This window comes from Arenimonas sp., from assembly GCF_022842045.1.
In the GTDB taxonomy this organism is placed as follows: Bacteria; Pseudomonadota; Gammaproteobacteria; order Xanthomonadales; family Xanthomonadaceae; genus Arenimonas.
The window spans coordinates 1-54,630 of sequence record NZ_JALHQI010000013.1 but is presented as its reverse complement, the minus strand read 5'-3'; the positions used below and the strand labels follow the sequence as shown (position 1 = coordinate 54,630).

Sequence of the window (54,630 nt, the reverse complement as noted above, 5' to 3'; positions counted from 1 at the left end):
AGCTCGGCGCGGGCGGCACGGATCGCGGGTTCGGCGCGGCGCCGGTTGCCCAGTGGCACCGACAGCCCGCCCATCAGGGCCCAGTCCTCGCTGCCCTGCAGGCGGCGCAGGCCCACTTCCCACTCGATATCGGGCCGTGCCTGGGTCTGGGCCAGCTGAAGGCGGGCTTCGCGCAGGCGGGCTTCGCCGGCGAACCGCTGCAGCTCGGGCGTGCGCTCGAGCAGCGTGACAAGCTGGTAGAAGTCGGGCGTGTCGGGCAGGGCCAGCAGGTCGCCCGCCACGGTCCCGACCGGCTCGCCGCCCCACATCAGGGCCAGTCGGCGGCGGGCGGCGTCGGCAGCCGCGTTCGACCGGGCAAGCTCCAGTTCGGCGCGGGCCACTGCGGCTTCCGCGCCCAACTGCACCGAGGCCGGTGAAGCGCCAGCCCCCACGCGACGACGGGCGGCCGCGGCCGCGGCGCGCCGCTGTGCGAGCGTCGTTTTCAACGCCGCGGCCTCTTCCTGCAGGGCAAGCACGTCCAGGTAGCGGCGGGCAACCTCGGCGAGGAGATCCAGGCGACGGCCTTCGGCGGCGACGTCCAGGCCGGCCAGGCGGGACTGCGCCAGACCCACGCGGGCGTCGCGACGCGTCTGGGGCTCCAACACGGACCCCAGGCTCAGGGTCAGCTCGGCGGCATCGGCGCCGCGGTAGGCGCCGGTGCCCAGGACGTTCTCGACGCTGGCGCCTACCGTCCAGGCGGGCTTCTGCGCGGCCTGGTCGGCGTCGGCGATGAGCGCGGCCTGCTGGAGCGGCAGCCGTCGCAGGTCGGGATGGCGCTCAAGCGTGAGGGCGAAGGCCTGGCGCAGGTGCATGGTCGGCGCGGGCGGTGTGGCCTGGGCCGGAACGGCCAGCAAGGCGCAGCACCATAGGGCGGCCAGGGCCGCCTTGGTTCTCAACATGGGAATTCTCCGGAAACGGGCAGACGGGGCTTGGCCCCGAGGACGTGTGGACGTCAGGCCGCGATCGGAGGCCGCAGGAACCGGGACAGGGGCGAGGGGGCGTGAAGGGGCAGGCTCAGCCGGGGCGGAGCGGCCCCGAGGCGTTGCGCGGTCCAGTCCAGGACCGGCGTAGGCAGGCCGGTAGCATGCAGGCAGCAATCAAAGGCATGCAGCAGGCCATCAAGGGAGCCCGGCTCCGGCGAATTCGCTTCCACGGCCAGTGCCTGGGCGCCGCCGGTGACATCGGCAAGCGCGTGCTCGGCTTCATGCAGCTCGTGAGCCGCCGCCAGCACGGGCTGCACCAGCACGCACAGCACCGTCAGGGCCAGGAAAAGGACCTTCAGGGCGCGAAGCAGGGAGCGCAGGGGCGACGTCATCGAGCCGGAGGATATCGGGTTTGGTTGAGCGGACACAATTTCAGGCGTCCTGTTCATCGAGAATGGCCTGCAATTCCGGGGGCACCGGCATCGGCTGGGTCGCACGCACGTTGGCCCCGCCGGTGTTGCCGAGCGGCACCCAGATCCGCGAGAAGAGCGCCGCCGCGACGATGCGCGTCAGCTGTCCGACGATCTCCCGGCCGTCCTGGCGCTGCCACCCGACCTGCAGCATGCCCAGATGGGTCTTCACGTGCCGCCAGGTGTGTCTTTGGCCGAGGATGTGGGCGCGCTCAAGGTGGCGGAAGGCTTGGTTGAAGTCGCCAGCACGGCGGGCAGCCTGGGCGAGCGTCCATTCGTGGGAAAACGCAGCGGCAAGACGATTCATGGTTTCACTTTCCCCAAGTCGTGCACGACTGCGTGGCGCCAGCCAGGCCAAGCCTCGCGCAGCACCTGCCAGGACGTGTGCAGAAACAGCAGAGCGACCAGCGCGCCGACGACGGCATCCGGCCAGACGCTTCCCGTCAGCGCCACCGCGCCCGCGGCCAGGATCACGCCCGCATTGCTCGCGACGTCGTTGCGCGAACACAGCCACACCGATCGCATGTTCAAGTCATCGCCCCGGTGGCGCATCAGCAGCATGAAGCAAGCCAGGTTGGCCAGCAGGGCGATCGCCGCCACTGCGGCCATCAGGGGGGCCAGCGGCTCGGCCCCTGCCACGACCCTACGCACTACCTCGGCGAGCACCAGCAGCCCGAACGCGCCCTGCAGCAAGCCTTTGAGCACGGCGGCGCCATTGCGCTGCCGCAGGCTACCGCCCACCACCGCCAGGCTCAGGGCGTAGATACCGGCGTCACCCAAGGCGTCGAGGGAATCGGCCTGCAATGCGCTCGAATCCGCCCACCAGCCCGCCGTGAACTCACCCACGAAGAGGGCGGTATTGATGGTCAGCACCGTCCAAAGCACCCGGCGCCTTGCGGCGTCTTGGGCCCGGCTCAGGTTCGTGGCTGTGTCATCACAGTGGCATCCGGACATGGTGTTTCCTCACTAAGTGGCGCTACCCTAAACCCTGTAGTCGCTACGGGGTCAAGCCCTTTGGAGGTCCGTCATGAAGATCGGGGAGGTCGCGGCCGCCAGCGGCTGCCACCTGGAAACGATTCGGTACTACGAGCGTATCGGTCTGCTGCCGCACCCTACGCGCACCCGGAGCGGATATCGGGCCTACAGGAACCAGGATGTTGACCGGATCCGGTTCATCACGCGTGGCCGGGACCTGGGGTTCAGTCTCGACGAAATCCGCAGCCTGCTGCGTCTGACTGAGGACCCGGAGCTGTCCTGCGAACAGGTCGACGCCTTGGCGCGCCACCACCTGGCCGAGATCCAAGCGAGGCTGAAAGAGTTGCGGCAAGTTGCCCGGGAGTTGGAGCGTACTATTGCCGGCTGCGCCGGCGGGCGCCGCGCAGCTTGCGCGATTTTGGAGACGCTGCAACAGAGCGGGCCACGAACTGCTTCAAAGAGACGTGAGAATGTTCATGGAGCAGTTCGAAGTGGCATGCCCAGCACTTCTGACTAGACGCACCCTGGCGGTCCGCTACGTCCGCTCCTGGCCGATAGCCGCACGTGCTGCGGCGAGCGGGCAGAAGATGCAGTCAGTTGGTCTTCGCCTCGCGCCGCCTGAGCAACTCCTTCGCTAGCCACGAATCGGCTTCCCATGATCCATGATCACTCAGCTCCTCCAGAGCAACTGTCGGAAGGCCGGCTATGGCACGTTGCACTTGGTGCCGATGAACGCCCGTGCGCTTGCCGATAGCAAACGCCGTATCGCCGGCTGCCAAGCCCGGCACCATGGCGAGCGGAAAGCCGCTGGCAAGTAGCGAGCCGCGGAGGAGTTTCTCTCTGGCTCGAAGTGGATTCACGTTTCCGTTGGACAGCAGAGGCATGCTCAGCTGCTCGGGGAAGCCTCCCCTGGCGGGAAGTATCCCAAGGGAATCGCAGGCCGTCAGGATGACCAGTTTCTGGGCCACTCGACCCGGCGCCGTACGATGCTCCAACTCGCTCCTCAGGAAATCACGCTGCACGTGGATTCCCAGGATGTCGGGAAGTCGATCCGCGGGCGAATTCCAGGATTGAGTCAACTGCTTCGAAAGTTCACGAACGGCGTTGTCCACAGACCCCATGTGCGCTGCCACAAGATCCATGCAGTGCGCCCAGGCATCGGCTGCAATCATCGGCAGATTGCCTTCGAACAGGTCTATCCAACTACGCATATACGCAACGTAACCGTTCGACGCAGCTTCGAAGCGCAGACTGGATTTCTCAATTGCAACTCCTGTAGGCAGCTTCAACTGCCACATTCTTCCGCCGATGTTGCCTTTAATCTCGATTGCCAGTGCATCGCCGTGAAAGGGACAGTGGTGAAGTGGAGGCAGCACATGGTGGATGCGCCAAGTGGGAAAACCAAGCTCCTCAAGGTCATGCATGAGACAGGTCTTGCAGGACCTGAGATCGGCGGTGGAGAACCGAAATCCCTTCGAAGAAACTGAAACCAGTAGCGGCGTATGCGCCGAATTCTTCCTTCCCTCATCGACGAGGGCCGCGGCCCACGACTCAGCGGCTTGCGGCGGCAATGCTCGCGAGTAAATCCCGAATAGGGTGTGGCGCCGCAGCACTTCCTCTGGCGATACGGACTGGCCGAACAGCGCCCTCGCGGCAAAGCGCACCCGCTCTCCGAACAGGTTTCTTTTCCCGCCGCCAATGTGTCCGTACACTTCTTCGACCGACTTCGCACAGCTATTGCCGCCATTCAGCAGGTGTCGCCAGGCGATCGCGCTGAATATCAATGTGCCGGGAGGTAAATGGGGCACGTAGCCAAGTGAAGTTCCAGACACTCATTCGACTCCGCTAGCGACTACGGCTTGATACGCGCCCTTGTTCCGCAAGCTGGCTCGCCAGCCATTGATGATCGTTGCGATAGAGCCAAGCATAGGAGTTCCCGGGCCTTGAACGGATACTTTTCAGGGACTGATCGGACTGCGTGCGACAGAGTGCAGCAAAGGTGCGCCGCGCGATTTCTCTCTGGCGAGAAAACGCATCCGCCCTGCGTCGCTCCGAGATTTCCGGATCGGTCCCCACGATTCGATAGATCGTGGTCATGGACACGCCGGCGGTGGTGGCGATGTGGGATATCGAATCGCCCTTTTTCAGTTGGCGCCGTATCTTCGCGGCCTTTCGTTCTGCGACCGGCCGACCGCGCGAGGTGTAGGCGATCTTGAGTTTTTTGGCCCAAAGGGTTCCGGTGGTCCGTGACACTCCCAGAGCGTGGGAGGCGGCGGCCAAGGACTTCCCATGGACGGTCACAAGTTCTTTGAATCGATCGAGGCGGTTCGCGGCAGTCACTGCCTGGGCGACGGTCGGTGCAGCGATTTCCCGTACGGGTGCCGCAGGCATGCATGCCTCGAAAAACTGGTCCCACGAATCGGAGATTGCGGCGATGAGCAGCAGATGCTTCAAGGGATGGCCTGGGCGAGCACTGCGACGTGACAGCGAGGCCGCCAGTCCGGGCCACTGATCGTCAATCGCCTTAAGCGGGGCCAGGCCGGGCAGATCATCGAGACCCCGATAGCGGTCTCTGACTAGGGCCACTATACGGGCAGTGCGTAGGTTTCCGTTCCTTGTAGCCAGACCTGCATTCTGCAGGAGACGCTGATAGCCGCGCGTCAACTGCTCCGGTTCCAGCGAAGCGGGCGGAAGCGTCATCAGTCGCGCCGAGTCAGCCGCCAGACGAAGCAGGCGCTCCATGGAAGCGTCGCTTGGTACCGGAATTTCGGCTCGCATGTAGCGGTGTTCGAGCCGCGGCAGCAGCCAGTGACGCCGATGGACCGGGGTGACAGGATCCCAGGCGATAAACAACGGGCAGCGGTGCTTCAAGCAGACGAGGACCGACGGCAATTGGTGTTCGACGTGCCAGTAGGCCCAGCCCCGGCTCGCTTCGTCGTCCGCGCAGCATCTTTCGCAGCCTTTCAAGGGGTGGTGTCCGCCAACCCGGCTTGCCGTGATACCCAGCAGCATTTTGAGGTGGCGGATGGTCCCGGTTCGGAGCAACCCGATGATTTGCTCCGCCCGAGATCGGCGGACGATCGCCAGGTAGTAGCCCAGCAGCGTGTTTCGGAGGGCGATGTCGCGGGTGCTACCCAAGACGCCTCGGGTCGAGCGTTCCAGCAAGTTCAGGCGCGATGGAAAGTCATGGCACAGGGCTGCATATGGCGCCCCGAACAAGCGAGTGCTCGTCGTTCGGGCGCAGACAGCACCGTTCAGTGCGTGCGTGAGACCGCACCAACTGTAGAGTGTTTGGTTTTCATGCAGAGCGGGTAGAATGCCGAACATGGCACCGTCCCCTCAGGGCGGCTGACAAGTACACCACATCGGCGCACATGGACGGCGTGTCTGGCGAACAAAAACCGTTGGAACAAGTATTGTTCTGGCGGTCAGCTACATGGGGGCATGAAATGGGTCTGTTGGATCAACTTTTCTGGATCAATCGTCTTGCTGGTACGCGGGAACCCTGTGTTTCTGCGATGTCCGGTTGGACGATTTATTAGATCGAACCATAAGTCCCTCCCACACTGGCCGGGGGGCTCAGTGCGGGCCGGAGGCCAGCGAGACCTGCCCGAAGTCGTAGTCCAGGCGCGGGCCGCTGGCCGCGAGGGCATCGCCCAGCAGGTAGTCGACGCCCAGCGACCACAGGTCCTGCACGGTGTCGAGGTTGCGGACCGAGTCCACGATCAGGCCGCGGCCGCTGGCGCGCCATTCCTTGACCAGGGCCGCGAACGCGTGGGGCGGCACGCCGTCGATGGCCGCCTGCGGCAGGCGCAGCAGGTCGGCCGGCATCGGCAGCAGGCGCTCGACCCGCGACAGCCCGCCGGAATCATCACCGATCGCCAGCCGCAGGCCGAGGTCCCTGAGCTGCTGCATCACCGGCACCAGGTGCGGCTTGGCCAGCAGATCGCTGGCCGCCACCTCCAGCACCAGGCAGTCCGCCGCCGCGCCCCGCCGCCGGCGTTCGGCCGCCAGCCAGGCCAGCTGGGAATGCTCCAGCGACCCCAGGTCGACGGGCGCAAGCAGCAAGGTGCGCCGGCCCTGTTCGCGCTCGGCCTGGATGGCCTCGAAGGCGCTGAACAAGCCGGCCCGCTCGATCATCGCCAGCGAGCCGGCCTCGCGCGCGGCGGCCAGGTACTCATGGCGCCCGATGCCCGACAGCGGCGCGCGGTAGTCCCGCAGCTTGGTGGCCAGGGCATAGGCGCCAACGTCGCCGGCCTGCAGCGGCAGCATCGGCTGGAATTCATTGACGATGTGTTCGCCGCGGGCGGCGTCCTTCACCAGCTCGCGGATCAGCAGCACCCGCTCGGCGGGCATGTCGCCGTGCTCGCGGCTCAGCACGCCGTCGTGCCGGTTGCCGCCCAGCCGGTGCGCAATCGACATGGCGGCATACGCCGCCGCGAACCAGCGGTCGGGATTCGCGCCGGCGTGGGCCGGCGGCAGCGCCAAACCGATCGAGACGGTGAGCGCCTGCGGCGGCGCGTCCGGCTGCTCGAACGGCCGGCGCGCGACGGCCTGGCACAGGCGCGTGGCCAGCGCCTGGAGTTCCTCGCGGCTATCGCGCCGGGCCAGCACGCCAAAGCCGAACTCCAGCCACAGCGTGTAGGCGTCTTCCGGCCCCAGCTCGGCGCTGAGCCGCGTGGCGATGGCTTGCTCCAGCGCGTACGACGCCGATTGTCCCAGCGACTTGCCCAGGCCATCGGCCTGGTCGAGCCGGATCGACAGCAGCGCCAGCCAGCCATCGCCTGGCTCGCGCATTGCCTGTGCCAACTGGTTCAGGAAATCGCCGCGACGCAGCTGGCCGCTCAGGGCCTCGTGCGACACCCGCGAGGCCGCGGGCAACTGCTGCCGCACCAGGCGGGCGCGCTTGATGCGGCTGCGCACCTCGGCCAGCAGCACCCGCGGGCGCACCGGCTTGCTCAGGAAGTCGTCGGCGCCGGACTGGATGGCCTGCGACCGCACTTGCTCGCGCTCTTCGCCCGAGATCAGCAGGATCGGCAGCAGCGCGTGCTCGGGGCGACGGCGCAGCCGCAGGGTGAGGCCTAGGCCATCGGTGCCGGGCATGTGCAGGTCGAGCAGCAGCAGGTCGGGCGGGTTCGCCGCCAGCCGCGCGACCACCTCCGACGGGTCGGCGCACAGCTCGACCTCGATGCCGCCCTGGCCGAGCACCAGGCGCAGGTACTCGCGTGAGTTCGCGTCGTCGTCCACCACCAGCACCCGGTACGGCTGGTCGCGCGAATGCTGCAGCAGCTCCAGCACCCGGCTGGCCAGGCCTTCCTCGACCAGCCGCCGGGCGTGCAGGGTGGCGCCCTGCAGCAGCAGGTCGAGGCGGTCGCTGGCGCTGTCGCCGCCGATGGCCACGACCACCGTGTTGCCGCTGGCGGGGACCTGGGCCGAGAGGCCATCGAGCACGGCGCAGGCGTCGCGCAGCAGCGATGCCTCCACGAACAGGGCGGCCGCGGGCGTCAATCGCGAGGCTTCCTCCAACTGCGACGCATCGGTGAACCGGCGCAGCAGGTAGCCCGCCTGCTCGAATGCCGCGGTCAATGCCGGCGGGAACTGTTCGCGCGGGGACAGCAGGTCGATGCAGGCCAGGGACCGGGCGCCGGTCGCCAGGTCGCGCGACACGGCTTCGGCCAGGCGTTCGACCAGCGGCGGGAAATCACCGCCGCGCGACGCCAGCGTGGGCTGCCGCTCGACGACGCCGACCAGGTAGGCGTAGAGGTCCAGCGAGCCCTGCCGGATCTCGGGGAAGCGGCGACGTGCGGCCTCGTCGGCGAGCTGGTCGACCGAGTCAAGGCAGCGTTCCAGCAATTCCTCGGGCCATCCCAGGATCTGCAGGCTGCGGCAGTCGCGGACCAGCGCGGCGGCCAGCTCCGCCAGCATGCCCTCGTCATCTTCGGTGGGAACGGCGGCCATGCGGTCTCGGCTGGGCGGGGCGGCGCGGCGGTGCTGCGCCTGGCGCCAGTCTACGACGGCGCCGGCACGGCGGCGCGAAGGTCAGGCGGCTGGGCTTAAACTAGGGACCCGCGGCGCAGCGAGCGCGCCGCCCGTCCGACAGGAACAGGAAAGCACCATGCGCGTCTGCGTTTACGCCGCTTCCAGCGCCCGGGTGGCGCCCGAGTACCACGCCGCCGCCCGCGGGCTTGGCGAGTCCCTGGCCGCGAACGGCTGCAGCGTCGTCTACGGCGGCGGCTCGCAGGGCCTGATGGGATCGCTGGCCGATGGCGCGCTGTCGAAGGGCGGCGAGGTGGTCGGCATCCTGCCGCGCTTCATGGCCGACCTGGAGTGGGGCCACCCGGGCCTGACCCACCTCGAACTGGTCGAGGACATGCGCGAACGCAAGCACAAGCTGCTCACCGGTTCGGACGCCGTGGTGGCGCTGCCCGGTGGCTGCGGCACGCTCGAGGAACTGTTCGAGGCGATCACGCTCAAGCGGCTGGGCATCTACTTCAGCCCGATCCTGCTGCTGAACACGAATGGGTTCTACGCGCCGCTGCAGGCGTTCATGCAGCAGGTGATCGCGCAGAAGTTCATGAACCCCGAGCACCAGGCCATGTGGTCGCTGGTGGACCGCGTGGAAGACGTGCTGCCCACGATCGCCGCGACGCCGAAGTGGCGCGAGGACGCGCGCGAATACGCCGTGGTGCGCTGACGCTTCAGTCGGTGGCGGTCGAGGACGGGTCGTCGAAGCCGAAGTCCGGCTCCGGCATCGCGCCGTCGCCTTCGTCGTTGTGCACGGTGGTCACCGGGCCGGCGGCGGGCATGCGCTTGTTCTTGGGCAGCGGCAGCTTCGCCACTTCGTCACCGGCGGCCAGCACCAGTTCGCTGCGGCGCTCGTCGGGGATCTCCTGCCAGTGGCAGCCCAGGATCGCGCCTTCCAGCGCGTACAGCAGGTTCAGGCTGGGCTTGAAGCCCGCGCGCTTGACCCGGACGTAGGCGGCCAGGGCACCGACGGCGACCAGGTCCTCCTGCGTGCGGATGCCGGTCTGGCGCAGCCACGCCGCCGACTTGGGGCCGATGTTGCGAAGCTTGGTGCCCGAACTCATCCCGTCTCCTTCCGCGGCGGCTCAGGCCGCCGGCAGTGAATCGATGAAGGCCTGCGCAATGGCTTCCAGGCCCCGCTGGTCGTCTTCGTCGAAGCGATCGAGCCGCGGGCTGTCGAGGTCGAACACGCCGACCAGCCGCTCGCCCTGGAACAGCGGCACCACCAGCTCCGAGCGCGAGGCCGAGTCGCAGGGAATATGGCCCGGGAAGGCATCGACGTCCGGCACGCGCTGGGTCTCGCGGGTGGCGGCGGCGGTGCCGCAGACGCCGCGGCCGATCGCGATGCGCACGCAGGCCGGATGGCCCTGGAAGGGACCGACCACCAGCTCGGTGCCGTCGAAGAAATAGAAGCCGACCCAGTTCAGGTCGGGCAGCGCGTGGAAGACCAGGGAGGAGAGGTTGGCGGCGTTGGCCGTGCGGTCGCGTTCGCCGTGCATCAGGCCGCGGGCCTGCTCCAGGAGCTGCGCGTACTGCTCGGGTTTGCTGCCTTCCAAGGTGCCGGTCTGGAACATCGCTGCCTCTCGCAAAGAAGGCCAGTGTAGCAGCGGCACCGGCCACGCTCGACCGCCCCGGGGGCTGATAAAGTCGCGCCCATGGTCTTCACGCCGACACCCCGCCGCATGGCCGATGGCTTCCTCGAGCGGGGCGGGCAGGTCACGCGCGTGGAAGCCTTCGTCGACGCCGCCTTCGCCTTCGCGCTGACCCTGCTGGTGATCTCGGTCGAGCGCGTGCCCACCAGCATCAGCCAGCTGCTCGAGGCGCTCAAGGGCGTGCCGGCCTTCGCCGCCAGCTTCCTGCAGCTGGCGATGTTCTGGGTGGCGCACGCGCGCTGGAGCCGGCGCTACGGCATGGACGACCGCGCCACCACCTTCCTGAGCCTGCTGCTGGTGTTCCTGGCCCTGGTCTACATCTATCCGCTGAAGCTGCTGTTCGGCACCTTCTTCGCCTGGATCACGGGCGGCTGGCTGCCGTCGCCGCTGGAATCGCTGCGCGGCTACTCCGACATCCGCACCATGTTCATGGTCTACGGCATTGCGTTCGCCACCTTGTCGCTGTGCATCGGCGCGCTGTATTCGCGGGCATTGAAGCAGGCCGAGTCGCTGGGCCTGGACCGGGACGAGCGCGCGATGACCGCGGGCGAAGTGGCCAGGTGGTGGCTGGCCGTTGCCGTGGCCGTGCTTTCGGCGGGGTGCGCGGCGCTGCTGCCGGACGATCCGCCGTACTGGCTGGCCGGCGCGCCCGGCCTGGTCTATTTCCTGATGAACCTGTCCTGGCTCGTCGCCCGGCGGGCCCGCGACCGCAGCCTGGCGCGATCGGCATGAGTGGCGCGGGCGTCTTCATCACCGGCACCGACACCGACGCCGGCAAGACCTTCGCCAGCGCGGCCTTCGTGCATGCGCTGCGCCGCGGCGGCGCGCGGGTGGTGGGCATGAAGCCAGTGGCCAGCGGCTGCGCGCCGACCCCGGCCGGCTGGCGCAATGCCGATGCGCTGGCGCTGCAGGCGGCCAGCGATCCGGTGCCCGACTATGCCCTGGTCAATCCAGTCGCCCTGCGCGACCCCACCGCACCGCAGCTGGCGGCGCGGGCCGCCGGGGTCACCGTGACGCTGCCGCCGCTGCTCGCGGCCTACGCGGCCTTGGCCGCGATGGCCGACCGCGTCGTGGTGGAGGGCGTGGGCGGCTGGCTGGCGCCCCTGGCCGATGGCCTCGACCAGTCCGACCTGGTGAAGGCGCTGGACCTGCCGGTGATCCTGGTGGTCGGCCTGAAGCTGGGCTGCCTCAACCACGCCCGGCTCACGGCCCGGGCGATCGCGGCCGATGGCTGCCGCCTGCAGGGCTGGATCGGCAGCACGGTCGAGCCCGGGTTCCCGGACGCCTACGTGGACCTGGTGCGCGCGGCCCTGCCGGTGCCCTGCCTCGGGGTGCTGCCGCATGCGCCGGGGGCCGGCGCGCGCGAGCTGGCCCGCTACCTTTCCGCGGGCTAAACGGCACCGGACTTTTGGCCTAGTGCGTTTTTTGGCGGGCAAGCTAAACTCACCAGTCTAGTAATTACCCCCCCCGCCTCCGGCGACCCCCTGCGGCCGCCAAGCCATTGGCCAAGGTACCCCCATGCCCGCAATCTTCCCGACCCGCCTCCCGGCCGCTGCCACGCTGGCCCTCGTCCTGGGCCTCGCGGCCTGTTCCGGCTCCGGTGCCGGCGACCCGTCCGCCGCGGGCGGCCCGCCCGGTGCCATGGCCCTGCCGGTGGAGGCCGTCACCGTGAAGGCCGAGCCGCTGCAGCAGGGGCTGACCACGGTGGGCACCCTGCGCGCCGATGAGTCGGTGGTCATCCGGCCGGAAATCAACGGTCGCCTGGTGGCGGTGCATTTCGAGGAAGGCCAGCGGGTGGCGAAGGGCGACAAGCTGTTCAGCATGGACGCGTCGGTCACCGCGGCCGACCTGCGCGAGGCGGAGGCCAACTACGAGAACGCGCGCCGCGGCAACGAGCGCGCCACGGACCTCGGTGCCCGCCAACTGCTGTCGCGCTCGGACGTTGACGCGGCCCGCGCCCAGCTCGGCGTGACCCAGGCCCGCGTGGCCTCGGCCCTCGCCCAGCTCGAGAAGACCACGATCCTGGCCCCGTTCTCCGGCGTCATCGGCCTGCGCGAGGTCAGCGTGGGCGCGGTGGTCAGCCCGGGCCAGGCGCTGGTGAACCTGGTGCGCCTGGACCCGATGGAAGTCGACTTCAGCCTGCCCGAGAGCGCGCTGGCCTCGGTGGCGGCGGGCCAGCCGGTCCGCCTGGTGGTGGACGCCTACGCGGGCGAGACCTTCTCCGGCGAAGTGCTGGCGGTCGAGCCGGTGATCGACGTCAACAGCCGCAGCGCCAAGGTGCGCGCCCGCGTGCCCAACCCCGACTACCGCCTGCGACCGGGCCTGTTCGCGCGGGTGACGCTGGAGGTCGGCGAGGCCGGTGCGAGCGCGATCGTGATTCCGGAGCAGGCCCTGCTGCAGGAGGGCGACACCCGCTTCGTTTACGTGGTTCGCGACGGCAAGGCCGCGCGCGCCGTGGTCAAGACCGGGGTGCGCCTGCCCGGCCGCGTGGCCATCACCGAGGGGCTGTCGGATGGCGACCAGGTGATCACCGCCGGCCAGGCCAAGCCCATGATGTTCGAGGGTGCCGAGGTGACGGTGGTGCCGGCCCCCGGCATGGCCGACGCCGCCGCGGCCGCACCCGCGCAGAACGCCGACGTGGACTGAGCGGAGCGCCCCATGGTCCTTTCCGATATCTCGATCCGCCGTCCGGTCTTCGCGACGGTGATCAACCTGGTGGTGCTGCTGGTCGGCATCATCGCCTACGACCGCCTGGCCGTGCGCCAGATCCCGAACGTCGATACGCCGGTGATCACGGTCAACACCAACTATCCCGGCGCCAGCGCGCAGGTGATCGAATCGCAGGTCACCCAGCCCATCGAGGACGCGTTGTCGGGCGTCGAGGGCATCGAGTTCATGCAGTCGGTGAGCCGCGAGCAGTCGAGCCAGGTGACGGTGCGGTTCCGGCTCAACCGCGATCCCGACGGCGCCGCCTCGGATGTCCGCGACCGCGTCGGCCAGGCCCGCGGCGTGCTGCCGGACGAGGCCGACGAGCCGATCATCCAGAAACAGGAAGCCGACGCCCAGCCGATCATCTACCTGGCGTTCTCTTCCGACCGGCACTCGCGGGTCGAGATCGCCGACTACGCCGAGCGCCTGGTCAAGGACCGGGTGCAGACGATCCCCGGCGTCGCCCAGGCCCAGGTCTTCTCCAGCACCTACGCCATGCGGGTGTGGCTGCAGCCGCAGCGGCTGGCCGGCTTCGGCCTGACCCCGGTGGACGTGGAGAACGCGCTGCGGGCCCAGAACGTCGAGATCCCCGCCGGCCGCGTCGAATCGAGCGACCGTGAGTTCACCGTGCTCTCGGAAACCGACCTGCAGACCCCCGAGCAGTTCGGCGAGGTGATCCTGGGCAACGTCAACGGCTACCTGGTTCGCCTCAAGGACGTGGCGCGGGTCGAGCTCGGCTCGCAGGAAGAGCGCTTCGCGGCGCGCTTCAACGGCGTCAACGCGGTGCCGCTGGCGGTGGTGAAGCAGGCCGTGGCCAATCCGCTGGACATCTCCGAAGACCTCAAGGCGATGCTGCCGCAGATCCAGGCAACGCTGCCCGAGGGCATGAAGATCGAAATCGCCTTCGACACCACCATCTTCATCGAGAAGTCGATCGAAGAGGTCTACAAGACGGTCGCCGAAGCGGTGGTGCTGGTGGTGGTGGTGATCTTCCTGTTCCTGCGCAGCTGGCGGGCGACGCTGATCCCGCTGGTGACCATTCCGGTGTCGCTGGTGGGCGCGTTCGCGATCATGTTCGCGTTCGGTTTCACCATCAACACGCTGACGCTTCTGGCCATGGTGCTGGCGATCGGCCTGGTGGTGGACGACGCCATCGTGATGCTGGAGAACATCTACCGGCACGTCGAGGACGGCATGCCGCCGTTCGAGGCGGCGCTAAAGGGCAGCAAGGAAATCGGCTTCGCGATCGTGGCGATGACCCTGACCCTGGTGGCGGTGTACGTGCCGCTGGCGTTCCAGACCGGCCGCACCGGCCAGCTGTTCGTCGAGTTCGCGCTGACGCTCGCCGGCGCCGTGCTGGTCTCCGGCTTCACCGCGCTGACGCTGTCGCCGATGATGTCGGCCAAGCTGCTCAGGCACGAGACCTCGCACGGCCGCTTCTATGAGTTCGGCGAGCGCGTGCTGGGCTCGGTGGACCGCGGCTACCGCGGCCTGCTGTCGACCGCGCTGAAGCTGCGCTGGGCGGTGGTGGCGATGGCGCTGGTGCTGTTCACCGGCGCGGGCCTGCTGTGGGGCAGCCTGCCCGACGAGCTGGCGCCGCAGGAAGACCAGGGCTTCATCATCGGATTTGGCGTCGCGCCCGAGGGCTCCACGGTGGCCTACACCGACCAGTACGCCAAGCAGATGGAGGCGAGCTTCAAGACCATCCCGGAAGTGAAGCAGTACTTCCAGATCGTCGGCTTCCCGTCGGTGACCAACACCATCGGCTTCGTGATGCTCGAGGACTGGGACGACCGCCAGGTCTCCACCCAGGACGTGACCGGCCAGCTGTTCCCACAGTTCATGGGCATCCCCGGCATCATGGCCTTCCCGACGCTGCCGCCGCCGCTGGGCCAGGACGGTTTCGGCCAGCCGGTCAACTTCGTGGTGCAGAGCACCGGCAGCTGGGAAGAGCTGGGCGCCACGGTCGAGGCCCTGATGGTGAAGATGCGCGAGAACCCGCAGCTCACCAATCCCGACTCCGACCTCAAGCTCAACAAGCCGCAGCTGCTGCTGTCGCTCGACCGCGACAAGGTCGCCGCGGTGGGCAGCGACGTCACCACGGTCGGGCGCACACTCGAGACGCTGCTGGGTGGCCGCAACGTGACCCGTTTCAAGCGCGGCTCGGAGCAGTACGACGTGATCGTGCAGGTGGAGGACGACGGCCGCCGTACCCCGGGCGACCTCACCAACATCTTCGTTCGCGCGGGCGACGGCCAGATGGTGCAGCTCTCGAACCTGATCAAGGTCGAAGAGACGGTGGCGGCCAAGGAGCTCAACCACTTCAACAAGCTGCGCGCCGCGACCATCAGTGCCGGCCTCGCGCCGGGCTATTCGATGGGCGAGGCGCTGGAGTGGATGGAGGCGGCGCTGGAGGAAGTGGCGCCCGAGGCGCAGTACGACCTCACCGGGCAGAGCCGCGAGTTCCGCGAGTCCGCCAGTGAGTTCGCGGTGATCTTCCTGCTGGCGGTGGTGTTCATCTACCTGGTGCTGGCCGCGCAGTTCGAGAGCTGGGTGGATCCGCTGGTGATCCTGCTGGCGGTGCCGCTGGCGATGTTCGGTGCGTTCCTGGCGCTCAAGCTGAGCGGCCACGGCAGCTGGAACATCTACAGCCAGATCGGCATCGTCACCCTGGTCGGCCTGATCGCCAAGCACGGCATCCTGATCGTGGAGTTCGCCAACCAGCTGCAGGAACAGGGCCGCTCGAAGTTCGATGCCGTGCTCGACGCGGCGGCGATGCGCCTGCGCCCGATCCTGATGACCACCGGCGCGATGGTGCTGGGTTCGCTGCCGCTGGCCATCGCCTCCGGCGCCGGTGCCGAGGCACGCAACCAGATCGGCCTGGTCATCGTCGGCGGCATGGCGATCGGCACCGTGTTCACGCTGTTCGTGGTGCCGGTGGTCTACCTGCTGCTTGCGCGCAACCACCAGCACGCGGAAGGCGCCGCGCCCGCCGCCGCCTGATTTGAATTCCCTCCTGCAGAACGCCAGTCAGTGGCCGGCGTAGCGGCAGCCGGAGGTGCAGGTTTCGTGCACCACCACCAGCGACAGCGCCGGCAGCAAGGGCTTGAGCTGGTCCCAGATCCAGCGCGCGAGGTTCTCGCTGGTCGGGTTTTCGAGGCCCGGGATATCGTTGAGGTAGTGGTGGTCGAGGCGGTCGTAGATCGGCGCGAACACGGCCTTGATGTCGCCGAAGTCCATGATCCAGCCCGTGTGCGGATCCGGCGTGCCGCCCACGTGCAGCTCCACCGCGAACGAGTGCCCGTGCAGCCGGGCGCACTTGTGGCCGGGCGGCACGTTGGGCAGCCGGTGCGCCGCCTCGATCCGGAAAACCTTGAAGATGTCCATGGCGCGCATTCTAGGCCAGCCGGACCCGGGTGCGGGGTCTGGTTCCGAACCTGACCCCCCTATCCTAGGCCGGGTAGGCCGGACGCTGGCCTGTTGCCGCATTGCCCGGCGTTGTCGGACGGGAGTAGCGTTGGCGCTGCACCGGCTTGGGAGGAATGCGATGCGAACCTGGTTCTTTGGCCTTTGGATGCTGGCGGCGTCGCTCGCCACGGCCGCCGAGACGCCGCTGTCCTACGCCGGCAAGACGGTGCTGGTCACCGGCTCCACCGATGGCCTGGGGCGCGAACTGGCGCTGGCGCTGGCCGCCGACGGTGCGCACGTCATCGTGCACGGCCGCAGCGTGGCGCGTGGCCAGGCCGTGGTGGACGAGATCACCGCGGCCGGCAAGGGTTCGGCCCGCTTCATCCCGGCCGACTTCTCGTCGATGCAGGGCGTGCGTGATTTCGCCGACGCCGTCGCCGCCAGCACCCCGAAGCTGGACCTGCTGGTCAACAACGCCGGCATCGCCTTCAACAATGGCGCCCCGCGCCGCACCAGCGCGGATGGCCACGAGCTGCAGTTCGCCGTGAACTACCTGGCCGGCTGGGTGCTGGTGAACAAGCTGCGCCCCAACCTGGCCGCCGCCGCGCCGTCGCGCATCATCAACATCTCCTCCGGCAGCGCGAATGCCATCGACTTCGACGACGTGATGCTCGAGCGCCCCGGCGCCTCCGACCGCGGCTATGGCCAGAGCAAGCTGGCGCAGGTGTCCATGACGGTCGAGCTGGCCCCCGCCTTCGCCGCCGATGGCATCACCATGATTTCGCTGCACCCGGCCACGATGATGAACACCACCATGGTCCTGGGCCTCGGCCTGCCGCCCCGCACCACGGTGGCGGAAGGCCGCGACCACGTGATGGGCCTGATCCGCGCGCCGACGCTGGAGCCCGGCGCCTTCTACCGCGATGGCCAGCCGACCGCGCCCCGCGACCCGCAGCCGTCCGACCCCGTCGCCCGGCGCAAGCTGGTCGCGCTGAGCGAGGCGCTCACCGGGGTTGCGCTGGACTGACGTGCGTCGCTGGCGCTTGCGTCGCAGCGGGTGAGACCAGTCCCAGCCAAGCTGGACCCACGTTTCGGCTAGGCTGTGCGAATGCCCGCGGACTGGAAACAACGCGCCAGCGAAGGAATCACGGTGTTCCGGGCCAGCCGGCTCGAGGCACTGCTGGAACCGCTGGACCACCTGCTGCGCACCCAGGCGCCGGCCTCGCCGCTGGCGCCGCAGACCGTCGTGGCCGCGCACCCGGGCATGCGCCAGTGGCTGGCCGGTGCGCTGGCGCGGCACCGCGGCGTCGGCGACATCGTCGCCAACCTTGAGATCGTGCTGCCGTCCACCTTCCTCGACGCACTGGCGCGGCAGGTGCTGGGCGAGAACGCGGTGTCGCCGCGCGGCTGGCGCCGGGAGTGGTTGCGCTGGCGCGTGCATGAGCTGCTCGAGGCGCCGTCCGATGCCGCCCTGCAGGCCTACCTCGCCGGGCCCGATCGCGCCCTGCGCCGGTTCCAGCTGGCCGACCGGCTGGCGCGCATCTACATCCATTACATGGCTTACCGGCCCGACTGGCTCGATGACTGGGGCTACAGCCGGCCCACCTTCGAGGCGGCCGGCTTCCATCCGGCGCTTTGGCGCCAGCTGAGGCAGGCGCTGCAGGAGCCGCATCGCGGCGAGCGCCTGATGGAGCTGGGCGCGAGGTTGCGCGCGGGCGGCGCCGATGTCGGTGCGCAAGACCCGCTGCACGTGTTCGGCCTGGGCCACATGGCGCCGGCGGAGCTGGCGGTGCTGCAGGCGCTGGCGGGGCATCGGCCAGTGGTGTTCTACCTGCCCGATCCCTGCCGCGAGTACTGGGCCGGCCTGCGCGGCGAGCGTGCGCGCCTGCTCGAGCTGGCCGCCGATCCGCATGGCGACGACGCCACCGCCTACTTCCTCGACCAGGGCCACCCGCTGCTGGCGGCCTGGGGCCGGCTGGGCCAGCACTTCATGCTGAGCATCCAGCAGCTGGAGGCGTCGCTCGACATCCGCCACTTCCGCGACGAGCAGCCGACCGAGCATCGCCCCGGGGTGCTGCTGTCGCGGGCGCAGGACAGCCTGCGCCAGTTGCTGCCGGCGCACATGGCGCTCGACCCGCGGCCGCGCGCCGAGCGCCTGCAGGACGCCTCGCTGCGCGTGCACGCCTGCCACTCGCGCTTGCGCGAACTCGAGGCGCTGCGCGATGCGCTGCTGCGCGCCCGCGCCGACGACGCCACGCTCGAACCGGCCGACATCGTGGTGATGGCGCCGGATATCGGCGCCTACCTGCCGCTGCTGCCGGCCGTGTTCGGCGAAGCCGGCCGCGCCGAGGGCCCGCTGCCCTACCATCTGGCCGACGTGCCGATGGCGCGCACGCAGCCGCTGTTCGCAGCGTTCCGCCAGTTGCTGGCGCTGCCAAGCTCGCGCTTGACCGCGCCCGAGCTGGTCGACTTCCTCGGCCAGCCGCCGGTGCTGCGTCGCCTGGGGCTGGACGAGGCCGACCTCGACACGCTGACCCGCTGGCTGGTGCGGGCGCGCGCCGCCTGGGGCCTCGACGGCGACACTCGCGCCGCGATGGGCGTACCGGCGACCGAAACGCACACCCTAGCCTGGGCCATGGATCGACTGGTCGCAGGCTTCATCCACGGTAACGAGGCCGACGACGACGTGCTGCGCCTGCCCGGCGGCGACGCGCTGGTGCCGGTGCCCGGCGTCGCCGGCGGCGCGAGCGCGGCGCTGGGGGCGCTCGACCATCTGCTGCAGCAACTGGCCGGACTGCGCGCCGACGTCGGCACCGAACGGCCGGCCTCGGAGTGGGCGCGGCGGCTGGAGGAGCGCCTGGATGCGCTGTTCCTGCCCGACCTCGACGACCCGCGGGGCGCGGAGTGCATGGACGCCCTGCGAGCCCTGCTGCGTGCCCTGGCCAGCGAGCCGGGCGAGCTCGGCCTGGACCCGCGGCTGTCCTTCCCGGTGGTGAAGCAGTGGTTGGAGGACCGCCTGGCGGCTACGCCGGAGCGGCAGCGCTTCCTCGCCGGCGGCGTCACGGTTTGCGGCATGGTCCCGCAGCGCGCGATTCCGTTCCGTGTGGTCGCGGTGCTGGGCCTGAACGAAGGCGAGTACCCGCGCAACGACATCGATGCCGGCCTGGATCCGATCGGGCGCGCGGGCCTGCGCCGGCTCGGCGACCGCGACGTGCGCAGCGACGACCGTTACCTGTTCCTGGAAACCCTGATGTCGGCGCGCGACATGCTGCACCTGAGCTACGTCGGTTTCGATGAAGTCGGCGGCAGCGTGCGCAACCCGGCGGCGCCGCTGGCCGAGCTGATGGCTGCACTGCCTTGCGGCGACGGCGAAGGTGCCGCCCGGCTGGCGCCGGCCTGGCGCGTGGACCACCGGCTGCAGCCATTCCACGCCGACTACTTCAACGGCAGTGATCCGCGCCTGTTTTCCTTCCGCACGGAGTTCGCCGGAATGGTTGGCGGCGAGCCCGGTGCGGCGACGCTGATGTCAACGGTCTCCCCGCTGCCCGGCACCGAGCACTGCGAGGTTGCGCTGGCCGGGTTGCGCCGCTATTTCCGCGATCCGGCCCGCGTGCAGCTGGCCGATCGCCTTGGCGCGCGGCTCGATGCCCTCGACGACGAGGGCCTGGTCGCCGACGAGCCGCTGGAGGCGCGCATGGAGCGCCTGGACTCGCCGGCGCGGGCGCTGTGCCTGCGTTTCCTGTCCGACCCCTCGGCACCGCGCGACGTGCCGGCGCCCGAAGCGATGCGCCTGGCCGGACTGCTGGCCGCCGGCGCGCTGGGCGACGCCGCCTGGCAGCAGGAGCTCGATGCCGCCGTGGCGGTGGATGCCACCGCGCGCGAACGTCCCGAGCTGGCGGCACTGTTGGCGGTCGGCTTGCCCGCGCCGACGCCGCTGGCGATGCGCCGCGACTTCGGCCGATTCCATGTCACCGGTGACCTGGGCATTGGCTACGACGGCGGCGATGCCCTGTACGTGCTTGAGGTATTCCCGAATCGCGAAAAGGAAAACGATCTCGATCTGCGCGATCGCCTGCCCTTGTTCCTGACCTGGGCGCTGGTGCGGCTGGCCCCGGAGAATGCCGACCGCGCAGTGAACCTGTGCGCGTTGGTGCAGAAGCCGCCGGCGAAGCCGCGTGCCGGCAGCCGGCCCGATGGCCTGTGGCAGGCCGGCATCGCTCAATGGGAGCGCGATTTCCTGGCGGCCAGCGTCTCCGCCAAAGCACTCTTCCTCGAGGACCTCGAGTCCCGCGTCCTTGAACTGCTCGAGCTCTGGGCTCGCCCCGCCACCCATCCCGCCTGGTATTTCCCGCGCGCCGCGGCGGCGATCGGCATCCGGCAGAAGGACGACGCCGCCGAGGGTGCCTGGCAGGCCGAGCGCGGCTACGCGCCGGGCTACGCGCGCCTGCTCGGTCGCGGCCTCGACTTCGAGGAAGGCACGCCCGATTTTTCGCGCCTCAAGGCCGAGGCAGACAGGCTGGTGCAGTGCATAACGCTGGGCGAGGCGAGCGCGGCATGAGCGCACCGACGCCCGTCGCGCACTGGTCGGCGCTGCCGCTCGACGCGCCCGGCCGGTCGCTGGTGGAAGCCAGCGCCGGCACCGGCAAGACCTGGACCATCGCCGTGCTCTACCTGCGCCTGTTGCTGGAGCCGGCGCAGCCGTTCAAGGTCGAGCAGCTCGTGGTGACCACCTTCACCGATGCCGCCGCGCAGGAGCTGCGCGAACGCCTGCGTCACGCGCTGCGTGATGCGCTGGCCTTGGCCGGCACGGCCGGTGCCCAACCGCAGGAACCGGAGATGCCGGGCGAGAACGAAACCTGGCTGCTCGCGCGCTGGGTGGACCCGGCGACGCGGGTCGAAGACCGCCGCCGCCTGCGCCTGGCGCTCGCCGATTTCGACCGCGCCCCGGTGGGCACGCTGCATGGCCTGTGCCAGCGCATCCTGGTCGAGCATCCGTTCGAGAGCGGCAGCCGCTTCGAAGTCGGTGAACCGACCTCGGGTCAGGCACTGTCCGAGGAACTGGCGCGCGATGCCTGGCGCGTGCTGCACCAGGGCGGGGGCGAGGTGCCCGCGGGCTTCGACCTCGAGGCGCTCACGCTGTCCACCTTCGGCAAACAGCTCCGGCAGCTGATGGCGCCGGGCGTGCAGCTCGATCCCGAGGGCCAGGACCTGCCCGCGGTGCTGGCCGATCTTCCCGAGGACCTCGCCTCCGGGCTCCGGGACGTCGCGGCGAGGGGGGAGTGGTTCGCCCGCTCGAACGCGGCGCTGCGCACGGCGCTCACCGGCCTGGCCGCGCTGTTCGCCGGCGAGGGTAGCTGGCCCAAGGACGACCATCTGGACCTGGTGCGGGAACGCACGATCGAAAAACAAATCCGGCCGGAACACCAGGAGGCTTTCCTTTCGCATCCTGCGGTGATCGCGCTGTTCCGCCACTGGCCGCGCATCGAGTCGACGCGATTCGAGCCTGTCAACCGCTTCTGGCGGCAGCAGCTCGAGCAGGCCCGGCGCTGGCGTGACGAGCGCCTGGCGGCGCGCGGTCAGGTCACCTTCGATGAAATGATCCGGCGCGCGCACGCCGCCATCCTCGCCAATCCGGCGCTGGCCGACACGCTGTTCGCCGCTTGGCCAGTGGCGCTGGTGGATGAGTTCCAGGACACCGACGCGCAGCAGTACGGCATCCTCGACCGCCTCTACCGCGACGCCGAGGGTCGGCAGCGCGGCCGCCTGGTGATGATCGGCGACCCGAAGCAGGCGATCTACGGTTTCCGCGGAGGCGACATCCACGCCTACCGGCGCGCGCGCGGCGATGCCCAGCACCTGCTCGAGCTGGGCACCAACCACCGCAGTTCGCGCGCCTACGTCCAGGCGGTGAACCAGTGGTACGCCGCCGGCGGCGAAGCGCTGGGCCGCTCCGGCAGCGATGACGTGCGCTACCGCGCCGTGGACGCCAGCGATCGCCGCGACGACACCCCTTACACCATCGCGGGCGTACCCCTGGCGCGACCGCTGCAGCTGCACTATCGCGGCAGTGCCCCGGACGGCCAGCCACGCCGTCGCCGCGAGGCGCTGGCGGCCTGCGCCAACCAGATCGCGGCCATGCTGGCCTCGGGCGAGCACCGGATCGGCGACGCCCCGCTGCAGCCAGGCGACCTGGCCGTGCTGCTGCCCACCAACCGCGACATCGCCAGCCTGCGCGCCCAGCTCCAACTGCGCGGCGTGCCTTGCGTCGGCGGTGCCCGCGACAGTGTCTTCGCCGGCGACATGGCCTTCGAGCTGCACATCCTGCTGGCCGCCGTCCTCAACACCGACGACGAACCGGCGCTGCGCGCGGCCCTGCTCACGCGGCTTTGGGGCGCGGACCTGGCCGGGCTGGCCGGGCTCGATGCGCACTCGCCCTTGTGGCCGGCGATCACGGCCCGGCGGGCTGCGCTGCGTGCGCGCTGGCAGCGCGAAGGCGTGCTCGGACTCACCCGCCAGCTGGCCCACGAAGCCGCACCGCGCCTGCTGGCTGCGCCCGGCGGCGAGCGCGAACTCACCGACCTGCGCCATCTGGGCGAACTGCTGCAGCAGCGCGCCGAGCGCGGCGGCGGCCCGCGCGAACTGCTGGCCTGGCTGGGCGAGCAGCGCCGCGACGAGGGCGATGCCGACAGCGCCGACGAGCGCCAGCCGCGGCTGGAATCCGACGCCCGCCGGGTGCAGCTGATGACCCTGCATCGCAGCAAGGGCCTGGAGTTCAACGTGGTCTTCCTGCCGCTGATGTGGGCGCAGGAGGGCGGTACCCAGCACCGGCCCTACCTGGTGCCGCTGCCGGCGGGTGGACGCCGCGCCGCCTTCGACCCGGACGCGAGGCAGGTCGCGCGGTGGGAAGGCCAGGACGAGCGTTTCCGAACGCTCTACGTTGCGCTGACCCGCGCCATCCACGCCTGCCATGTCTATGCCCTGGTGCCGGAGCGCTCGGCGTCCAACAGTCCCCAGCCCAAGGCCGATCCCGATCGTGCACCGCTCGACGCAATGGTGGCGCGGGTGATGGCCGAGGGCAGCGCCGCGTCGCTGCCGCAGGTGCGCTGGGACGATGCCGGCTGGCCGGACGAGTACGTGTCGCTGCCGCCGTCGCCGGTGGCCACCGCCGACCGCAAGGCGCTCGGCGAGCCGCCCGCGACCGCGTTGCGCCAGCGCCTGAGCTTCTCGACCCTGGTCAGCGGCCACCGCGCCGCGGCCACCGAAGAGGCCCCTGCCGACGACGAGTCGCTGGCGGCCCAGGCGCCGGAGGCCGGGGCCAGCGACGAGGCTCCGCATCCTGAACTGCTGGCGCTGGCCAGCGTCCGCGGCGCGGCCTTCGGCAACGCCCTGCACGCGGCCTTCGAGCATCGCCGCCAGGACCAGCCGCTGGCCGCGCAGGCGAGCCTGCTCCAGCGCCAGCTCGACGAGTACGGCGTGCGGCCCGGCGATGTTCCGCTCGATGCGCTGGTGCCGGTGCTGGCCCGCCGCATGGACGGCGCACTGGCCGCCGAACTGCTGCCGGGCCTTGGCCTGGGCCAGGTGCCGCCGGCGCGGCAGCGGGCCGAGATGGCCTTCCATTTCCCGCTCGACGCCGCCCGCCTCTCACGCCTGCGCGCCGCCTGTGCCGCGCACGGCGATCCCGGCCTGGTGCCGCCGCTGGCCGCCGAGCGCCTGCGCGGCCTGATGACCGGCAAGATCGACCTGGTGTTCGAACACGCCGGCCGCTTCCATGTGCTCGACTACAAGGGCAACTGGCTGGGCGAGCGGGTCGCCGACTACACCGGCAGCGCGCTGCGGGCGGCCATGGACCACAGCCACTACCGCCTGCAGGCGCTGCTGTACACGCTGGCGCTGCATCGCCTGCTGCGCCAGCGGCTGGCCGACTACGCGCCGTCCCGGCACCTGGGCGAGTATGTCTACCTGTTCGTGCGCGCGGCGGGCCTCGGCCCCGGTGCGGGCGTGTTCGCGGCGCGGTTCCCGGACGCGCTGGTCGAGGCGGTCGATGCCGTGCTGGCCGAAGAAGAGACCGGAGCAAGCGCATGAGCGCGCCACGCTATGACGCCCGACCGCCGAACGCCGGCAGCGAGGGCACGCTGCGTGAGCGCACGCTGGCCCGCGCGATCGCACGCTGGGTGCTGGGCCACGGCGGCAGCGAGCGACTGGCGGTGCTGGCGGGGCGGGCGGCGGTCGCCGAGCTGGCGGGCGACACCGCGCTGGCGCCGCTGGACCCGGAGGTTTGCGATGCGCTGCGGCGCGAGCCCCTGGTGGGCGACGGCAGCGCGCCGGCCTCGTTCGTGGTCGACGCCGACGGCCGCTTCTACCTGTGGCGCAACTTCCAGCACGAAGGCGAGGTGGCCGCCGCGCTGAGCCAGCGGCGCGCGGCCGGTGCGCCCAAGCCACTGCCGGATGACGCGCTGGCGACGCTCTTCCCCGGCGGCGACCCGGCGCGCGACGGCGCCCAGCGCGCCGCGGTCAGCGCCGTCGGCGGCCGCCGTTTCTTAGTGCTGACCGGCGGCCCCGGCACCGGCAAGACCACCACCGTGCTGCGCATGCTGCTGCGGCTGCAGCGCGATGGCGCCGCCGGCGCGGGCATCGCGGTGGCGGCGCCGACCGGCAAGGCCGCGCAGCGGCTGGTGCAGTCGCTGCGCCAGGAATCCGAGCGGCTGCGCGGACACCTGTCCCCCGACTGGCGGCCGGCGCTCGAGGCGCTGCCGATGGCAGAAGCGCTCACCGTGCATCGTCTGCTCGGCTGGTCGCCCGCGATCAACGCGTATTGGCGCGGGCCAGACACGCCGGTCGATGCCGGCATCGTGGTGATCGATGAAGCCTCCATGCTCGACCTCTCGCAGCTGCGCGCTCTGTTGCGCGCCTTGCGCGAAGACGCGGTGCTGGTGCTGGTGGGCGATGCCGACCAGCTCAGCCCGGTCGGCGCCGGCTCCGTGCTGATGGACTTGGTGGCCGTGTTGGAGGCGCAGTCCGCGCCCGACCTGGTGCGCCTGCGCCATGGTTTCCGCGCGGACGCCGTGCTGCAGCCGGTCAACGCCGCCGTTCGCGACGGCGACGGCGAGGCGCTGGCCGCGGCGCTGGACGCCGCCGGCGATCGCGCCACGCTGCGCACGGTCGAAACCGCCGCTGCCGTCGCCCGCGAGGCGCGACGCTGGGCCGAGCATCTCGCCGGACAGGGGCCGCCACCGGAGGCGTCCGACCCGAACGAGGCTGCCGTGGCGCTGCGCCAGCTCGCCGCACGCCAGCTGCTGTGCGCGCTGCGCGACGGCCCTTATGGCGTCGACGCGCTCAACGCCGCGATCGAACGGCACCTGCGCCAGCGCTGGCAGGTGCCCGCCGACCAGCCCTGGTATCCGGGGCGCGTGGTCATGGTCACCCGCAATCATTACGGCGCCGGCCTGTTCAACGGCGACCTGGGCCTGTGCCTGCGCGGCGAAGAGGGCGGGCTGCGGGTCTGGTTCGAGAACGAGGCCGGTGCCCGGGCCTTCGCCCCCGGGGCGCTGCCGGCGCACGAGCCGGCCTGGGCCCTCACCATCCACAAGAGCCAGGGCAGCGAGTACGGCCACGTCGCGGTGCTGCTGCCGCCGGATCCCGAGCATCGCATCCTTTCGCGGCAGCTGCTCTACACCGCGCTTTCGCGCGCCAGGCACTCGCTTGAAGTCTGGGGTCCCGCGGCCAGCCTGGGGGCGGCGCTGCAGCGCGGCGTGCGCCGGGCAAGCGGCCTGGCCCGCCGGCTTGGGCAAACGCGCTGATGGCCGGGCGGTGGTCCGGCGCCGGCTAGGACCCGGCGCTCCGCACCCGCTCCACGGCTTCGATCAGCCGGTGGCGGGTGATCGGTTTGGTCAGCAGCTCGAAGGCGGGTTTCTCACCCGCACGCGTCACGCCCCAGGGGTCGTGTCCGGTGATCACCAGCACGCCGATGCCGGGGTCGATGCGCTTGGCTTCCTCGGCCAGCACCATCCCGGAAACTCCGCCCGGCATGACCAGGTCGGTAATCAACAGGTCGAAGTCGCCGGCGGCGTGCAGATGCTTGATGGCGGCGCGGCCGGATTCCGCGGTCTGCACGGCATGCCCGGCGCCGGCAAGCATTTCGCGCAGGACGTCCCGCACGTCGGCGTGATCCTCCACCAGCAATATCCTGGCCGGTGTCGACGGCGACGCGGCCGCTGCGTCGTGCCCGGCTCTCGTCTCCGCCGCGGCTTCGGCCAGGGCCGGGAGCAGAAGGTCGAATCGCGCGCCTCCGCCTTCGGCGTCCGATGCCAGGACATCGCCGCCGCACTGACGGGCCAGACCCTGGACCATGGCCAGCCCGAGGCCCGAGCGCTTGCCGGGATCCTTGGACGAGACGTAGGGCTCGAAGATCCGCTCCCGGATCGCGGGATCGATGCCGGGACCCTGGTCGCGCACCGTCAGACGGACATACCGGCCCGGGGCGAGCGCCGCGTCCCGGGTCGGGAGTGCGTCTTGACCGGACACCGTGACGAGGTCGGTGGACAGCTCGATGCGACCGCCCGAGGGCATGGCATCGCGGGCATTGGCCACTAGGTTGATGACGGCGGTGGTCAGCTGGGCCTCGTCGCCGCGGCAGGCCGGGAGATCGGGCCGGGTCGAGAAGCTCACCTGGTTCTGGCCGCCGGCCGTGGCGGTGAGCAGGTCACGGATGGCCTGCAGCTGTGAGTTCATGTCCAGGGGCCGAAGGTGCAGCGGCTGCAGCCGGGCGTACGACAGCAGCTGGCTGGTCAGCGCGGCGCCGCGTTCGGCGCACAGTTGGGCGGTCTGGAGCTTCCGGTGGATCGGGGACTCTTGCGCCAGTGATTCGCGGGCCAGGTCCAGGTTGCCGGTGATGACGGCCAGCAGGTTGTTGAAATCGTGGGCGAAGCCGCCCGTCAGCCTTGCGATCGTTTCGTGGCGGCTGCGTCGCGCACGTTCCGCTTCCAGGGTGAGACGCGACGAGATATCGCGCAGCAGGTTGACCGAGCGGAGCTCGCCGGTTTCGGTCTGCACCAGGCGGGAGCTGATTTCCACCGGGACGCTGGTGCCGTCCTTGCGCCGGAAGCAAAGCTCGCCGAAGAAGATGCCGTCGCGTTCCCGAACCTGCAGCGCGTCGAGCAGCGTCGGATCACTCGGGTCCAACAGGTCGTCCCGGCGCACCCCGACCAGTTTCCCGTCGTCGAAACCCAGCAGGCGGCAGGCGGCCGGGTTCGCCGCCAGCACCACTTCCTCGGAATCGACGTGGCCGTCGGTCTTGGCGTAGATCGCGGGGTCGGCGATGTTCTCGAACAGGAAGCGGTACAGGTCCTCCTGCTCCGCCATCTGTCGCTTGACGCGATCCAGGGCCCTTGCCGGGGTGATGATGCCGCGCAGCCGGTCGCCCAGCGAGCGCGCGAAACCAAGGTGGCCATCGGCCTCGACCGCCACGTTGGGTACGATCACGAGCACGGCCAGCGGCCGGCCGTTGGCTTCGCATAGCGGCACGGCAGCCGCCTGGTCGGACCAGTCGGACGCTGCCCAGGGCTGGCCGCCTAGATCGAGCGCCTGAACCTCGGTGGCGCCCAGGGGCGCCACGGTTTTCATGAGGCCTTGCGCCTGCTCGGGCGTGGCGTGCAGCGCCCAGTCGATTCTGTCCGGACGACCGCTGGCCGGGTCTACGTGCAGCAGCACGGCAGCCTGCGCGTCCATCGTGTTCGCCGAAAGCCTCTCGCGCAGGCTGCTCGCCACGCCCTCGATACCGAGGCGATCCATCGCGTCCGCTGGCAGGCTGCAGCTGTCCTGGCGCCGTCGATACAGATGGGCCTGGGTCGTCTCCGAAGCGATCGACATCAGCCCGAGGGTCGAGCCATCGCCGGCGCGCACCGCACTGTATGAGAAGTCGAAGTAATACTCCCGGGGCTGCTCGTGCTTGGCCAGAAGCAACCGGAAATCCTTGAAGTTCATCGGCTGCTGGGTTCGGCGGATCTGTTCGATCGCGGGTTCCAGGAAGGGCCAGATTTCAGTCCAGCTCTCCCGGACCGGCGCCCCGAAGGCGCCCGGGTGCTTGTGGCCGAAAATGTCGTTGTAGGCGTCGTTGTAGATCTGTATCCCGTCTTCGCCCCAGATCGTGCAAACCGGGAAGCCCGAGTGCATGGCCACATCGATGACCTGGTGCATCGACGCGGGCCACTCGGAACGATCGCCGAGCGGCGTGCCAGACCAGTTGATGGATTCGAGCAGGCGGTGGTTGGGGCTCATCAGCGGTGCCTCCGTTGCAAGACGGGCGGGCGTGCTCTCGGCTCTGACCTGGGCAGTGTCTCCCGAATTCCTCGTCGCTTCCACTCCCTGGCACCCTGGCCGCGGATTCGCGAAAGCGTGATGTCGTCGCGAGAACCGTCGGCGCTGCCCGGTGAACATGCATCCCGTCGGGCTTCCCTTCGCCGGCCCGCGCGACGCATCAACGGAGGTCTGCCAAATGAACGTCGCATCCCGCATCCTCGCCATCCTCGACGACGACCACGCCGTGGCCGAAACCATCGCCGTGGTGGCCGAGAACGAGGGCTTCACCGTCCATCGGTTCGCCGAAGCGAGTGGCTTCCTGGCGGCCTTGCCGGGCCTGCAGCCCAGCCATGTCGTGCTCGACCTGGTGATGCCGGGCATGGATGGCGTCGAGGTCCTGCGACGCCTGGCGGGATCGGACTGCGGCGCGGCGCTGCTGCTCACCAGCGGCACGGGTCAGCGGGTGCTTGAGTCGGCGCGCGCGACGGCCGCCGAGCGCGGGCTGACGGTGGTGGGCATCTTGCCCAAGCCGTTCAAGCCGGTCCATCTGCGGGAAATGCTGGCCAAGGGGGTGGCGCCGCGGCGCGCGCCCGGCCTGCGCCGCTGCCACGCCGACTTCGCGCCGCAGGAGCTGGCCGAGGCCATTCGGGACGGCGCCATCCACGTCTTCGCCCAGCCCAAGGTCGAGGTGGTTTCGGGCAAGGTGGTCGGCGCGGAACTGCTGGCGCGATGGAACCATCCCGAGCGCGGCATGGTGCCGCCGGATGTGTTCGTGGCGCTGGCGGAAGCCTCGGGGCAGGTGCAGGCATTCACCGACGCGGTGCTGGCGGAGGGATTGGCCTGGTTCGCCAAAAGCCCGTTGCGCGAGATGGGCAGCGTCGCCGTGAACCTGTCCACCAGCAGCCTGGCCGAAGTCACCCTGGCCGACCGCATCGAGCTTGCCTGCGCCAGGCACCAGCTCTCGCCCACCCAGGTCGTGCTGGAGATCACCGAGTCTTCCGCCATGGACCGCACGGCGGATTGCTTCGATACCCTGACCCGCCTTCGCCTGAAGGGCTTCCGCCTGAGCGTGGACGACTTCGGGACCGGCTATTCCTCGCTGGCACAACTGGCGCGGCTGCCGCTGTCGGAAATCAAGATCGACCGCTCGTTCGTGATGCAGATGCTGGTTTCCAACGACGCCAGGAAGATCGTCGCATCCACGATCCGCCTGGCCGAGAGCATGGAAATGGACTGCGTGGCCGAAGGCGTCGAGGATGCGCAGGTGCTGGCCGCGCTGGCGGAGCTGGGCTGCCCCCTGGCGCAGGGCTACCACATCTCCCGTCCGGTGCCGGGTCCTGAGTTCGACGCCTGGCTGCTTGGCGCCCGCTAAGCCGGGGGAGATCATGTCTCGCGATAACCGTCGTATTGCGCCGCAGCGCCACGTGCCGGCCTGGGTGTTGCCGGTGACGATCGGCCTCCCGATACTGGTCTTCCTGGCGGACCTGGCCACGCCGCTGGGGTTCGCGCACGGGATGCTTTACCTGCCCATCGTCATGCTGTCGGTGGCGAGCCGGCGGCGAAGGGTGGTGATTGGCTCTGGTGCGCTTTGCGCCCTGTTCCTGCTGCTGGGCTACCATTTTTCCCCGCCCTACGGTGGCCGGGACGCCCTGGTCCTGGCCACCTTCAACCGCATGACGGCCCTCCTGCTGGTGGTGGCCTGCGCCGCCTTTGCCCTGTACCTGCAGAAGCTGCTTGGCATCCGCGATCTCGCCATGCGGACCAGCCAGCAGGCGCAGCGAGCTTTGGAGGCGGAACAGCAGCTGCGGGAAATCGCCTGTGAGGCCGGTCGCATGGGCGGATGGCGGGTCCTGCTGGACCAGCGCCGTGTCGTCTGGTCGGACGAAGTAGCGGCCATCCACGGCATGCCGCCCGAGTATTCCCCGGGCCTGGACGAGATGCTGGGCTTCTATCCGGAGTGCGACCGGGCCCTGATCCGGGCGAGGTTCGAGGCCTGCGCCGCCGAGGGAACGCCATTCGACGAACAGCTGCAGATCGTCAACGCGCGCGGCGAGCGGGCGTGGGTGCGATCGATTGGCCGCGCGGTGCGGGATGTCGATGGCCGCATCATCCAGGTCCAGGGCGCCTTCCAGGACATCAGCGAGCAACGTCGCCTTGAGATGTCGCTGAGGACGAGCGAACAGTGGTTCGCCGACGTCGCCGGCAACATCCCGATCCACCTCTGGGCGGCCGACCCCGAGGGCCGCGTCAACTACTCCAGTCCCCGGCTCAGTGAGTTCACCGGCGTGCCGGCGGAGGTACTGGCCACGTCGGAAGGCTGGCTCGAGGTGCTGCACCCGGCCGACCGTGCCCCCGTGCTGGCGGAGTGGGCCCTGTGCATCGCCGAAACGCGCCCTTACCGGGCGGAGTTCCGGATACGCGCGGCGGATGGCGAGTACCACTGGCACCTGGTCCAGGCGATGCCAACGCGGGACGGCGACGGCGCGGTGGCACGCTGGGTGGGAAGCGCCGCAAACATCCAGCACAACAAGGCGCTGGAGCAGGAGGCACGCGAGCTGGCTTCGCGGCTGGCGACGACGCTGCAGAGCATCAACGAAGGGTTCGTGCTGGTGGACCCGCAGTGGCGCTTTTCGTTCGTCAACCGCCGGGCCGAAGCGCTGCTGCGGCTTCCCGCCGAGGAGGTGCTGGGACGCACCTGCTGGGAGTGCATTCCCCGGCTGTCCGGCACGGTGTTCGAGGACCGGTTCCGCCAGGCGATGACGACGGGTGAGCCGATCCGGTTCAGCGAGAAACTGGCCTCGGCCGAGCGCTGGTTCACCATCCATGCCCTCCCGTCGGCCGAGGGGCTTGCCGTTTACTTCCAGGACATCACCGAACGCCGGGCCGCGGATGCGCAGCTGCGCCTGCTGGAGTCGGCGGTCAACCGGATCAACGACATCGTCCTGATCACCGACGCCGATCCCCTGGACGAGCCGGGCCCGCGAATCGTCTATGCCAACCCGGCCTTCGAGCGCTGCCTTGGCTATCCCGTGGCGGAGGTGCTGGGCAAGTCGCCGCGGCTGCTGCAGGGCGAAGGGACCTCGCGCGACGAGCTGGACAAGATCCGCGGCGCGCTGAGCGAGGCGCAGCCCGTGCGGGCCCAGCTGGTGAACTATGCGCGGGACGGGCGCGAGGTCCACCTGGAGCTGGACATCACCCCGATCCCCGGCGAAGACGGCCGACCGAGCCACTTCGTGGCGGTGGAGCGCGACGTCACCGAACGTATGGAGATCGAGCGGCGGCTGCGCCAGGCGCAGCGCATGGAGTCCATCGGCAGGCTCTCGGGCGGCATGGCGCATGACTTCAACAACCTGCTGACCGTCGTCATGGGCAACGCCGAGGTCCTGGTGGAGACTCTGGCGCCCGATGCGCGCTCGCGCCGGCTGGCGGTGATGATCGCGGATGCCGCCCAGCGCGCCTCCGACCTGGTGCAGCGCCTGCTTGCCTATGCGCGCCAGCAGGCGTTGGCGCCGCGTGCGGTGGCCGTGGCCGGGCTGGTGGACGGCATGGTCGAACTGGTGCGCCGGACCCTGGGTGGACACATCGAGGTCAACGTTGAACACGCGCAGCGGGTACCGCGCGCCCTGGTCGACCCGGGCCAGCTCGAGAGCGCCCTGCTGAACCTGTGCATCAATGCCCGGGATGCGATGCCCGGCGGCGGCACCCTGGACATCGCGGTTCGCGAGGCAGTGCTGGGCGAGGGCCAGGTCGGGGCCTTGCCGGCCGGGCGCTACGTGCTCATCCAGGTCAGGGATACCGGCACGGGGATCCGGCGGGAGGACCTGGGCCGTGTCTTCGAGCCCTTCTTCACCACCAAGGAGCGGTCCGGTGGGACCGGGCTGGGCCTTTCAACGGTGTATGGATTCGCCAGCCAGTCGCGCGGCCACGTCAGCATCGCCTCCGAGCAGGGCCAGGGAACCGAGGTCAGCCTCTACCTGCCGCAGGCCGATGACCAGGCTTCCGTGCAGGTGCCGCCGCACGTACCGTCCGGCCTGCCTGAGCGCTCGGGCGCGCGGATCCTGCTGGTGGAGGACAACGACCTGGTGCGGCAGTACGCGATGTCGCAGCTGGAGCAGGCGGGCTACCGGGTCACCCCCACCGAGTCCGCGGATGGCGCGCTGGCGTGCCTGTCGGGCGAAAGCCCTTTCGACCTGGTGTTCACCGACGTGGTGATGCCCGGTGAGATCGGCGGACTGACCCTGGCGAAGATCGTGCAGCGCGAGCATCCGGAATTGCCGGTGTTGCTGACTTCGGGCTACACGGACCAGCCGCTGCCCTCCGGAAACGCGGGGTTCGAGCTGCTGCACAAGCCCTATCGCGCCTCCGACCTGCTGGCCCGCGTTGGCGCCGCGCTGTCGCGCAAGGCGGTGCGCTGAGTGAACGGATGCATCGGCGCTTCCTAGGCGCTACTTGGCTGCGGCCCGCGCGGCCCTGTCCGCTTTGCGTCGTGATGCGCGTGAACCTGCTCATCGCGCCAGGAGTATCGCCATGCCGGATCAGCCGGGTTATCCGGGGGTTTACGTCGAAGAGGTCCCCGGTGGGGTGCGGGGCATCGCCTCCGTGCCCACGTCGGTAGCCGCCTTCGTCGGGCGTGCCTGGCGCGGGCCGGTCGATCAAGCGATCAGCGTCGGCAGCTACCGGGAGTTCGAGCGGATTTTCGGCGGCCTCTGGGCGCCGGCCCCGATGTCGCGTGCGGTGCGCCAGTTCTTCAACAACGGCGGTGGCGTCGCCCGGGTGGTGCGGGTCGCGACGCGCGTCGGCGCTGGCCAGGCGTCGCCTGCACGGATTGAACTGGGCAATGGCCTGGCGCTGGCCGCTGCCGACCCGGGCACCTGGGGCAGGAACCTCGTCGCCGTGCTGACGCCCCAGCCCGGCGACCCGCAAGACCCCACCCGATTCAGCCTCGAGGTGCATGACGATCCCGACCGCCACCGGGATGCCAGCGGCCAAGGTGGCAGCGGCATACGCGAGCTGCACACCGGCCTGTCGCTCGATCCCGGCCATGCGCGCCATTGCGGCGCTGTTCTGGCCCGCGACTCGATGCTGGTGCGCTTGCTGCATGCACCCGATTCCCTGTCCTTGCCGGACGCAGCCCCGCAGCTGTTGGCGTCTGCCGATCCCACGAGTGGACACGACGGCCTGCCGATCGGTGCGGGCGAGGTCTCGGATGTCGCGAATGAAGCGGCAGGCACCGGGCTCTACGCGCTGGGCGAGGGCGCTGGGTTCAACCTGCTTTGCATCCCGCCGTTCGCCCCGGAAATCACGAACAACGGGATCGCCACCTGGCGCGCCGCCGCCGCGCTGTGCCGGTCGCGGAGGGCGCTGCTGTTGATCGATGCGCCGGCCGACGCGACCGTGGGCGAAGCCATTGCCTTCACCCTGTCGCTGGCGCCGATCGAGGCGGAATGGGCAGCGGTCTACCACCCGTGGCTGTGGACGGACGACCCCTCTGCGGGTCACGGGGAGACTCCCGCTGCGCCCGGTGGCTTCGTGGCCGGGCTGCTGGCGCGCGTGGATGCGCAGCGCGGCGTCTGGAAGGCGCCCGCCGGCCTCGAGGCCGGCCTGCGCGGTGCGAGGGGCCTGGCGCTGGCTCAGCGTCCGGGCGGACCCACCGAGGACGATCTGGCCAGTTTGAACGCCGCCGGCATCTGCGCGCTGCGCACCTTGCCTGGGCGCAGCGAGGTCGTGGCCTGGGGCGCGCGGACGCTGGCGGGCGCGGCCGATTCCGGCTCCGAATGGAAGTACATCCCGGTGCGCCGCACTGCGGCGATGATCGAGACGGCGCTGGTGCGAGGCACCACGTGGACCGTCTTCGAGGCGAACGACGAACGGCTATGGGCGCAGCTCCGGCTGTCCGTCGGCAGCTACCTGCATTCACTGTTCCTCGCGGGGGCGTTCGCGGGCAGCACGGCACGCGAGGCGTACTTCGTCCGCTGCGGCGCCGACACCCATGCGGCCCGGGACATTGCGCAGGGGCGGGTGAATCTGCAGATCGGAGTAGCACTCGTCCGCCCAGCGGAGTTCGTCATGCTGCGGCCAGAGCTGCGAGCGATCGCGGACCCTTAGCCGCGCTCCGCCGGCCCGGGCGCCCGCCGGAACCTACTCGCCCGACGTCCCGCCACCTTCGCCGGGCGCCGGGTCGCGCGGTGCACCGGCGTGGGTGGCATCCACCCGCTCGCGGCAGTCGTCGCGTTCGGCCACCGGCAGGTCGTTGCACTCGAGCAGGGTGCGCGCGAGTTTGGCGTCGGGGTCGCTGGCCAGCTGGTCGGCGATCTCGCCGGCTTCGGGGCGGTCGCCGGCCGGGTCGTTGTATTCCAGCTCCTGCGGCGCAGCGGTGCCCGCCGGGTCACCCGGGATGGTGGGGACGTAGGCGCCGGTTTCCGGATCCTTGATCGCGACCGAGCGCTCGGCTTCGGCGGCGCCCTGGTCGACCACGGCCTCGGTGCTCGAATAGGCCGCATCGGGCTCGGCCTTGTCCTGGCAGCCGACCAACAACAGGCAGAGTGCCGCGGCGCTGAAGGGATGTCTGGTCATCATTCGCTCCTCGGGGGGGGATCGCAGTGCCGGGCGCGTCGCACGGAGTGTACTAATCCCGGCGTGTGCCCCGATGGTCGCAACTATCCGCCGCGCAGGCCAGTGCCCGTCGTGCGCGCCTCCCAGCCCGCGGCATTGCCCGGGAACAGCGGGAAAGGGTGCAGGCCCGCGCCGTGTCCCGGATAATGAGCGTCCCCGACTCATCGGTCCGCCATGAACACGACCTTCCGCAAGCCCCTGCCCGGCACTTCGCTGGACTTCTTCGACGCCCGCGCCGCCGTGGAGGCGCTGCAACCCGGCGCCTGGGACGGCTTGCCCTACGTGTCGCGCGTGTTGGCCGAGAACCTGGTTCGCCGCTGCGACCCGGCGACGCTGGACGCTTCGCTGCGCCAGCTGGTCGAGCGCAAGCGCGACATGGATTTCCCGTGGTTCCCGGCGCGCGTCGTGTGCCACGACATCCTGGGCCAGACCGCGCTGGTGGACCTGGCCGGCCTGCGCGACGCCATCGCCGACCAGGGCGGCGACCCGGCCCAGGTGAACCCGGTGGTGCCGGTGCAGCTGATCGTCGACCACTCGCTGGCGGTGGAGTGCGGCGGCTTCGATCCCGATGCGTTCGCGAAGAACCGCGCCATCGAGGACCGCCGCAACGAGGACCGCTTCCACTTCATCGACTGGACCAAGCTCGCGTTCAAGAACGTGGACGTGATCCCGCCGGGCAACGGGATCATGCACCAGATCAACCTGGAGAAGATGTCGCCCGTGATCTACGTGCAGGACGGCGTCGCCTTCCCCGACACCTGCGTCGGCACCGACAGCCACACCCCGCACGTGGACGCGCTGGGCGTGATCGCCATCGGCGTCGGCGGCCTGGAGGCCGAGAACGTGATGCTGGGCCGCGCCTCGTGGATGCGCCTGCCCGACATCATCGGCGTCGAGCTGACGGGACGGCCGCAGCCGGGCATCACCGCCACCGACATCGTGCTGGCGCTCACCGAATTCCTGCGCAAGCAGAAAGTGGTCGGCGCCTGGCTCGAGTTCCGCGGCGAAGGCGCCGCGGCGCTGACGCTCGGCGACCGCGCCACCATTTCCAACATGGCGCCCGAGTACGGCGCCACCGCGGCGATGTTCTTCATCGACGGCAACACCATCGACTACCTGCGCCTGACCGGCCGCAGCGACGAGCAGGTCAAGCTGGTCGAAACCTACGCCAGGCACACCGGCCTGTGGGCCGACGCGCTGGCGAACGCGCAGTACGAGCGCACGCTGTCCTTCGACCTCTCGGCGGTCGGCCGCAACATGGCCGGCCCCTCGAACCCGCACGCGCGCGTGGCCACCGCCGACCTCGCGGCCAAGGGCATCGCCGGCAACCTCGACGCGGCCCGCGCGCAGGAAGCCCAGGGCCTGATGCCCGACGGCGCGGTGATCATCGCCGCCATCACCTCGTGCACCAACACGTCCAACCCGCGCAACGTGATCGCCGCCGGCCTGCTGGCGCGCAACGCCAACCGCGCCGGGCTCACCCGCAAGCCGTGGGTGAAATCCTCGCTGGCGCCGGGCTCCAAGGCCGTGGCGCTGTACCTCGAGGAAGCCGGCCTGAAGTCGGAGCTCGAGCAGCTCGGCTTCGGCATCGTCGCTTTCGCCTGCACCACCTGCAATGGCATGAGCGGCGCGCTGGACCCGAAGATCCAGCAGGAAATCATCGACCGCGACCTGTACGCCACCGCGGTGCTGAGCGGCAACCGCAACTTCGACGGCCGCATCCACCCGTATGCAAAGCAGGCCTTCCTGGCCTCGCCGCCGCTGGTGGTGGCCTACGCCATCGCCGGCACCATCCGCTTCGACATCGAGAAGGACGTTCTGGGCCACGACGCCAACGGCCAGCCGGTGACGCTGAAGGACCTGTGGCCGAGCGACGAGGAGATCGACGCGATCGTGAAGGCGTCGGTGAAGCCGGCGCAGTTCCGCAGCGTGTACGAGCCGATGTTCAAGATCGCCGTGGAAAGCGCCGCCAAGGTCAGCCCGCTGTACGACTGGCGTTCGAAGAGCACCTACATCCGACGCCCGCCGTACTGGGAAGGCGCGCTGGCCGGCGAGCGCACCCTGCGCGGCCTGCGCCCGCTGGCGCTGCTGGGCGACAACATCACCACCGACCACCTCTCGCCCTCGAACGCCATCCTGGCCGACAGCGCCGCCGGCGAATACCTGGCGAAGATGGGCCTGCCGGAAGAGGACTTCAATTCCTACGCCACGCACCGCGGCGACCACCTGACGGCACTGCGCGCCACCTTTGCCAACCCCACGCTCACCAATGAAATGGCGGTGGTGGACGGCGCGGTGAAGAAGGGCTCGCTGGCGCGCGTGGAGCCGGAAGGCCAGGTGATGCGCATGTGGGAAGCGATCGAAACCTACATGGACCGCGGCCAGCCGCTGATCATCATCGCCGGCGCCGACTACGGCCAGGGCTCGAGCCGCGACTGGGCGGCGAAGGGCGTGCGCCTTGCCGGCGTCGAAGTGATCGTGGCCGAGGGCTTCGAGCGCATCCACCGCACCAACCTGATCGGCATGGGCGTGCTGCCGCTGGAGTTCCTGCCCGGCACGACCCGCAAGACCCTGGGGCTGGACGGCACCGAGACCTACGACGTGATCGGCGACCGTGCGCCGCGTGCGACGCTGACGCTGGTGGTGAACCGCCGCAACGGCGAGCGCGTGGAAGTGCCTGTGCAGTGCCGCCTCGATTCCGATGAGGAAGTGTCGATCTACGAGGCCGGCGGCGTGCTGCAGCGCTTCGCCCAGGATTTCCTGGCCGCCGCCCACGCGGCCTGAAGTTGCGGGGGCAGGGCTTGCAAATACCCAAAATGGGCATTATTTTGCCCGATATGGGCATGAACCCCCCTCCCCGCGTCAGCGAAGCCGCCGCCCTGTATGCGCGCGCGAACCTGTCCGACGCCCTGTTCACCCAGACCCAGCAACGGGTCCTAGGCAGCCTGTTCGGACAGGCCGGCCGCTCGTTCACGGTCAGCGACCTGATCCAGTCGACGGGCGCCGGCAGCGGGGCCGTGCAGCGCGAGCTCGCGCGCCTGTCGGGCAGCGGGCTGCTTTCGGTCGAAAAGGTGGGCAACCAAAAGCGGTATCGCGCCAACCCCGCGTGCCCCATCCACGACGAGCTGGTCGCCATCGTGCGCAAGACCTTCGGGCTGGCGGTGCCGCTGCGCGAGGCCTTGGCGTCCCTGGCCGGGCAGGTGCAGCTTGCCTTCGTCTATGGCTCCGTCGCCAAGGGCCAGGACACCTCGGCCAGCGATATCGACCTGATGATCGTGTCCGATACGCTGGGCTATGCGGACGTGATGGCGGTGCTCGATCCCTTCATCGAAGGACTGGGTCGCGCCGTCCACCCCACGATCTACTCACGATCGCAGTTGGCTAGCCGGATCGCGGACGGCAACGCCTTCGTTGCCAAGGTGTTGGCGCAGCCCAGGCTCTGGATCGTCGGGGGTGAACATGACTTCCCCGCTTGAGAATCTCGCCGGCAATGCCAAGCCGCTGTTGGCGGAGCCGGCCGATCCCGCCGAAGTCGAAGGTCTCGTGCGATCAGGCAGGGCTCGTCTCGCCGACGCGACCAACGGCGGGCTGTCGCTCGAAAGCCGATTCGATCTCGCCTACAACGCGGCGCACGCGCTGTGTCTCGCGGCGCTTCGGCGGCACGGGTATCGCGCGCGCCATCGCTACATCGTGTTCCAAGTCCTGCCACACACCCTGGGCCTGGGGCCGGAGGTCTGGCGCGTACTGGACCACGCCCACGGCAAGCGCAATCTTTCCGAGTACGAAGGTCACGTCGACGTCGATGAACGACTGGTGCTGGACACGATCATCGCCTGCCAGCGCGTGGCCGCCGCCCTGAACGAACTTCAATGAAGAGTTTGAGCCCATGACGCCCATGCCCCAGCTCCGCATACCCGCCACTTACCTCCGTGGCGGTACTTCGAAAGGCGTGTTCTTCCGCCTCGAAGACTTGCCCCAAGCCGCCCGCGTGCCGGGCCCCGCGCGCGACGCGCTGCTGATGCGCGTCATCGGCTCGCCCGACCCCTACGGCAAGCACACCGACGGCATGGGCGGCGCCACGTCCAGCACCAGCAAGTGCGTGATCATCAGCAAGAGCACGCAGCCGGGCCACGACGTGGACTACCTCTACGGCCAGGTCGCCATCGACACCGCGTTCGTCGACTGGAGCGGCAACTGCGGCAACCTCAGCACCGCCGTCGGCCCCTTCGCCATCGCGAACGGTTTCATCGAGAAATCGCGGCTGCCGGAGAACGGCATCTTCATCGTGAAGGTGTGGCAGGCCAACATCGGCAAGACCATCCTCTGCCACGTGCCGATCGCCAATGGCGAAGTGCAGGAAACGGGCGACTTCGAGCTCGACGGCGTCACCTTCCCGGCGGCCGAGATCGTGCTCGAGTTCATCGACCCGGCCGACGAGGGCGAAGGCGAGGGCGGCGGCGCGATGTTCCCGACCGGCAATCTCACCGATTCGCTGGACGTCCCCGGCGTGGGCACGCTCGAAGTCACGATGATCAACGCCGGCATCCCCACCGTCTTCATCAACGCCAAGGACATCGGCTACACCGGCACCGAGCTGCAGGACGCCATCAACGGCGACCCGAAGGCGCTGGCCATGTTCGAAAGCATCCGCGCCCACGGCGCCGTGCTCATGGGCCTGATCAAGGACGTGGCCGAGGCCGCGAAACGCCAGCACACGCCCAAGGTCGCCTTCGTCGCGCCGCCGGCCGACTACACCACCAGCAGCGGCAAGCGCGTCGCCGCCGCCGACATCGACCTGCACGTGCGCGCGCTGAGCATGGGCAAGCTGCACCACGCGATGATGGGCACCTGCGCGGTGGCCATCGGCACCGCGGTGGCCATTCCCGGCACGCTGGTGAACCGTGCGGCGGGTGGCGGTGAACGTACCGCCGTACGCTTCGGCCACCCCAGCGGTACCCTGCGCGTGGGCGCCGAGGCGGCCAACGAGAACGGCCAGTGGGTCGTGCGCAAGGCCATCATGAGCCGCAGCGCGCGCGTGCTGATGGAAGGCTGGGTGCGCGTACCCGCCTGATCCCCGACGAAAAAAAAGCAGCCCCGTCGCCGGGGCTGCAATGTTGACGCAGGTTTCTACTTGGAGACTTAGAACGTCTGCTCGTAGTTCAGGTAGTAGAAGCGACCCGGGATCAGGTACTGCGCGTCGTAGCTGTTCGCGAAGGCATCCGACGAGAACGGCGGCTGCTTGTTGAACAGGTTGCGCACGCCCACCGAGATCTTGCCGTTCCACGGCGCCGCCCAGGTGCCCTGGAGGTGCGTGTAGGTGGTGCCGCCGAGCATGTTGCTCGGGACGTTGGTCGGCGTCGCGATGATCTCGTTGGTTCCCGTGCGGAAACTATAGACGTCGATGACGCGGTTCGGATCCGAGCACAGGTTCACGAGGCTGCCATACGCCGGGTCGACCTGTGCCAGTCGGGTAGCCGTCAGGAACACGTTGTTGCAGGTCTCGCGGACGCGGCTGCGGTATTCCATCGTGGCGGAGACCGTGAAGTCACCCATCTGCCACGCCACGTTCAGGTTCGAACGCAGGCGATGGCGCGGCGCGCCGGCCGAGCTGCCCGAGGGAAGGGTGCCGACGACGTTGCCCGCCGAAATGCGGCCGTCGGCGTTCAGCTCGCCGCGCTCGGGCTTGCCGAGGTCGCCGAAGTAGGCCACGTAGGTGTTGTCCCAGCGGATCTGGTAGCGACCCCAGTTGTCGGTGTCGAACCGGTAGCTGGCGCCGAAGTCGTAGCCCTCGGTCTCAAGGCCGCCACGGAAGTTGATGTTGGTCGCCAGGATGTTCGAGATCTCGCCCGGGTTGCCGTTGACCGCACCGGTGGTGTCACGCGTGATCAGGGCGCAGCTGTTCTGGTTGAGCTGCTGGTAGCACTCGGTGAGGATCGTGGCCACGGCCAGCGAGCCGATCGCGTTCTCGATCTGCAGGTTGTACCAGTCCAGGTACATGTCCAGGCCTTCCATCCAGCCCGGCGAGTACACGATGCCCAGGGTCTTGGAGACCGAGGTTTCCGGCTGCAGGTTCGGGTTGCCGCCGGTGGTGCCGAAGGTCTGCGACAACAGGCTCTGGAAGCCCACCGGCGCGCCGGTGGCAAGGCACTGGGCCCGGATGGCAGCGTTGTTCTGGAAGTTCGTGTTCGACGCCGAGCACGGATCCTGGAACGCCGGGCGGCCGGTGGCCCGGCCCGCGAACAGCTCGCTGACCGAGGCGGCGCGGAAGCCTTCGCCCCACGAGCCGCGCACCAGCACCGTCTCGCTCGGCTGCCAGCGCAGGCTCGCCTTCGGGTTGGTGGTGTCACCGAAGGACGAGTAGTCGGAGTAGCGGCCGGCGAGCGACAGCTCCAGCGACTTCGCAAAGGTCACGTCGGCCAGAAGCGGGATGTTGAGTTCCGCGTAGACCTCGTCGACCTTGTAGCTGCCGCGGGTCGGCAGGAACGGGTTGTCGCCCAGCACCAGGCCGGCGGCCGTCAGCGGATCCGGCTCGCTCGAGCCTTCCTCGACGCGATGCTCGACGCCGAAGGCGAAGGCCATCGGGCCCGCCGGCAGGTCGAACAGGTCGCCGCTGAGGTTGGCCGTGTACGACTCCTGGCTGTACTTCTGGACGTTCTTCGGGTTCACCGCGATGTAATCGAACATTTCGCGAGTGAAGCCGTCCGGACCGCCCATGAAGTTCAGCGGGACGCAACCAGCGATGGGCGCGCCGGCCGGACCGCAGCGAGCGATGCCGCTGCTGTCGATGTGGGACTGGCCGGTGCCAAGGGCGACCCGGGACGAGAAGTAGAAGCCGTTCTTCGGCTGCAGCTGGCGGTTCTCGGCGAAGGTGTAGCCGGCATCCCAGTAGAAGTAGCGGTCACCCAGCTCGAAGGCGCCGTCGAAGGCGCCGCTGAAGCGCCAGGTGTCCTGCTCCTGCCCGAACAGGCGCGGGAAGTCGGTCGGGCGGAAGGCGCCGCCGGTGATGGCCACGCCAAACGGGTTGTAAACGTTGTTGGCCGTGATGTTGAGCGGCGACAGCGGCTGCGCGGCCAGCTGGGCCTCGCCTTCGCGGCGGTTGTAGAACACTTCGCTGCGGAAGCGCACCGGGTCGGACAGCTGGTAGCTGACCTGGCCGAACAGCGAGTACTGCGTCTGCGGCTGGCTCAGGTAGTTGTCCGGCGCGAAGTTGTAGCCGTCGGTGAGGAAATTGAAGGTGCGGAAATCATTCGCGCCGGTGCTGGGCGCGCACACCTGGTTCACCTGGCAGCCCGGGCTGCCCGGGTTCAGGGTGATGTTGCCGCGACCAGCGACGGTGAAGTTGCCGTACGGGCCGACCGGGCTGGCGCGGCCCGGGGTGGACACGTTCGCCGGGAAGCCGAACAGCGGCACCGCCGAGATGGCACGATCGCCGGCCGAGACGGCGCCGGTGTCGGTGTAGGACAGGTTCAGCAGGCCCGAGAAACGGTCGCTGCTGCCGCCGATGGTGTAGGACACCGACTCGCGCTCGCCGTCGCCCTGCTGGTACTGGCCGTAATAGCCGGTGACCATGGCGCCTTCGAAGTCGGTGCGGGTGCGGACGTTGATCACGCCGCAGAGCGCATCGGAACCGTACAGGGCCGAGGCGCCGTCCTTGAGGATGTCGATGCCCTCGACCGCGGCCAGCGGGATCGAGCTCAGGTCGACGGTGCCGTCCAGGCCGTTGCCGCTCACCCAGCGACGCCCGTTCACCAGCACCAGGGTGCGGTTCGAGGCGCAGTTGCGCAGGTTGACGCTGGAGTTGCCGCTGGTGTTGCCGTTGTTGGTGTTGAGGCTCAGCGACGGGCCGTTGACGCTGATCTCGCGCAGGATGTCGGCGAGCTGGGTCAGGCCCGTGCGCTCGATCTCCGCGCGCTCGATCGACAGCACCGGCAGCGCGGTGTCGCCTTCGGCGCGACGGATGCGCGAACCCAGCACTTCGATGCGGTCCAGCGTGGTGGGCTCGGAAGCCGCGGCGGCCGGCGCGGCGGCGTCCTGCGCAATGGCAGGCATCGCGGCGAGGCCGAGGATGCCGATTGCGCTCGCCGACAGGGCGAATCGCACGGCGGATGAAAGCGGATGTGGCTTGGACTTCATGTTCTGCTCTCCAACAGAGTGATGAATCGTTTTACAGCCTGTTTTTGTTGGTCCCGCCCCGCCGAGCCCCTCGACAGGACAGCTTGTGGAGGACCCGGAATGGGGCGGAGACGCCGCGAATATAACGCGAACTTAACGTTGTGTTAGCAAGGGGTGACAAAAAAATTAAAGACATGTTAAGAGCCGGGCAAGATGGTGTTTTTTCGACGGAGATGCCCGCCAATTCATGATTTTGGACGCACTTCGTCGGCTTGAGTCAGACGCTGGCCAGGTCCGCCGGTCGTGTTGCAACGCCGCAACCGCGCAAACGGTGGCTGCGGGCAAGGGTCCCGCGGCGGCCTCGGTTACCATCCCGGAACCCCGACTCCAGGAGATCAGCATGTCGCTCAAGGGCAAGACCATCGCCATCACGGGTGCCTTCGGCATTCTCGGCACGGCGGTGGTGCAGGCGCTTCTGGCCCACGGTGCGAACGTGGCAGCCATCGATCGCGCCGACGCGCCGCGTGACCCGGCCGCGCTGGGTGCAGCCAGCCTGCACGGCGGCATCGACCTTGGCGATGCCACCGCGGCCACGGCCGCCTTCGATGCCATCGCGATGGCCCACGGCGGCTTGCACGGCCTGGTCAATATCGCCGGCGGCTTCCGCTGGGAGAAGGTGGCGGGTGCCTCGCTCGAAGGCTGGGACGCGATGTACCAGATGAACCTGCGCACCGCCGTGGCGGCTTGCCAGGCGGCGCTGGCACATCTGCCCGACGGCGGCCGCATCGTCAACATCGGCGCCAACGGCGCGGTGAAGGCCGGCGCGGGCATGGGCGCCTACGCCGCGTCCAAGGCCGGCGTGATGCGGCTCACCGAAGCCCTGGCCGAAGAGCTCAAGGACCGCGGCATCACCGTGAACGCACTGCTGCCGAGCATCATCGACACGCCGGCCAACCGCAAGGACATGCCCGACGCCGACTTCGCGCGCTGGGTGCAGCCGGCGCAGCTGGCGGCCACCATCGGGTTCCTGCTCTCCGACGAGGCCGGCGCCATCACCGGCGCGCTGATCCCGGTGGTCGGTCGCGTCTGAGCGCCACCCCTCTCCCGCTGGCGGGAGAGGAGCCGGGGGAGAGGGCCCGCCGCACCGGCTATCCTCCCCACCATGCCCCTGCCTGACGCCCTCCTGGCCTCCCTGCTGCGCAGCACCCAACGCCTGCTGCTCAAGCCTGCCTTCCACCCACGGTGGCCGGTGCCCTGGCAGCGGCGCTGGCTGCATTGGCTCGCGCGCATTGGCCGCTTGCCGAAGGGCATCACGCGTCGCGACGTGGTCGTGTGCGGAATTCGCGCCGAACGCTGGGCGGATGAGCGCGCGACGCCGGTACGCGCCGGCACCGTGCTCTACCTGCACGGCGGCGGCTACACGGTGGGCTCGCCGCGCACGCATCGCCCGATCGCCGCTTGGCTGGCGCGCGACAGCGGGCTGCCGGTGGTGGTGATCGGTTACCGGTTGGCGCCGGAGCATCCCTTCCCCGCGGCGCTGGAGGATGCGGTGGCGGCGTTTGATGCGCTTGCGGCCGAAGGGCCGGTGGTGGTGGCGGGCGATTCGGCGGGCGGTGGCCTCGCGCTGGCGCTGGCGCTCACGCTTCGTGATCGTGAACGCGATGCAGACGGTCGCGGGACGAATGAAAGTGTTCCCGCCGACTCCGGTGCGGCTACCCGGTGCGGTGGTTCGCAGCCCGCGGCGCTGGTGCTGCTGGCGCCGCTGGTGGACCTGCGTGAAAGCTCGCCGCTGCCGGCCGTGCCCGGCGAGGCGATGTTGAGCGAGCGCTGGGCGCGGGCGAACGCGCGCGCCTATGCCGCGAGCCGCGCCGAGGACCCGCGGGTGTCGCCGCTGCTGGCCGACCTGCGCGGGCTGCCGCCGGTGCTGGTGCAGAACGGCAGCGATGATTTGCTGGCAGGGCAGTCGTTGGCGATCGTGGCGAAGCTGCGCGAGGCAGGCGTCGCGGTGAGTCATGACTTCGTGCCGGGGCGGTGGCATGTGTTCCAGCTGCAGGTGGGGGCGTTGCCGAGTGCGGGGGAGGCGGTGGGGCGGGTGGCGCGGTTCTTGGCAAGGGCGTGTCCCCCTCTCCCCAACCCCTCTCCCCCGAGGGGAGAGGGCGCCCACCACACCGTCATCCTCGGCGCAGGCATGTCCGGCCTCTGCGCCGCCATCCAGCTGCAGAAGGCCGGCCTGCACGACTTCGTCATCCTCGAACAATCGCAGGGCCTCGGCGGTACCTGGTGGGACAACCGCTACCCGGGCGCGCAGGTGGACGTGCCGGCGCCGGCCTACGCGTTCTCGTTCGCGCCGAACACGCGCTGGAACCAGCGCTTCGCCAACGCACCGGAAATCCATGCCTACCAGCAGGCGCTGGCGGAGAAGCACGCCCTGTTCGCGCGCCTGCGGTTGGGCACGCGCCTGCTCGAAGCGCGCTTCGACGAGGCGGAACGCCTGTGGCATTTCCGCACCTCGGCCGGCGACACGCTGCGCGCGCGCTTCTTCATCTGCAGCACCGGGCCGTTGAGCCAGCCGCGCTGGCCGGACCTGCCGGGGCTGGATGAGTTCACGGGCCTGCGCCTGCATTCGGCCCGCTGGCCGGCCGGCCAGGCGTTCGACGGGATGCGCGTGGGCGTGGTCGGCACCGGCTCGACCGCGGTGCAGCTGGTGCCGCCGATCGCGGCGCAGGCCGCGCGCATGCACGTATTCCAGCGCACGGCGAACTGGGTGCTGCCGCGGCTGGAGCGGCGCTACTTCGGCATCGACCGGCTGCTGGCGGGCTTCCCGCTTTACGCGGCGGCCGTGCGTGCGTTCTGGGTGGCGTTCCTGGAACTCGGCCGCCGCGGCTTCGAAGACGGCACGCTGATGCGCCGCTTCATGCTGTGGTGGGCCGGCCGGCATCGCCGGAAGCAGCTGGCGGACGACGGGCTGCGCTCCGCGCTCACGCCCGATTACCCGCTTGGCTGCAAGCGCATCATCTATTCCAGCGACTACTACCCGACGCTGGCGAAGCCGCACGTTGAATTGGTGACGGCCGGCATCGAATGCATCACCGCGCGCGGCATCCGCACGGTGGACGGCGTCGAGCGCGAGCTGGACGCGCTGGTCTGCGCCACCGGCTTCGACACGGTGCACCTGCTGCAGTCGCTGGACATCCGCGGCCGCGGCGGCATAACGCTCGCCGAAGCCTGGCGCGACGGGCCCGAGGCCTTCCACGGCATCCACGTCGCCGGCTTCCCGAATATGTTCCTGATGCTGGGCCCGAACACCGCTACCGGCCATACTTCAACGCTGCTCTACATCGAGCCCGCCGTTCGCCACGCCATCGCCTGCATGCAGGCCGTCGCCGCCGGCGGCCACCGCGCCGTCGAGGTGCGTGCCGAGGCGCAGCGCACGCACAATGAGGCGCTGCAGCAGCGGCTGGCCAGCTCGGTCTGGGCGCAGTGCCGCAGCTGGTACCGGATGGACAGCGGCAAGGTCGTCGCCATCTTCCCCGGCTATACCCGTGACTACGTCAACGGCTTGCGCCGCGTTCGCCCCGAAGACCTGCAGTTCACCGCCTGACCAAGCCAACCCAAGAGGAAGCCCACCATGCGAAGCCTGTCCGCCCTGCTGCTGTTCGCCGCTCTTCCCGCCCAGGTGCTGGCCTGCACCTACGACCGCGGCGACGTGCAGGAAGCAAACCTGTACTACGAGCTGGGTTCGTCTTCGCTGGGGATGTCCGGCGACGAGACCCTGAAGGTGATGGCGGCCAACTTCATCGGCTGCGACGTCATCTACATCGCGTCGGGCCACATCGATGCCAGCGAGCTGGACGCCAGCCCGGGCCTCGGCCAGGCCCGCGTCGACGATGCGCGCAAGCGCCTGGAGGCCCAGGGCGTCCCGGCGCGCAACATCCTCGTGCGCGACATGAAGTTCGATAGTCCGGCCGTGGCTACCCCGGCCGGCACCCGCGATCCCTTCAACCGGCGCGTCGAGCTGGTGGCGGTGGTGCGCTGAAACATGCGGGTGCCCGCGGGCGCGGCGCGCCGGGCCCGCGGAGCGGCGCCACGGTGGGCCGCAGGCTTTCAGGCCAGCGCCTCGGGCTTGAGCGGCTCGCACCGGGAGAGGTCGGAAGCGTCGCCGCCATCGAGCTGCTTCGCCACGGCCCGCAGCGCCGTGCGCAGGCCTTCCTCGACCACCGGGTGGTAGAAGGGCATGCGCAGCAGGTCGAACACGGTCAGGCCGCGGTCGATGGCGAGCGCCAGCAGGTGCGCGAGGTGTTCGCCCGAGGGCGCGCACATCGCCGCGCCCAGCAGGCGCCCGTCGCCGCGCGCCGCATAGACCCGCAGCAGGCCCTGGTTGCGCTGGCCGGCGCGGGCGCGGCCCTGGCGGGTGAAGTCGACGCTGCCGATGATCGCGTCCGCCGGCAGTGCGTCGTAGCCAAGGCCCACGAAGGCCGTGCCCGGCTCGGAGAACACGATGCCCAGCGGCGTGCGCCGGCGATAGCAGTCCGGCGTGTCCTGCATCGCATTGCGGCCGGCGATGTAACCCTCGTCGGCGGCCTCGTGCAGGATCGGGGCATGCGCGTTGGCGTCACCCGCGAGGTAGATCGGCAGGTCCGCCACCTGCAGGGTGGTGGGGTCGAAGGGCGGCAGGCCGCGCTCGTCGAGGGCGAGGCCCAGCGTTTCGAGGCCAAGGTCGTCGAGGTTCGGGCGACGGCCCATGGCCACCAGCACGGCGTCCACCTCGACGCTGGCCTCACCCGCCACCATCCGGACGCCCCCGTCGGTGGCCGACAGCGCCACGTCGGCGCCCGTGTGCAGGGTGAACTCCTTCGCCAGCAGCGCGCGCAGCGTCGCGTTGACCTCGGGATCGCGCACGCCGGCGATGCGCTCGCCGCGGCCGAAGGCGGTGACCTCGCGGCCCAGCCGCGCCATCGCCTGCGCCATCTCGATGCCGATCGCGCCGAGGCCCACCACGCCAATCCGGCGCGGCAGGTCGGGCTGTTCGAACAGGGTGTCGGTAGTCAGCACGCGCTCGCCCAGCGCCTGCCAGGCCGCGGGCATCACCGGGCGCGCGCCGGTGGCGAGGATGATGCGCTTTGCCTGCAGCACGCGCTCGCCGACCTGCACCGTGTGGGCATCTAGCAAACGGGCGCGGCCGGCTATGTTTCGCTCGCCAAGGTCGGCCGTGGATTCGAGCACGCCGGCGACGAAGAAATCGCGGAGCTCGCGGACGCGGCGCAGCACGGCGGGCAGGTCCACCGACAGGCCGTCGGCGCCGCGGATGCCGAAGGCGTCGAGCCGGCTGCGCGCGTGGAAGGCATTCGCAGCCTCGATCAGCACCTTCGAGGGCATGCAGCCGATGCGGGCGCAGGTGGTGCCGTACGGGCCGTCGTTGACCAGCACGAAGCGGTCGGTGCGCTTGCGCACCTCACGCAGCGCCGACAGGCCGGCGGTGCCGGCGCCGAGGATGATGACGTCGAGGGGGTGGGGCATGGGGGGCGGTTCCGGGGGAGGGTGGGTGCATCCTAGCGCCCCTCTCCCCAACCCCTCTCCCGTGGGGAGAGGGGCTTTGCAACTTTGTGCACTTGGTTTCGACCGGGTGCAGGCCATACTCGCCCTGTCCTTCGAGGTTTCCGCCATGCGTCTGAACGCCGATTTCACCCAGCGCGTCGTCGTCCGCCCGGGCGATGCGCCTTGGCAGCCCTCGCCCTCGCCGGGCGTGACGCGCTGCCTGCTGGACCGCGTGGGCGATGAGGACGCGCGGGCGACCAGCCTGGTGCGCTACGCGCCGGGCTCGGTGTTCCCGACCCACGAACATCCGGACGGCGAGGAAATCCTGGTGCTGGACGGCGTGTTCAGCGACGACACCGGCGAACACGGCCCCGGCACTTACCTGCGCAATCCCGACGGCAGCCGGCATGCGCCGCGCAGCGAGACCGGCTGCACGCTGTTCGTGAAGCTGAGGCAGTTCCAGCCCGGCGACACCGAGCGCGTGCGCATCGATACCCGCGCCGGCGAGTGGCGCCCCGGCCTGGTGCCCGGTCTGCGGGTGATGCCGCTGCATTCCTTCGGCACCCAGCACACCGCGCTGGTGGACTGGGCGCCGGGCACGGTGTTCCAGCCGCACACGCACTGGGGCGGCGAGGAGATCCTGGTGCTGGACGGCGTGTTCGAGGACGAGCACGGCGAGTACCCGGCCGGCAGCTGGCTGCGCAGCCCGCATCTTTCGCGGCATGCGCCGAGTGCGCCGCGGGGCGCGCGCATCCTGGTCAAGACCGGGCACCTCGACGCCGAGTTCCTGGCGCCGTGGGCGGCATGAAGAACGCCATCGGCGCCGCCATCTTCTACGCCCGCTTCGCGCGGCCGTTCTCGCGGCTGGGCTTCCAGCGCCGGGTCGGCGCCGCGCCGCTGGACGCCGACTTCCGCGGCCAGCGCTGGGTGGTGACCGGCGCCACCGGCGGCATCGGCAAGGCCATCGCGCTGGGCGCGGCCGCGCGTGGCGCCACCGTGCTGGCCCTGGCCCGCGACGGCGGCAAGCTGGCCGACCTGGTGATGGCGTCCACGGGCGCCGGCCGCATCGTGCCGGTGGCGGTCGATCTGTCGCTGATGCAGGACATCCGCCGCGCCGCGGCCGAGATCGCGCGCGACGGCGCGGTGGACGTGCTGGTGCACAACGTCGGCGTGATGTGCCACGAATTCGCCCGCACGGTGGAAGGCGTCGAGCGTGGCGTTGCCACCAACCTGCTGGGCCACTGGGAACTGGATGGCGCCCTGCGCCGCGGCGGCGCGCTCACGTCGCGCACCGCCATCATCTCCATGAGTTCGGGCGGCATGTACGGCGCCGCGCTCGAGCTGCAGGCGCTGGAGGCGAAGGACGCCGCGACCCACAACGGCTTCGTCGCCTACGCCCAGCACAAGCGCGCGCAGGTCGAGCTCACCCGTTACTGGAACAGCCTCGGCCCCAACGCCCCGCGCGCCTGGGTGATGCATCCGGGCTGGGTGGACACCGACGGCGTGCGCACGGCACTGCCCGGTTTCCGGAAGTTGTTCCGCCGCGTGCTGCGCAGCGCCGGGGAAGGCGCCGACACCGCGCTGTGGCTCGCCGCCACGCGCCCGCCGGTGGGCGAGGGCATCTGGCTCGACCGTCACCGCGACGACGAGCACGCGTTCGGGTTCACGCGGAAGGGCGCCGGCCCCACCGCGCTGGTCGAGTGGCTTGCAACGCGCCATTCACGCTGAGACCGGCGATGGCCACCCGCTGAATGGGCGAGCCGGCAGTTAGCCTCGACGATTGTTGCGCGATGCGCAACATGGTACATTCAGGCCCGTGATCAAGTCATTCAAGCACAAGGGGCTGCGTCGTCTCTTCGAGACGGGGGTGGCCTCCGGCATCCAGGCCGACCATGCGAAAAGGTTGCGAATGCAGCTCGCGGCGCTCGACTCGGCGCATGTCATCGGCGACATGGATATCCCGGGCTTCCGGCTTCACCCGCTGAAAGGCGCCTTGCGAGGCCGCTGGTCAATCACGGTGAACGGGAATTGGCGGATCACGTTTGAATTCAAGGACGGGAATGCCTACGTCCTGGACTATGAGGATTACCACTGATGGCCATGCACAATCCCCCGCATCCGGGTGAGTTCATCACCGCGGTCTACCTGGAGCCCCATGGCATCAGTGGACGTGAGCTCGCCGCCAAGCTGGATGTCGCCGCCTCGACCCTGAGCCGGATCCTTTCGGGCAGCAGTCGGGTCACCCCCGAGATGGCGCTTCGCTTGGCGAAGGCCCTGGGGCGATCGCCCGAGAGTTGGCTGTCCATGCAGGATGCGCACGACCTTTGGCTTGCCCGCCAGAGCGTCGACTTGCAGCGCGTTGGAAAGCTCAAGCTGGCAGCTGCCTGATCCGGTTCCTCGGCGCCCTCGTCCCTTTTGTCCTGCTCGCCGGCTGCGCGGGCCCGCCGCGCGCTACGCTGTCGGCCATGCCCGAGCCCGTCGCCGCGCCCCACCGCCCCTGGATCATCGCCCATCGCGGCGCCAGCGCGCTGCGGCCGGAGCACACGCTGGCGGCCTACGCGCTGGCCATCGAACACGGCGCCGACGCCATCGAACCGGACCTGGTGATGACGCGCGACGGCGTGCTGGTGGCGCGGCACGAGAACGCGCTGTCGGACACCACCGATATCGCGCGCCGGCCGGAGTTCGCGGCGCGTCGCACGCGCCGGCAGGTTGACGGCGCCTGGGTCGAGGACTGGTTCAGCGAAGACTTCACCCTCGCCGAGCTCAAGACCCTGCGCGCGGTGGAACGCCTGCCGGCCATGCGGTCCACCGAATGGGATGGCCAGTTCGAAATCCCCACCTTCGACGAGATCGTGGCCCTGGTCGCCGCCGAATCCGAGAAGCACGGCCGCCCCATCGGCCTGGTGCCGGAGATCAAGCATCCCAGCCATTTCGCCGCCGTCGGGCTGGCGATGGAGCAGCCGCTGCTCGATGCACTCGCCGCGCACGAATACACCCGCCGCGCGCCCGTCGTCATCCAGTCCTTCGAAACCGTCAACCTGCGCTGGCTGCGCGAACGCGTGCCGCGCGGCGGCAACGTCCGGCTGCTGCAGCTCATCGGGCCACCCGACGCCGCGCCCTACGACACCGTGCTGGCGGGCGCGCCCCGCACCTACGCACAGCTCGTGGGCCAGGACCTGCCGGCCATTGCGGCTTACGCCGATGCCTTGGGCCCGCACCACGCCTGGCTGCAGCTCCAGCCGCAGGCGGAGGGCGGCTACCGCAGCGCCCTCGTCGACGCGGCCCATGCCGCCGGCCTGCAGGTCATCGCCTACACCTTCCGCCCCGAGAACGGCTTCCTTGGCGAAGCCTTCCGCAGCGATGGCCCGCCCGAGGCACGCCATGACGAAGGCGCCCGACGCGAACTGCAGGCCCACGCGTCCGCCGGCGTCGATGCCGTCTTCACGGACGACCCGGGCCTCGCCCGGCGCGCGCTGCGCCCCTAGTTGTCTCGCCCGCCCTTCCGATCAAGAATCGGGGCGGCCGGGCCGTCCGTCCATGGTGCTCACAGGGGGAGCCGCATGACCATGAACCGACGTACCGCGCCGCTGCTGGCGCTCTGCATCGCCGCCGCGCTCTCGGGCTGCACGTCCGAGCAGGAGGTCAGCGCCGACGACGCGACCCGCATCCTCCGGCAGGACGCGCCCTACACGGTGGAGGACGAACCCTTCAGCGGCACGCTGGTTGCGCGGCGCGGCGACCAGGTGGTGTTTCGGGCGGAGTTCGAGGACGGGCGCCCCGCGGGCCTGGTGGAGAACTTCCACGATAACGGCGAGCTCGCGCGCCGACGCCAGCTGGCCTGGGACGAAGAGAAGGGCCGCGTCGTGGTCGATGGCGACGAGGAGCTCTTCAACGAGGACGGCCAGCGCGTGATGCTGGCCAGCAGTAAGGATGGCCGCGTGGTGAAGAGCGAGCGCTGGTGCGACGACGGCGACCCCGCCGAGCGCGCCACCTATGGCGAAGGCCAGGCCATGACGCGCGAAGCCTGGGACTGCGAGACCGGCCAGCAGATCACGCAGGAAAGCACCAACGCCGAAGGCCAGCCCGAGGGCGAGCAGAAGGCCTGGGTGCCCGACGGCACCCTGGTGAAGCACGCGCGCTTCGTGGCCGGCCAGCCCGAGGGCCTGCAGGAAACCTGGCACCCGAACGGGCAGGTGGCCACCCGCGGCAGCTTCAGCGCCGGCAAGCCGGTGGGTCGACACGAAGCCTTCGACGACACCGGCCGCCTGCTCGAGGGCGGTGAGTACGATGCGCAGGGCGCGCGCACCGGCTTGTGGACCGAGACCTTCGCGGACCGCAGCAACACCGTGCATTACGGCCCGGACGGTTTCCTGCCGGCGGAGTTCTCCCAGGCCTACCTGTCGGCGCTGTTGCCGCCGCAGGCCAAGCCCGAAACCGTCGCCTTCTATCTCAACGAGGGCCAGGTGAAGGTGGACCAGGCCATTCCCACCGACGGCGGCGACCGCCCCACCTTCGGTCGCCTCGATTTCCCGGTGCGCGACTGGACCTACAGCGTGGTGATCGCCGACCACGGCCTGCTGCCGCTGCTGCTGGAGAAGGGCGCCGACATCAACCAGGCCGACAGCCGCAGCCGGACCCGGCTGCTGCGCTGCCTCGACCGGTTCAGCCCCGACAAGGGCAACATGCGCGACCGCTGCACGCCGGCCGAGCTCGACGAGCTGCTGGCCAAGGGCGCGAAGGCCGACCTGGCCGATGCGCAGGGCCGCAACGCGCTGCACGTGCTGGCGGACGTGGCCCTCTACGGCGACTACGATCGATTCGGAACCCAGGCAGGCACGAGCGCGCAGGCGCGCATTGCCGCCATCGCCACGGTCGCGAAGGCCGGCGCCGACGTGAACGCCGCCGACGCCGAGGGCAATACGCCGCTGGTGACGGCGCTGAAGTCGCGGCGTGCCGACCTGGTGCGTGCGCTGCTGGCGGCGGGCGCGCGGGCGGACGGTGCGGGTCCGGGCAACACGGCGGCGGTGCACTGGCTGTTCCTCAAGCAGCGCGAGGAGTACGACATCCGCGGCGACTTCGTCGCCGACCTGCTGCCCGACCTGATCAAGGCCGGCGCGGATCCGGGCGTGCCCTTCGAGTGGGATGGCGCGCAGGTGACGATGCGTGAGCTGGCGGCCCGGCACGGCATGGTCGAGCTGGTGCAGATGCTGGACCAGTCCGGCGGCGGTTGAAGTCGTCGTTCAGGCTGGCGGGGGTGTCCCCGCCGGTCGCTTCGGCAGGGCGGTTTCCTGCCCGAGTTCCCGCAAGCGCCGCAGCAACAGCGACACCTCGAGGTGGTTCCAGACGCGCAGCAGGACTTCCAGCGGGTCGAAGGGCTTGGTGAGGAAGTCGCGGGCGCCGAGGCCGAGGGCGCGGTGGCGGGTGCGGCGGGTGGCGTCGGCGGTGAGGACGATCACGGGCACGGGCAGTTGCCCCGGCGCGGGGGCATTCAACTGCGCCAGCAGTTCGAAGCCGTCGACGCCGGGCATCCACAGGTCGAGCAGCAGCAGGTCGGGTTGGAAGGCCTGCACGAGTTCGAGGCAACGCTCGGGCTGGGTGGTGCCGAGCACCTGCGTGAAGCCTTCGCGCCCCAGCAAGTCTTCGAGCAGCGCGACGTTGGCGGCGCCGTCGTCCACCACCAGGATGCGCGCCGACAGCAGCGCCTGTTCGTCTATCGCAAGCATCGGGCCAGCTCCTGGTGGAATTGCCGCAGGTCCAGCGGCTTGGTCAGCACCGCCGAAGCGCCGGCGCGCAGCGCGCGTTCGCGGGCCTGCGCGGTGGCGTCGGCGGTGAGCACGATGGCGGGCGGCAGCGCCACGCCCTCGGCCGCCAGGC

The 54,630-nt window shown here is 69.9% G+C and carries 41 protein-coding genes; 26 read left to right on the top strand and 15 right to left on the bottom strand.

The genetic code is table 11. The features are described 5' to 3' along the window. The 4 genes from Q0C12_RS04895 to Q0C12_RS04880 all read right to left on the bottom strand — a co-directional run. Window positions 1–938: TolC family protein (locus tag Q0C12_RS04895; protein WP_290886978.1), on the bottom strand; the 938-nt coding region annotated here is incomplete at its 3' end. Window positions 939–991: 53 nt separating this feature from the next. Next, window positions 992–1,354, bottom strand: coding sequence for a hypothetical protein (locus Q0C12_RS04890; RefSeq protein WP_290886975.1), 363 nt, complete (start codon window positions 1,352–1,354; stop codon window positions 992–994). A gap of 40 nt (window positions 1,355–1,394) precedes the next feature. After that, on the bottom strand, window positions 1,395–1,739 hold the full coding sequence (locus Q0C12_RS04885) for a DUF3703 domain-containing protein (RefSeq protein WP_290886972.1): 345 nt from the start codon (window positions 1,737–1,739) through the stop codon (window positions 1,395–1,397). Then, window positions 1,736–2,305: a cation transporter gene (locus Q0C12_RS04880; RefSeq protein ID WP_290886969.1), complete on the bottom strand. Its 570-nt coding sequence runs from the start codon at window positions 2,303–2,305 to the stop codon at window positions 1,736–1,738. The genes Q0C12_RS04885 and Q0C12_RS04880 overlap by 4 nt, the downstream gene beginning before the upstream one ends. A 154-nt stretch (window positions 2,306–2,459) precedes the next feature. Between Q0C12_RS04880 and Q0C12_RS04875 the strand changes: the two genes are divergently transcribed. Next, window positions 2,460–2,924, top strand: a complete 465-nt coding sequence (locus Q0C12_RS04875) for a helix-turn-helix domain-containing protein (RefSeq protein WP_290886966.1) — start codon at window positions 2,460–2,462, stop codon at window positions 2,922–2,924. 76 nt (window positions 2,925–3,000) lie between these two features. Here the strand turns inward: Q0C12_RS04875 and Q0C12_RS04870 are convergent, their stop codons facing one another. The 3 genes from Q0C12_RS04870 to Q0C12_RS04860 all read right to left on the bottom strand — a co-directional run bounded on the left by Q0C12_RS04870 (window position 3,001) and on the right by Q0C12_RS04860 (window position 8,365). Then, on the bottom strand, window positions 3,001–4,215 hold the full coding sequence (locus Q0C12_RS04870) for a hypothetical protein (protein WP_290886963.1): 1,215 nt from the start codon (window positions 4,213–4,215) through the stop codon (window positions 3,001–3,003). 37 nt (window positions 4,216–4,252) lie between these two features. After that, window positions 4,253–5,734, bottom strand: a complete 1,482-nt coding sequence (locus tag Q0C12_RS04865) for a TnsD family Tn7-like transposition protein (RefSeq protein ID WP_290886960.1) — start codon at window positions 5,732–5,734, stop codon at window positions 4,253–4,255. A 252-nt stretch (window positions 5,735–5,986) separates the two neighbouring features. Then, on the bottom strand, window positions 5,987–8,365 hold the full coding sequence (locus tag Q0C12_RS04860; RefSeq protein WP_290886958.1) for a response regulator: 2,379 nt from the start codon (window positions 8,363–8,365) through the stop codon (window positions 5,987–5,989). A 157-nt stretch (window positions 8,366–8,522) separates the two neighbouring features. Here Q0C12_RS04860 and Q0C12_RS04855 point away from each other — a divergent pair, with 157 nt between their 5' ends. Further along, window positions 8,523–9,101, top strand: a complete 579-nt coding sequence (locus Q0C12_RS04855) for a TIGR00730 family Rossman fold protein (RefSeq protein ID WP_290886955.1) — start codon at window positions 8,523–8,525, stop codon at window positions 9,099–9,101. Between the two features lie 4 nt (window positions 9,102–9,105). Here the strand turns inward: Q0C12_RS04855 and Q0C12_RS04850 are convergent, their stop codons facing one another. Both Q0C12_RS04850 and Q0C12_RS04845 read right to left on the bottom strand, forming a co-directional pair. After that, window positions 9,106–9,495: a TfoX/Sxy family protein gene (locus Q0C12_RS04850; RefSeq protein WP_290886952.1), complete on the bottom strand. Its 390-nt coding sequence runs from the start codon at window positions 9,493–9,495 to the stop codon at window positions 9,106–9,108. Between the two features lie 21 nt (window positions 9,496–9,516). Further along, on the bottom strand, window positions 9,517–10,005 hold the full coding sequence (locus tag Q0C12_RS04845; RefSeq protein WP_290886949.1) for a GAF domain-containing protein: 489 nt from the start codon (window positions 10,003–10,005) through the stop codon (window positions 9,517–9,519). An 81-nt stretch (window positions 10,006–10,086) separates the two neighbouring features. On the opposite strand from Q0C12_RS04845, the gene Q0C12_RS04840 reads away from it, so the two are divergent. From Q0C12_RS04840 to Q0C12_RS04825, 4 genes are all read left to right on the top strand, one after another. Further along, window positions 10,087–10,815 (top strand): TMEM175 family protein, encoded by a 729-nt coding sequence (locus Q0C12_RS04840; RefSeq protein WP_290886946.1) that lies wholly within the window; start codon window positions 10,087–10,089, stop codon window positions 10,813–10,815. Further along, entirely contained in the window at window positions 10,812–11,477 is a 666-nt protein-coding gene (bioD, locus tag Q0C12_RS04835; protein WP_290886943.1) for a dethiobiotin synthase, read from the top strand. Before Q0C12_RS04840 ends, bioD begins: the two co-directional genes overlap by 4 nt. Before the next feature lie 124 nt (window positions 11,478–11,601). Further along, a complete protein-coding gene (locus tag Q0C12_RS04830; RefSeq protein ID WP_290886940.1) occupies window positions 11,602–12,729 on the top strand; it encodes an efflux RND transporter periplasmic adaptor subunit in 1,128 nt (375 codons plus the stop codon). A 12-nt stretch (window positions 12,730–12,741) separates the two neighbouring features. Then, window positions 12,742–15,795: an efflux RND transporter permease subunit gene (locus Q0C12_RS04825; protein WP_290886938.1), complete on the top strand. Its 3,054-nt coding sequence runs from the start codon at window positions 12,742–12,744 to the stop codon at window positions 15,793–15,795. 27 nt (window positions 15,796–15,822) lie between these two features. On the opposite strand, the gene queD is transcribed toward Q0C12_RS04825, so the two are convergent. Then, window positions 15,823–16,179 carry a 6-carboxytetrahydropterin synthase QueD gene (queD, locus tag Q0C12_RS04820; RefSeq protein WP_290886935.1) on the bottom strand — a complete coding sequence of 119 codons (357 nt, stop codon included), beginning with the start codon at window positions 16,177–16,179 and terminating at the stop codon, window positions 15,823–15,825. A 160-nt stretch (window positions 16,180–16,339) separates the two neighbouring features. Here queD and Q0C12_RS04815 point away from each other — a divergent pair, with 160 nt between their 5' ends. From Q0C12_RS04815 to recD, 4 genes are all read left to right on the top strand, one after another. After that, window positions 16,340–17,227 (top strand): SDR family NAD(P)-dependent oxidoreductase, encoded by an 888-nt coding sequence (locus tag Q0C12_RS04815; RefSeq protein WP_290886932.1) that lies wholly within the window; start codon window positions 16,340–16,342, stop codon window positions 17,225–17,227. A gap of 81 nt (window positions 17,228–17,308) precedes the next feature. Then, window positions 17,309–20,758, top strand: a complete 3,450-nt coding sequence (gene recC, locus Q0C12_RS04810) for an exodeoxyribonuclease V subunit gamma (RefSeq protein ID WP_290886930.1) — start codon at window positions 17,309–17,311, stop codon at window positions 20,756–20,758. Beyond that, window positions 20,755–24,282 (top strand): UvrD-helicase domain-containing protein, encoded by a 3,528-nt coding sequence (locus tag Q0C12_RS04805; protein WP_290886927.1) that lies wholly within the window; start codon window positions 20,755–20,757, stop codon window positions 24,280–24,282. The genes recC and Q0C12_RS04805 overlap by 4 nt, the downstream gene beginning before the upstream one ends. Beyond that, window positions 24,279–25,997, top strand: a complete 1,719-nt coding sequence (gene recD, locus Q0C12_RS04800; protein ID WP_290886924.1) for an exodeoxyribonuclease V subunit alpha — start codon at window positions 24,279–24,281, stop codon at window positions 25,995–25,997. Before Q0C12_RS04805 ends, recD begins: the two co-directional genes overlap by 4 nt. Window positions 25,998–26,022: 25 nt before the next feature. Here the strand turns inward: recD and Q0C12_RS04795 are convergent, their stop codons facing one another. Next, on the bottom strand, window positions 26,023–28,473 hold the full coding sequence (locus Q0C12_RS04795) for an ATP-binding protein (protein ID WP_290886921.1): 2,451 nt from the start codon (window positions 28,471–28,473) through the stop codon (window positions 26,023–26,025). Between the two features lie 217 nt (window positions 28,474–28,690). On the opposite strand from Q0C12_RS04795, the gene Q0C12_RS04790 reads away from it, so the two are divergent. The 3 genes from Q0C12_RS04790 to Q0C12_RS04780 all read left to right on the top strand — a co-directional run bounded on the left by Q0C12_RS04790 (window position 28,691) and on the right by Q0C12_RS04780 (window position 34,599). Further along, complete coding sequence (locus tag Q0C12_RS04790; RefSeq protein ID WP_290886919.1) at window positions 28,691–29,866, top strand: EAL domain-containing response regulator; 1,176 nt, start codon at window positions 28,691–28,693, stop codon at window positions 29,864–29,866. A 13-nt stretch (window positions 29,867–29,879) separates the two neighbouring features. Next, window positions 29,880–32,909 carry a PAS domain S-box protein gene (locus Q0C12_RS04785; protein WP_290886916.1) on the top strand — a complete coding sequence of 1,010 codons (3,030 nt, stop codon included), beginning with the start codon at window positions 29,880–29,882 and terminating at the stop codon, window positions 32,907–32,909. 112 nt (window positions 32,910–33,021) lie between these two features. After that, window positions 33,022–34,599: a phage tail sheath C-terminal domain-containing protein gene (locus Q0C12_RS04780; RefSeq protein ID WP_290886913.1), complete on the top strand. Its 1,578-nt coding sequence runs from the start codon at window positions 33,022–33,024 to the stop codon at window positions 34,597–34,599. A gap of 33 nt (window positions 34,600–34,632) precedes the next feature. On the opposite strand, the gene Q0C12_RS04775 is transcribed toward Q0C12_RS04780, so the two are convergent. After that, entirely contained in the window at window positions 34,633–35,067 is a 435-nt protein-coding gene (locus Q0C12_RS04775; RefSeq protein ID WP_290886910.1) for a hypothetical protein, read from the bottom strand. 213 nt (window positions 35,068–35,280) lie between these two features. Here Q0C12_RS04775 and acnD point away from each other — a divergent pair, with 213 nt between their 5' ends. The 4 genes from acnD to prpF are packed head-to-tail and all read left to right on the top strand — an operon-like array spanning window position 35,281 to window position 40,177. Next, window positions 35,281–37,890, top strand: coding sequence for a Fe/S-dependent 2-methylisocitrate dehydratase AcnD (gene acnD / locus Q0C12_RS04770; RefSeq protein ID WP_290886907.1), 2,610 nt, complete (start codon window positions 35,281–35,283; stop codon window positions 37,888–37,890). Window positions 37,891–37,949: 59 nt separating this feature from the next. Then, window positions 37,950–38,582 carry a nucleotidyltransferase domain-containing protein gene (locus Q0C12_RS04765; RefSeq protein WP_290886904.1) on the top strand — a complete coding sequence of 211 codons (633 nt, stop codon included), beginning with the start codon at window positions 37,950–37,952 and terminating at the stop codon, window positions 38,580–38,582. Next, window positions 38,566–38,979 (top strand): hypothetical protein, encoded by a 414-nt coding sequence (locus Q0C12_RS04760; RefSeq protein ID WP_290886901.1) that lies wholly within the window; start codon window positions 38,566–38,568, stop codon window positions 38,977–38,979. Before Q0C12_RS04765 ends, Q0C12_RS04760 begins: the two co-directional genes overlap by 17 nt. Window positions 38,980–38,992: 13 nt before the next feature. After that, window positions 38,993–40,177 (top strand): 2-methylaconitate cis-trans isomerase PrpF, encoded by a 1,185-nt coding sequence (gene prpF / locus Q0C12_RS04755; protein ID WP_290886898.1) that lies wholly within the window; start codon window positions 38,993–38,995, stop codon window positions 40,175–40,177. A gap of 68 nt (window positions 40,178–40,245) precedes the next feature. Here the strand turns inward: prpF and Q0C12_RS04750 are convergent, their stop codons facing one another. Next, entirely contained in the window at window positions 40,246–43,239 is a 2,994-nt protein-coding gene (locus tag Q0C12_RS04750) for a TonB-dependent receptor (RefSeq protein WP_290886895.1), read from the bottom strand. 379 nt (window positions 43,240–43,618) lie between these two features. Here Q0C12_RS04750 and Q0C12_RS04745 point away from each other — a divergent pair, with 379 nt between their 5' ends. The 3 genes from Q0C12_RS04745 to Q0C12_RS04735 all read left to right on the top strand — a co-directional run bounded on the left by Q0C12_RS04745 (window position 43,619) and on the right by Q0C12_RS04735 (window position 47,254). Further along, entirely contained in the window at window positions 43,619–44,308 is a 690-nt protein-coding gene (locus tag Q0C12_RS04745; protein ID WP_290886890.1) for an SDR family oxidoreductase, read from the top strand. A gap of 72 nt (window positions 44,309–44,380) precedes the next feature. Then, window positions 44,381–46,819, top strand: a complete 2,439-nt coding sequence (locus Q0C12_RS04740; RefSeq protein WP_290886887.1) for an alpha/beta hydrolase fold domain-containing protein — start codon at window positions 44,381–44,383, stop codon at window positions 46,817–46,819. Between the two features lie 27 nt (window positions 46,820–46,846). Continuing rightward, window positions 46,847–47,254 carry a hypothetical protein gene (locus Q0C12_RS04735; protein ID WP_290886884.1) on the top strand — a complete coding sequence of 136 codons (408 nt, stop codon included), beginning with the start codon at window positions 46,847–46,849 and terminating at the stop codon, window positions 47,252–47,254. Between the two features lie 68 nt (window positions 47,255–47,322). Here the strand turns inward: Q0C12_RS04735 and Q0C12_RS04730 are convergent, their stop codons facing one another. Further along, complete coding sequence (locus Q0C12_RS04730) at window positions 47,323–48,735, bottom strand: dihydrolipoyl dehydrogenase (RefSeq protein ID WP_290886881.1); 1,413 nt, start codon at window positions 48,733–48,735, stop codon at window positions 47,323–47,325. A 145-nt stretch (window positions 48,736–48,880) separates the two neighbouring features. On the opposite strand from Q0C12_RS04730, the gene Q0C12_RS04725 reads away from it, so the two are divergent. From Q0C12_RS04725 to Q0C12_RS04700, 6 genes are all read left to right on the top strand, one after another. After that, the gene (locus tag Q0C12_RS04725; RefSeq protein WP_290886878.1) at window positions 48,881–49,561 is read left to right on the top strand and encodes a cupin domain-containing protein; all 681 of its coding nucleotides are present in this window, start codon (window positions 48,881–48,883) and stop codon (window positions 49,559–49,561) included. Next, entirely contained in the window at window positions 49,558–50,481 is a 924-nt protein-coding gene (locus tag Q0C12_RS04720; RefSeq protein ID WP_290886875.1) for an SDR family NAD(P)-dependent oxidoreductase, read from the top strand. Before Q0C12_RS04725 ends, Q0C12_RS04720 begins: the two co-directional genes overlap by 4 nt. 88 nt (window positions 50,482–50,569) lie before the next feature. Next, window positions 50,570–50,848 (top strand): type II toxin-antitoxin system RelE/ParE family toxin, encoded by a 279-nt coding sequence (locus tag Q0C12_RS04715; protein WP_290886871.1) that lies wholly within the window; start codon window positions 50,570–50,572, stop codon window positions 50,846–50,848. Next, window positions 50,848–51,141 (top strand): HigA family addiction module antitoxin, encoded by a 294-nt coding sequence (locus Q0C12_RS04710; protein WP_290886870.1) that lies wholly within the window; start codon window positions 50,848–50,850, stop codon window positions 51,139–51,141. The genes Q0C12_RS04715 and Q0C12_RS04710 overlap by 1 nt, the downstream gene beginning before the upstream one ends. A 77-nt stretch (window positions 51,142–51,218) precedes the next feature. After that, complete coding sequence (locus tag Q0C12_RS04705) at window positions 51,219–52,241, top strand: glycerophosphodiester phosphodiesterase family protein (RefSeq protein ID WP_290886866.1); 1,023 nt, start codon at window positions 51,219–51,221, stop codon at window positions 52,239–52,241. 81 nt (window positions 52,242–52,322) lie between these two features. Beyond that, a complete protein-coding gene (locus Q0C12_RS04700) occupies window positions 52,323–53,987 on the top strand; it encodes a hypothetical protein (RefSeq protein WP_290886864.1) in 1,665 nt (554 codons plus the stop codon). A gap of 9 nt (window positions 53,988–53,996) precedes the next feature. On the opposite strand, the gene Q0C12_RS04695 is transcribed toward Q0C12_RS04700, so the two are convergent. Then, a complete protein-coding gene (locus Q0C12_RS04695) occupies window positions 53,997–54,479 on the bottom strand; it encodes a response regulator (RefSeq protein WP_290886861.1) in 483 nt (160 codons plus the stop codon). Between the last annotated feature and the right edge of the window lie 151 nt (window positions 54,480–54,630).

Excerpts from the sequence above, each read along its gene's own strand:
- Q0C12_RS04780 (WP_290886913.1), top strand. The coding sequence starts at position 33,022 with ATGCCGGATCAGCCGGGTTATCCGGGGGTTTACGTCGAAGAGGTCCCC.
- Q0C12_RS04830 (WP_290886940.1), top strand. The coding sequence starts at position 11,602 with ATGCCCGCAATCTTCCCGACCCGCCTCCCGGCCGCTGCCACGCTGGCC.
- Q0C12_RS04710 (WP_290886870.1), top strand. The coding sequence starts at position 50,848 with ATGGCCATGCACAATCCCCCGCATCCGGGTGAGTTCATCACCGCGGTC.
- Q0C12_RS04845 (WP_290886949.1), bottom strand. The coding sequence starts at position 10,005 with ATGTTCCAGACCGGCACCTTGGAAGGCAGCAAACCCGAGCAGTACGCG.
- Q0C12_RS04720 (WP_290886875.1), top strand. The coding sequence starts at position 49,558 with ATGAAGAACGCCATCGGCGCCGCCATCTTCTACGCCCGCTTCGCGCGG.
- Q0C12_RS04735 (WP_290886884.1), top strand. The coding sequence starts at position 46,847 with ATGCGAAGCCTGTCCGCCCTGCTGCTGTTCGCCGCTCTTCCCGCCCAG.
- Q0C12_RS04825 (WP_290886938.1), top strand. The coding sequence starts at position 12,742 with ATGGTCCTTTCCGATATCTCGATCCGCCGTCCGGTCTTCGCGACGGTG.
- bioD (WP_290886943.1), top strand. The coding sequence starts at position 10,812 with ATGAGTGGCGCGGGCGTCTTCATCACCGGCACCGACACCGACGCCGGC.
- Q0C12_RS04730 (WP_290886881.1), bottom strand. The coding sequence starts at position 48,735 with ATGCCCCACCCCCTCGACGTCATCATCCTCGGCGCCGGCACCGCCGGC.
- queD (WP_290886935.1), bottom strand. The coding sequence starts at position 16,179 with ATGGACATCTTCAAGGTTTTCCGGATCGAGGCGGCGCACCGGCTGCCC.
- Q0C12_RS04860 (WP_290886958.1), bottom strand. The coding sequence starts at position 8,365 with ATGGCCGCCGTTCCCACCGAAGATGACGAGGGCATGCTGGCGGAGCTG.
- Q0C12_RS04795 (WP_290886921.1), bottom strand. The coding sequence starts at position 28,473 with ATGAGCCCCAACCACCGCCTGCTCGAATCCATCAACTGGTCTGGCACG.
- Q0C12_RS04850 (WP_290886952.1), bottom strand. The coding sequence starts at position 9,495 with ATGAGTTCGGGCACCAAGCTTCGCAACATCGGCCCCAAGTCGGCGGCG.
- Q0C12_RS04760 (WP_290886901.1), top strand. The coding sequence starts at position 38,566 with ATGACTTCCCCGCTTGAGAATCTCGCCGGCAATGCCAAGCCGCTGTTG.
- Q0C12_RS04840 (WP_290886946.1), top strand. The coding sequence starts at position 10,087 with ATGGTCTTCACGCCGACACCCCGCCGCATGGCCGATGGCTTCCTCGAG.
- acnD (WP_290886907.1), top strand. The coding sequence starts at position 35,281 with ATGAACACGACCTTCCGCAAGCCCCTGCCCGGCACTTCGCTGGACTTC.
- Q0C12_RS04695 (WP_290886861.1), bottom strand. The coding sequence starts at position 54,479 with ATGCTTGCGATAGACGAACAGGCGCTGCTGTCGGCGCGCATCCTGGTG.
- Q0C12_RS04775 (WP_290886910.1), bottom strand. The coding sequence starts at position 35,067 with ATGACCAGACATCCCTTCAGCGCCGCGGCACTCTGCCTGTTGTTGGTC.
- Q0C12_RS04725 (WP_290886878.1), top strand. The coding sequence starts at position 48,881 with ATGCGTCTGAACGCCGATTTCACCCAGCGCGTCGTCGTCCGCCCGGGC.
- Q0C12_RS04885 (WP_290886972.1), bottom strand. The coding sequence starts at position 1,739 with ATGAATCGTCTTGCCGCTGCGTTTTCCCACGAATGGACGCTCGCCCAG.
- prpF (WP_290886898.1), top strand. The coding sequence starts at position 38,993 with ATGACGCCCATGCCCCAGCTCCGCATACCCGCCACTTACCTCCGTGGC.
- Q0C12_RS04855 (WP_290886955.1), top strand. The coding sequence starts at position 8,523 with ATGCGCGTCTGCGTTTACGCCGCTTCCAGCGCCCGGGTGGCGCCCGAG.
- Q0C12_RS04700 (WP_290886864.1), top strand. The coding sequence starts at position 52,323 with ATGAACCGACGTACCGCGCCGCTGCTGGCGCTCTGCATCGCCGCCGCG.
- Q0C12_RS04750 (WP_290886895.1), bottom strand. The coding sequence starts at position 43,239 with ATGAAGTCCAAGCCACATCCGCTTTCATCCGCCGTGCGATTCGCCCTG.
- recC (WP_290886930.1), top strand. The coding sequence starts at position 17,309 with ATGCCCGCGGACTGGAAACAACGCGCCAGCGAAGGAATCACGGTGTTC.
- Q0C12_RS04705 (WP_290886866.1), top strand. The coding sequence starts at position 51,219 with ATGCCCGAGCCCGTCGCCGCGCCCCACCGCCCCTGGATCATCGCCCAT.
- Q0C12_RS04815 (WP_290886932.1), top strand. The coding sequence starts at position 16,340 with ATGCGAACCTGGTTCTTTGGCCTTTGGATGCTGGCGGCGTCGCTCGCC.
- Q0C12_RS04875 (WP_290886966.1), top strand. The coding sequence starts at position 2,460 with ATGAAGATCGGGGAGGTCGCGGCCGCCAGCGGCTGCCACCTGGAAACG.
- Q0C12_RS04785 (WP_290886916.1), top strand. The coding sequence starts at position 29,880 with ATGTCTCGCGATAACCGTCGTATTGCGCCGCAGCGCCACGTGCCGGCC.
- Q0C12_RS04790 (WP_290886919.1), top strand. The coding sequence starts at position 28,691 with ATGAACGTCGCATCCCGCATCCTCGCCATCCTCGACGACGACCACGCC.
- Q0C12_RS04745 (WP_290886890.1), top strand. The coding sequence starts at position 43,619 with ATGTCGCTCAAGGGCAAGACCATCGCCATCACGGGTGCCTTCGGCATT.
- Q0C12_RS04805 (WP_290886927.1), top strand. The coding sequence starts at position 20,755 with ATGAGCGCACCGACGCCCGTCGCGCACTGGTCGGCGCTGCCGCTCGAC.
- Q0C12_RS04740 (WP_290886887.1), top strand. The coding sequence starts at position 44,381 with ATGCCCCTGCCTGACGCCCTCCTGGCCTCCCTGCTGCGCAGCACCCAA.
- recD (WP_290886924.1), top strand. The coding sequence starts at position 24,279 with ATGAGCGCGCCACGCTATGACGCCCGACCGCCGAACGCCGGCAGCGAG.
- Q0C12_RS04765 (WP_290886904.1), top strand. The coding sequence starts at position 37,950 with ATGAACCCCCCTCCCCGCGTCAGCGAAGCCGCCGCCCTGTATGCGCGC.
- Q0C12_RS04865 (WP_290886960.1), bottom strand. The coding sequence starts at position 5,734 with ATGTTCGGCATTCTACCCGCTCTGCATGAAAACCAAACACTCTACAGT.
- Q0C12_RS04890 (WP_290886975.1), bottom strand. The coding sequence starts at position 1,354 with ATGACGTCGCCCCTGCGCTCCCTGCTTCGCGCCCTGAAGGTCCTTTTC.